We start from the raw sequence: 55,270 nt of genomic DNA, 5'->3' as shown, positions 1-55,270 counted from the left end.
ACGCCTTCTTCGCAGATTGAAAAAAGCCCTCCGCGCGTTTGGCGCGGAGGGCGTTTACTTCATCAATTCAGCTTCCGCTTCGCCACCGGCGCCTCGAACTGGGCAATCTCGGCGGTCTGCGGCGCCTTGCCGTTGAAGGTGAGCACGTTGCCTTCGGACGAGATGGCAACGGCATCGCCGTCCCTGACGTCGCCGGCCAGGATCATCTCGGCGAGCGGATCCTGGAGGTGGCGCTGGATCACGCGCTTGAGCGGCCTTGCGCCATAGGCGGGATCCCAGCCCTTGGCGGCGAGCCAGTCGCGGCCGGCCGTGTCGAGGCTCAGGACGATCTTGCGGTCGGTGAGCAGCTTCTGCAGCCGCGCGAACTGGATCTCGACGATCCGGCCCATCTCGCTGCGCTGCAGGCGGTGGAACAGGATGATCTCGTCGACGCGGTTGAGGAATTCGGGGCGGAAGTGCGCCCGCACCATTCCCATCACCTGCTCGCGCACGGCCGAGGTGTCCTCGCCCTCCGGCTGGTTCACCAGATACTCCGAACCGAGGTTCGAGGTCATGATGATCAGCGTGTTGCGGAAGTCGACGGTGCGGCCCTGGCCGTCGGTCAGGCGGCCGTCGTCGAGCACCTGCAACAGGACGTTGAAGACGTCGGGATGCGCCTTCTCGATCTCGTCGAACAGCACCACCTGGTAAGGCCGGCGTCGCACCGCTTCGGTGAGCGCGCCACCCTCGTCATAGCCGACATAGCCCGGAGGCGCGCCGATCAGCCGCGAGACCGAATGCTTCTCCATGTATTCGGACATGTCGAGGCGGACCATCGCGGTCTCGTCGTTGAACAGGTACTCCGCGAGCGCCTTGGTCAGCTCGGTCTTGCCGACGCCGGTGGGCCCCAGGAACATGAATGAGCCGGTCGGACGGTTCGGGTCCTGCAGGCCCGCGCGCGAGCGGCGCACGGCGGTTGCGACCGCGCGCACGGCCTCGGCCTGGCCGACGACGCGCCTGCCGAGCTGCTCCTCCATCTTCAGGAGCTTCTCCTTCTCGCCCTCCAGCATCTTGTCCACGGGCACGCCGGTCCAGCGCGAGACAACCTGCGCGATGTGGTTGGCGGTGACCGCCTCCTCCATCATCTCGCCGGAGCTTTCGCGCGCCTCGATATCCGCAAGCTGCCTCTCGAGCTCGGGGATCCGGCCATAGGCCAGCTCGCCGGCCTTCTGGAATTCGCCGCGACGCTGTGCATTGGCGAGCTCGACACGCAAGCCGTCGAGCTCGGCCTTCAGCTTCTGGGCATCGGAGAGCTTGTTCTTCTCCGCGCTCCAGCGCGCCGTCAGCGCAGCCGACTTCTCCTCGAGCTCGGCGAGGTCCTTCTCCAGGGTCTGGAGCCGGGACTTGGAGCCGGGATCGCTTTCCTTCTTCAGCGCCTCCTGCTCGATCTTGAGCCGGATGATCTCGCGGTCGAGCGAATCCAGCTCTTCCGGCTTGGAATCGACCTGCATCTTCAACCGCGCCGCGGCCTCGTCCATGAGGTCGATCGCCTTGTCGGGCAGGAAGCGGTCGGTGATATAGCGGTTGGACAGCGTCGTCGCGGCCACGAGAGCGGAATCGGTGATCCGCACGCCGTGGTGCTGCTCGTACTTGTCCTTCAGGCCGCGCAGGATCGAGATGGTGTCCTCGACCGAGGGCTCGCTGACGAAGATCGGCTGGAAGCGCCGCGCCAGCGCGGCATCCTTCTCGACGTGCTTCTGGTACTCGTCGAGCGTGGTCGCGCCGATGCAATGCAGTTCGCCGCGGGCGAGCGCCGGCTTGAGCAGGTTGGAGGCGTCCATCGCGCCGTCGCCCTTGCCCGCGCCGATCAGCGTGTGCATCTCGTCGATGAACAGGATGAAGGTGCCCTCGCTGCCGGTAACCTCCTGGAGCACGGCCTTCAGCCGTTCCTCGAACTCGCCGCGATACTTCGCGCCGGCAATCAGCGAGCCGAGATCGAGCGACAGCAGCTTCTTGTCCTTCAGGCTCTCCGGCACGTCGCCATTGACGATGCGCAGCGCAAGGCCCTCGGCGATGGCGGTCTTGCCGACGCCGGGCTCGCCGATCAGGACGGGGTTGTTCTTGGTTCGACGCGACAGCACCTGGATGGTGCGGCGGATCTCCTCGTCACGGCCGATGACCGGATCGAGCTTGCCGTCGCGCGCCGCCTGGGTCAGGTCGCGGGCATATTTCTTCAGCGCGTCATAGGCATTCTCGGCCGTCGCGCTGTCGGCCGTGCGGCCCTTGCGCAACGCCTCGATCGCCGCGTTGAGATTTTGCGGGGTGACGCCGCCCTTATTGAGGATCGTGCCCGCCTCGCTGGTCTTCTCCAGCGTGAGCCCGAGCAGCAGCCGCTCGACGGTGACGAAGCTGTCGCCGGCCTTCTCGCCGGCCTTCTCGGCCGCGTCGAAGGTGCGGGCGAGTTCGGGCGCCAGATAGATCTGCCCGGCGCCGCCGCCGCTGACCTTCGGCACCTTGTTCAGGGCGTCCTCGGTCGCCTTCAGAATTGCACGGGAATTGCCGCCGGCGCGGTCGATCAGGCCGGAAGCGAGGCCCTCATTATCGTCCAGCAGGACCTTCAGCACGTGCAGGGTGGAAAACTGCTGGTGTCCCTCGCGCATCGCAAGCGACTGCGCAGACTGGACGAAACCCCTGGAGCGTTCGGTATATTTGTCGATATTCATCTTTCTGTCCCTCGGCCTGCCATCGGGGCCCCTAAGGCACCCCAAACGGCATCTTCATTGGGTTTCCAATTACCGCATTGACGTTTCTCAACCGGTAACGGTCGCATTTTGCCGACGTTGCCGCCGGCCTGACGCAGATGTGGGAAGCAGATTGCGGATGCGAAAGAGGCGACTTCACAATTTCGTGCGTTGGTGGGCGGGGTTGGCTCGGATCGGCCGAATCCCTTAAGTAGCGGCATGACCCCTACCGCAAAGTCCGCCAGCCACACCGCCGAGATCACCGGCCTCTACCGCTACCCGATCAAGGGCCTGACGCCCGAACGCCTGTCGCGGGTCCCTTTGCGGGCCGGCCAGACCCTACCCGCGGACCGCCGCTACGCGATCGAAAACGGCCCGAGCGGATTCGACCCTGATGCGCCCGAATGGAAGCCGAAAATCCAGTTTCTGATGCTCGCTCGCAATGAGCGGCTGGCACAGCTCGACAGCCGCTTCGACGACGCCACCAATGTGCTGACGATCCGCAAAGACGGCCAGACCGTCGCCAGCGGCGACCTGGAGACCGCAACCGGACGTGCCGCAATCGAGCGCTACTTCACGGAGAATTTTCAGCCCGAGCTGAAGGGGCCGCCCAAGGTTCTGTCCGGCCGCGACCACAGCTTCTCCGACGTCGCCCGCAAGGTCGTCTCCATCATCAATCTCGACAGTGTCCGTGCCATCGAGGCCATGCTGGGCGGCGTTGCCGTGCATCCGTTGCGCTTCCGCGCCAATCTCTACGTGAAGGGCTGGCCGGCCTGGTCGGAGCTCGATCTCGTCGGCCAGACGCTTGCGATCGGGCAGGCCCGGCTGAAGGTGGTCAAGCGCATTGTGCGCTGCCCCGCCACCAACGTCGATCCCGAGACGGGCAAGCGCGATCTCGAAATCCCGCCCACGCTCTCGCGCACGCTCGGCCACATGGACTGCGGCATCTATGCCGAGGTGATCGAAGGCGGCGAGATCGGTGTGGGCGACGCGGTTGCGGTGGAAGAACCGAAGCTGCTGTGAGAGCCACGTTGCCGTAGCGTGGGTTACGCCAGCGACCGCGCTTCGCGCGCCCGCCAGCCAACCCATCCTACGCGCCTCACCTCAATTCGGCATCACATACGCATAGATCTTCCCGCGCGAGACCGGCGCCTCGCGGACGCGGTTGCCGTTGTTGCCGGAGATCATGATCGGATTGCCGTGCGCGTCGATGCCGGTGATGACCCCGACATGGCCGCCACGGCTGCCACGCGACATCACCGCGATGGCGCCGACCTGCGGACCGGAGACGCGGGTGCCGTAGCGCGCGAACGAGCTCGCCATGTCGGATCCCGTGCCCTGATGTCCGGTCTTCTGCAGCACCATGTTCATGAAGCGCGCGCACCACAGACTGCCGCGCCCGGTCGGATTGCTGCCGACATAGCGGCGCGCCTCCGAGACGAGGCCCGATCCGCCGCCAAAGCCGCCGCCACTCATGCCGTTGCTGGCCATGCCGCCGTTCGCGCTGGCGGCCATTCCATCGCCATCGCGCATGGCCATTCGACGGACACCGCTCGTGGCCATGCGACCGCTGCGTCTAATGATCGTTTCACCATTGCCGCTCATGGCAATGCCTGGGCTGTTGGCGTTCGGATCATAGCTGGCAAAGGTGTTGCCGAACCCGTTCGCCTGCAGCTGCGCCGCGCTGCGCTCGAAGCGCGAGCTGCGTGCGTGGTGGCGGTGATGATGATGTCTGGCGTGGTGCACGTAAGCGTGCCGCTCTGCGCTATGACGATGATACGGCCGCGCTGAGGCCGGAGAGACGAACGCGGCGACCGCCGCGAGGAAGATCGCCAGCGCGACAACACGACGCGACAGGCGAGACGCAAACAACTCGAACATTCTTCATCCTTCGTTGACACCCCACTTCCCGATCGGCCCGTGCGGCGGCCGACATCCGCTTTGCGTATCAGAATCCTGATGTGGCGAGATCAAGACGCGTTCTGGAAGATTTTGCGCGCAGGTTAACGGATGTTAGAACTCACATGCGTGAACTGCAGCACGGCATTCCAATGCCGCAACACCCTCAGAGAGAAAACCCGATGCCTTACGCCGTCACGGAGGACAAGTGCCGTCTCTATTTCGAAGAAACAGGCAGCGGCACGCCGATCATCTTCCTGCACGAATTCGCGGCCGACTACACCAATTGGGAGCCGCAGATGCGCTACTTCTCGCGCAGCCATCGCTGCATCACCTATTCGGCGCGCGGCTACACGCCCTCGGACGTGCCCGAGGGCGAAGTCTACGGCTACACGCATTTCTACAGCGACGCGCTCGCGGTGCTCGATCATCTCGGGATCGAGCGCGCGCATCTCGTCGGCCTGTCGATGGGCGCCTACTCGTCGCTCCAGATCGGATTGAACGCGCCGCAGCGCGCATTGTCGATGACGCTGGCCGGCGTCGGCTCCGGCTCGGAGCTCGAGAACCTCGACGCCTGGCGCCAGCAGTGCCGCGCCAATGCCGAGCAGTTCGAGACGCTGGGATCAGTGGAAGTGGCAAAAGTCACGCGCGAAGCGCCGAGCCGGATTCCCTTCCTGGTGAAGGATCCGCGCGGACACGCCGATTTCTACGCCGCGCTGGCGCGGCATGACGCGAAGGGATCGGCGCGCACGATGCGCGGCTTCCAGGGCTGCCGTCCCTCGATCTACACGATGGCGGATGCGATCAAGAAGGCGACGACGCCGGCGCTGATCATCTGCGGCGACGAGGACGATCTATGCGTTGGGCCGAGCCTGTTCCTGAAGAAGCATCTGCCAGCGGCGGGGCTGGCGATGTTTCCGAAGTCAGGCCACGTGCTCAATCTCGAAGAGCCCGCGCTGTTCAACGAAAGCGTGGAACGCTTCGTGACGCTGGTGGAAGCAGGAAGATGGCCGGCGCGCGATCCGAGGTCGCTGGCTCCGCACTAGCTGTCATTCCGGGGGCGCTCGGAGAGCGAACCCGGAACCTCGAGATTCCCAGGTGCGCAATTGCGCACCGTAGTTCGGCACGTCGTGCCGCCCCGGAATGACGGCAAGACTACTTCCCGCCGCCGCGGCTCAGCAGAAACACGCCCTGCTCGCCGAACATGTTCCACACCCACCAGGGCAGGTTCAGCGGCACCGGGCGGCCGTAGAGATCGAGCGCCACCGAACGCTCCATCTTGACGTTGATCTCGTCGCAGAGCTGCACGAAATCCTTGATGGTGCAGAAGTGGATGTTGGCGGTGTCGTACCAGGTCGCCGGCAGGTTCTCGGTGCGCGGCATGTGACCGCCGACCAGGAGCTGGAGCCGCATCTTCCAGAAGCCGAAATTCGGGAACGAGACGATGGCGCGGCGGCCGATGCGCAGCAGGTTCTCCAGCACGACACGCGGCTGCCGCGTCGCCTGCAGCGTCTGCGACAGGATCACGTAGTCGAAGGCGTCATCCGGATAATTGACGAGGTCGGTGTCGGCATCGCCCTGCACCACAGCAAGACCCTTGGCCACGCAGCGGTTGACGCCCTCGCGCGACAGCTCGATGCCGCGGCCGTCGATGCCGCGGGTCTCCAGCAATTGAAGAAGATCGCCCTCGCCGCAGCCGACGTCGAGCACCTTCGAGCCCGGCTTGACCATCTCGGCGACCAGCCGATGATCCGCGCGAAAATCACCGGACTGCCCGGTCGCAACGCCGCCGAGCGGCAAGACCTCCTGCACCGACATGCTAGCTACCCTTCAGTCCGCGGGCCTTGCCTGCCGATTGCAGGAAGGCGCGGGAGATGTCGAAGAATTCGGGAACGTCGAGCAGGAAGGCGTCATGCCCGCGATCGGTCTCGATCTCGGCGAACGACACCCGCGCGCTCGAGGCGTTCAGCGCGTGCACCAGCGCGCGCGATTCCGAGGTCGGAAACAGCCAGTCGCTGGTGAAGGAGACGACGCAGAAGCGGGTCTTGATATCGGCGAACGCCTTCGCCAGCACGCCGCCATGGTCGGCGGCGATGTCGAAATAATCCATCGCGCGCGTCAGATAGAGGTAGGAATTGGCATCGAACCGCTCGACGAAGGAGGAGCCCTGGTAGCGCAGATAGGACTCGACCTGGAAGTCGGCATCGAACGAGAAGGTCGGCAGCTCGCGGTCCTGCATGCGCCGGCCGAACTTGCGATGCAGCGCTGCATCCGAGAGATAGGTGATGTGCGCCGCCATGCGCGCCACCGCGAGCCCGCGATGCGGGTGGATGCCGTGATCGGCATAGCCGCCGCCGTGCCAGTCGGGATCGGCCATCACCGCCTGGCGCCCGAGCTCGTGGAAGGCGATGTTCTGCGCCGAGTGCCGCGTCGCGCAGGCGATCGCCAGCGCGGAGAACACACGGGCAGGATAAGCGGCGGTCCATTGCAGCACCTGCATGCCCCCCATCGAGCCGCCGACGACCGCGAACAGCGCGTCGATGCCGAGCCGGTCGATCAGCATGGCCTGCGCGCGCACCATGTCGGGGATGGTGATGACAGGGAAATCCAGGCCCCAGACCTTGCCGGTTGCAGGATTGATCGACGCGGGCCCGGTCGAGCCCATGCAGCCGCCGATCACGTTGGAGCAGATGATGAAGTAATGCTTGGGATCGATGGGGCGGCCGGGACCGACCAGCGTCTCCCACCAGCCGGGCTTGCCGGTGACGGGATGCACGTTGGCGACATGCTGATCGCCGGTCAGCGCATGGCAGATCAGAATGGCATTGGAGCGATCGGCGTTGAGCTCGCCATAGGTCTGGTAGGCGATCTGGAACGGGGTGAGATCTACGCCGCAATCGAGCCGCAGCGGCTGCTCGGTGCCGAAATGCGCGACCTGCGAGCTCGGATGATCCACCTCGTGCGACCGCTCGTCGGCGCTGATCGCAGGACTCGGTATCGACTTGACGCCACCCATCTGACCATCGACCTCGTTTGCGATCGAACCTCGATCGCCACTTGCATCAGGCCATGAAAAACCCGGCCTGAACGATAGGTTCGGCCGGGATCGAAAGCGTCCCCGGCCTGTTTAGCGAGTTTTTTAACGTGGCTGCAAGCCGGCCGGCTCAAATGACCACGGAACGGGCAAACGCTACCGTCTTGGGCGGTTTTCGTCAAGTCGCGGACCGGATCGGGCTGATTGGTCTCCGTCGCGCGGGCCAAAAAGGACGTCATTTCTCTTTGCTTTCGCCGCCCCGACTGCCTAATCAGGATATCCCCCATCGGAACGATCGACAGTCCAAGCCATGTCCCAACGTCCGCCCGCGCCACCATCGCTGCAGGAACTTCGCAAGGAGATCGACGCGATCGACGAGGGCATGCATCGCCTGCTGATGCAGCGCGGCGACATCATCGACCGCCTGATCCAGGTGAAGCAGACCCAGGAGGTGGGCTCGGCGTTCCGTCCGGCGCGCGAGGCCGCCATGATGCGCGAGCTCGTGCAGCGTCATCGCGGCATCCTTCCGCTCGACACGGTCGAGAGCATCTGGCGCGTCATCATCTCGACCTTCACTTATGTGCAGGCGCCGTTCTCGGTGCATGCCGACGTCTCGGTGAGCGAGCCTGCGATGCGCGATTCCGTGCGCTTCAATTTCGGATTCACCGTGCCCTACGTCGCGCATTTCAGCGCGCAGGCCGCGGTCGAAGCGGTGGCGAAGTCCAAGGGCGATTTGGCGCTGGTCTCGGCCACGTCCAGCCGCACGCCGTGGTGGCTGGAGCTGGAAGCGGACGGCGCGCCGAAGATCATCGCGCGGATGCCCTTCATCGAGCGTGCCGACCATCCTGCAGCCCTGCCGGTGTTCGCGATCTCGCGCGTCGCCGATAGCGCCCTGGTGACGGAGGTCGAGACCTTCAGCGTGCGCGTCTCGGGGTGGAACGCCGAGGTCGCGCGCGCCCTGTCGCCGCTCGCCGAGATCGTGGCGGTGCCCGATACCGCCTTCGACGGCGCGGCATTGCTGGTCTCGGTCACGGGTGCGACCAGCATCGACAAAATCAGGGCTGCCCTGATCGAGGCGGGGGCCTCGGTGCGTTCCACGGCCCTCGTCGGCAGCCACGCAACGCGCTATACGGTGCCCCCGACCGGGGCGAAATCGTAAACCGCGCGCCGCGCCCCGCCATTTTCGGAGTTGAAGATGTCCCGCCCCGTGCCGAATCCCGGCATTCTCGATATCGCGCCCTACACGCCCGGCAAGAGTCCGGTCGCCGAGCCGGGCCGCAAGGTGTTCAAGCTCTCCGCCAACGAGACGCCGTTCGGGCCCTCGCCCAAGGCGATCGAGGCGTTCAAGCGCGTAGCGGACCATCTGGAGGATTATCCGGAAGGCACTTCGCGCGTACTGCGCGAGGCGATCGGCCGCTCCTTCGGGCTCGATCCCAACCGCATCATCTGCGGCGCCGGCTCGGACGAGATCCTCAATTTGCTCGCCCACACCTATCTCAGCCACGGCGACGAGGCGATCTCGACCACGCACGGCTTCCTGGTCTACCCGATCGCGACCATGGCGGTCGGCGCCAAGAACGTGGTCGCGCAGGAGACCAACCTCACCTGCGACGTCGACGCCATCCTGAAAGCCGTGACGCCGAAGACAAAGCTGGTCTGGCTTGCAAACCCCAACAATCCGACCGGGACCTATGTGCCGTTCGACGAGGTCAAGCGGCTGCGTGCCGGCCTCCCCTCGCACGTGCTGCTGGTGCTCGATGCCGCCTATTGCGACTACGTCTCCCGCAACGATTACGAAATGGGAATCGAGCTCGTCGCCACCACCGAGAACACGGTGGTGACGCACACGTTCTCGAAGATCCACGGCCTCGCCGCGCTGCGCATCGGCTGGATGTTCGGCCCCGAGCACATCATCGACGCGGTCAACCGCATCCGCGGCCCGTTCAACGTGTCGACGCCGGCGATGTATGCCGCGGTCGCCGCGATCGAGGACACAGCGCACCAGGCGATGTCGAAGCAGTTCACCGAGACCTGGCGCAATTGGCTCACCGAGGAGATCGGCAAGCTCGGGCTGAAGGTGACGCCGAGCGTCGCCAATTTCGTGCTGATCCACTTCCCGACCGACAAGGGCAAGACGGCCGACGACGCCGACGCCTTCCTCACCAAGCGGGGCCTCGTGCTGCGCGGCTTGAAGAACTACGGCCTGCCGCATTCGCTGCGCATGACCATCGGCACCGAGGAAGCCAACCGTCTCGTGGTCGATGCCTTGCGCGACTTCGTGGCCGGCAAATGAGCGCAGATCCGCACTTCCAGCGTGTCGCGCTGATCGGTTTCGGCCTGATCGGCGGCTCGATCGCGCGCGCTGCGAAGCTTCAGGGCCTGGCCGGCGAGATCGTCACCACCGCGCGCTCGGAGAAGACGCGCGCGCGTGTGCTCGAGCTCGGCATCGTCGACCAGGTCGTGGCAACGAATGCGGAAGCGGTGAAGGATGCCGATCTCGTCATCCTCTGCATTCCCGTCGGGGCCTGCGGACCTGTGGCCCAGGAGATCGCCGCGCACCTGAAGCCCGGGGCTATTGTCTCCGACGTCGGCTCGGTCAAGGGCGCCATCGTCAGGGACATGGCGCCGCATCTGCCGAAGACCGTTCATTTCGTGCCGGCGCACCCCGTGGCCGGGACCGAGCATTCGGGGCCGGATTCGGGTTTCGCCGAGCTCTTCATCAACCGCTGGTGCATCCTCACCCCGCCCGAAGGCGTCGATGCCGCGGCCACCGATCGCCTGCGCGCGTTCTGGGCGGCGATGGGCGCCAAGGTCGAGATCATGACGCCGGATCATCACGATCTCGTGCTCGCGATCACCAGCCATCTGCCGCATCTGATCGCCTACACCATCGTCGGCACCGCCGACGAGCTGGCGCAGGTGACGGAATCCGAGGTCATCAAGTTCTCCGCCGGCGGTTTTCGCGACTTCACCCGCATCGCTGCCTCCGACCCGACGATGTGGCGTGACGTCTTCCTCGCCAACAAGGAAGCCGTGCTGGAGATGCTCGGCACCTTCACCGAGGACCTCGCAAAGCTCACCCGCGCAATCCGCCGCGGCGACGGCGAAGCGCTGTTCGACCACTTCACCCGCACCCGCGCCATCCGCCGCGGCATCGTCGAGATCGGTCAGGATTCGGCCGCGCCGGACTTTGGGCGGCAGCATGGGGCGCTGAAGAAGCCGTAACCCTCCGTCATTCCGGGGTGTCCGCAGGGCGAACCCGGAATGACGACAAAATCAATCAATACAGCGGCGGGATCTGGCCGACCTTGACCGGGCCGAGCAGCACGGCGCCGTCGACGAATTTCAGCGGGAAGCTGCGCGCCTTCTTGCCTTCCAGCGTGCTCTCGGTGCCGATCGAGTTGATACCCGCGGCGACGCCGGCATTGGCGTTCTGCTTGATCACCTTGCCGAGGCCAGGCACGGCCCGGTCGAGCGCGCCGAAGAGATTGTTGAGGTCCTGCGACTTCACGCCGGGCGCAACGCGATCGAGCGTTGCCTGCGGCACGCCCTCCTCCAGCATCTTCTCGATGCCGAGCGCCGGGATCACCCGCTCGAGGCCCGTCACCGTCATCTGCAATTCGCCGTCGAGCCGGCCGTTGGCCGAGATGCCGAGCGTACCGGCCGCGATCGCGATCATCTCGCCCTGCTGGATCCGCGACTGCACGATCTCGATATGACCGCCAGCGGCCTGGATCTCGCGGAAACGCTGCGGCCAGGGCTTTGGCGTGAGGTCGGAGAGGCCGGTGATCTTGGCGCGCGTGTCGGCCTCGAAAGGCTCGGCGAGCAGGGGATGAACGCCCTGGATGCTGCCTTGCGCGACGTGAAGCGTCGTCTCGATGACCGGATGGTCGGACCTCGATCCCTCCGCGAGACGGCCGTGCAGTTCGACCTGCCTGGCGCGCGCGAGCGGCACCTGCACGCTGCCGTCGAGCCGGTTGAGGCTGGGATCGTCGAACACGATGGAGGCCCGATCCGGCACGGCAGGGAGGCCCACCACGCTGCTGCGGCCCTTGCTCCAGTTCACCACGAAGGTGTTTTGCGTCACGCCGTCGGTCAGCGTCGCGGGCGCGGAGAATTCGGCGATGACGAGCTTGGGATCGTAGACCTGGGCGACGACAAGGATGTTGTCGAGCTTCGCCGTGAACGGCGTCTTGCTCGCGTTCTGCGAGACCAGGGCGACGCTGGCGCCGGAGCACTGGACCTCGAAACGGAACGGGAAGCCGGCGATCGAGCGCTTGGCGCAATCATAGATGCGACCGGCCTTGGCCTCCTGCGCCCGCCAGGCGTCGGCGGCGATTTCGGCCTGCGAGGCCGCATAGAACCAGAATCCGGTCCAAGCGACGGCGAGGATCAGGACGAGAACGGGTGCGATGAAAAGGCCCCAACGGGAGCGGCGGCGGCCTGCGGCAACGGTCATATTGGACATGCGGCGACCCTTTGATCCCAGATTCAGGCAAATGTAAGCGAGGCGCGCCTGCGACAAAAGGCGGAGAAATTGCTTCGCTTGGGCGCAGGGTTCTGCTAGCCGTGCCCGAAATGTCGGAAATCACCCTCCCCTCCGTCACCACAGCCAAAGGCGACCTCTGGGTGTTCGGCTACGGCTCGCTGATGTGGCGGCCGGGCTTCGCATTCGACGAGCGCGTCCCGGCGCGGCTGGTCGGCGAGCACCGCGCGCTCTGCGTCTACTCCTTCGTGCACCGCGGCACGCCGGAGAGGCCGGGTCTGGTGCTCGGGCTCGACCGTGGCGGCGCCTGCCGCGGCATCGCCTTTCGCGTCGCTGAGAAGAACCGCGCTGAGGTCGTCTCATACCTGCGTGCGCGCGAGCAGGTCACCTCGGTCTATCGCGAGGTGATGCGCTCGGTATGGCTGGAGAACGATGCGCGGCAGCGCGTCTCCGCGCTCGCCTATGTCGTCGATCGCGGCCATGTCCAATATGCCGGCCGGCTGTCGCTCGCCGAGCAGCACCGCTATGTCATCCAGGGCCACGGCCAGTCCGGCGCGAACCGCGACTACGTGACGGCGACGGTGAAGGCGATCGAGGCCGAAGGCTTTCGCGACGCGCAGCTGCATCAGCTTGCATTGATGCTGCATGGTGATGCGCATTCCCTGCACGCGCCGGCGCCGACCGAAGATCGAGAGAACCGCTAGCTCTCGGATGGAGCATAGCTCGGCGAGGAGCCGATCAATTGCTCCTGCTCTTTCCGCCCCGCCTCGACGAGACGGCCGGTCGCGTCCTCGATGGCCGTCTGCACGCGGGAGAGAAACTGGTCCTTCGGCAGGCCCGGCGGCAACGGATCGAGGAATTCCACGACCAGCGTGCCGGGATAGCGCATGAAGGTACGGCGTGGCCAGAACAGGCCGGAGTTGAGCGCGATCGGCAGGCACGGCACGCCGCAAGACGAGTAGATCTGCGCATAGCCGGTCTTGTAATCGGGCGGTGCGCCCGGTGCGCGGCGCGTGCCTTCCGGAAAGATGACGAGCTGCTTTCCGCTGCGCACCGCCTCACGCGCGCGGCGCGTCATGTCGAGCAGCGCCTTCACGCCGGCATTGCGGTCGATCGCGATCATTCCGGTCTTGACCAGGAACTGACCGAACACCGGGATCTGCATCAGCTGACGCTTGAGGATGAAGATCGGCCGGTCGAAGAAGCCCGGCAGCACGAACGTTTCCCAGAACGACTGGTGCTTCGCAACGATCACGAGCGGCCCCTGCGGAATCTTCTCGACACCGCGAAACTCCACCTTGATGTTGCAGACAACCCGCATCAGGACCAGCGTCGCCTTCGCCCACCATTGCGCCACCGTCAGCATCGCGCGCGGCGGCAATGCGAAGGTCGGCAGCGCCACGATCGCGAGGCACACCAGCACGGCGTAGAACAGCACGTTGAACACGAGCGAGCGCAGGAAAATCAGGAACATCGATGATCCGATTAATTTGCCAATCAGTTGGCCTGTGCAGTGTTGGGCCGCTTCGGCTGCACGCTTGCAGGCTGCTCCGATATCTCGGGCGAAAGGTCAATCCCGAAATTCTCCAGCCTGACCCTGAGCTCGGCCGCAACGTACTTGACATATTCCGACAACAGCAGCCGCAAGGTGGACGCCGACGTCCACCAGGGCTCCTCGCGCCATTTGTCGCCGACCACCGCGAACGGGATCAATGTCGTCTTCGGCATCGCATGGGCGAACTCCACCAGCGCGCGCGGCATGTGATAGTTCGAGGTGACCACGATCAGCGATTGGAAGCGGCGCCCCTCGGCCCAGCGCCGCGCCTCCGCCGCATTGCCGCGGGTCGAGAGCGCAGTACGGTCCAGATCGACGCAGCAGGTCATGAAGGACTGGTTCTCCGGCAGGGTCCGGGAGATGTCGTTCGCCGTGGAGGTCGGATGCACGCCGGAGATCAGCAGCCGCCTGCCGTAGCCGGCAGCGAGCAGCTCCATGGCATCCGACACCCGCGAGGAGCCGCCGGTCAGGACCACGATGCCGTCCGCCTTGCGGCCCGGCGCGATCTCGGCGCCGCGCAATTGCGACAGGAATGCGATGAAACCCGCCGCAGCGACGACGAAGGCGAACGCAATCGTCGACACCAATGCCGCGCGCAGCCAGCCGCGCGGCAGGTTCGGCGATCGTTCGTCGGTCGGCGAGGTCATGTGATGTCGGTGATCCCTTCCCTGAGGTGATTTTATGACGTTTTGACGCGAAGTGGAGTCCTGCGGATGTGACGAACGCTCGGGCTGCGAGCTGGGTCACCCTCTCCAACACGGGGAGAAGGAAGAAGAGCGAGCTCAATCCACATCATTCAACGTCGCAAACAGCGTCTGGCGCGCGGCCACTGCGGTGATGGCGCCGATCAGCACGGCCTGGACCGCGAGCACGATGTAGCCGGATGGCCGGAGCGAGAAAGTGCCGAGCAGGGCGGCGAACTGGTCGCCCACGGGGGTACCGGAAAACCAGCCGGCAATCGACTCGGAGAAGCCGAACACCAGCATGGCGGCACCGCCGCCGATCAAGCCCCCCTCGAGCCCTAGCCGGAGGAAATGACGCAGGAAGTGGTTGGCGATGTAGCGGTCGCCGGCGCCGACGAAATGCAGCACCTCGACGATCGGACGGTTCGCCGCCATGGCGCCGCGGGTCGCGAACGAGACGGAGATGATGGTGGCGATGATGACCAGCGCGAGGATGCCGAGACCGGCGAGCACGGTGGCATTGGTCATCGAGCGCATCCGCTCGATCCAGGCGCGGTGATCGTCGACGCTGGCGCCCGGCGCGACCTGGGTCACGCGCGCGCGCAAGGTGCCGAGATCGAGTGAGGTGCCGGGCTGCACGCGCGCGATGATCATGCGCGGCACCGGCAGATCGTCCATCGACAGCCCGGTGCCGAGCCAGGGCTCGAGCAGCTTGCCGCTCTCCTCCCTGCTGAACGGCTTGACCTCGACGATGCCGGCCTGCGCGCGCATCGCCTCCGTCACCGCTGCGGTGTCGCGCTCGAGATCGCGGCCGGCCTGTGGGCGAACCTGGATGGTGATCTCGCTCGCAACGTCCGACTGCCATTCGGCGGCCGAGGCGCTGACCAGCAGCACCGTGCCCGTGGTCATCGAGGCGAGGAAGGTCATGATGGCGACGACGGCGACCAGCGCGCGACCGTGGATCGAGGCGCGCGGCACGATCGGCGACATGTTGCGCGCCTTGGCCGGGAGCTGCGGACGCTCCTGTCCGAGATCGACCAGCACGCCGCGCTCGTCGGTCCTACTCATAGACGTGCAACCGTCCCTGGTGCAGCACGAGGCGCCGTGCCTCGTACTGATCCATCAGCCCGATGTCGTGGGTCGCGATGATCACGGCGGTGCCCGATTTGTTGAGCTCGATGAAGAGCCGCAGCAGGCGGCGTCCGAGCGTCGGATCGACGCTGCCGGTCGGCTCGTCCGCGAGCAGCAGCTGCGGCCGCGAGATCACGGCGCGCGCGATCGCGGCGCGCTGCTTCTCGCCGCCCGACAGGATCGGCGGCAGCGCGTCCATGCGCTCACCGAGCCCGACCCATCGCAACAAATCGATCACCTCCTTGCGATAGCTCGACTCGCTGCGCCCCATGACGCGGAACGGCAGCGCGACGTTCTCATAGGTCGTCATGTGATCGAGCAGACGGAAATCCTGGAGCACGATCCCGATGCGCTTGCGCAAATCGGCGATCTCGTCCTTGCCGAGCTGCGAAATATCATGACCAAACAGATTGACGAGGCCCCGCGTCGGCCGATGCGACAGGAACAACAGGCGCAGCAGCGAGGTCTTGCCGGCGCCGGACGGGCCGGTGAGGAACTGGAACGAATGCGCCGGGATCTGGAAACTGAGGTCGCGCAGGATCTCCGGCCCCAGACCGTAACGCAATCCGACATTTTCGAACCGAACCAAGCTCAGCTCCGTTCGAGAGGGGGCGGGGTCGCACTGCTGCTCCGCCATACGCGATCAACGGGTTTTGCCGCCGTTATGGTTTCCGGTTCGTTAACGGTCGCGCTGTAGCATACATGGTCAAGTCCTCGGTTCATGCATCAAGGCTCGTCCATGCATATCGTCTGCCCCCATTGTATGACATCCTACGCCATCAAGCTTGCGAGCCTTGGGGCGAACGGACGGGCGGTCCGTTGTTCCCGCTGCAAGGAGACCTGGATCGCCCATGCCGAGGATGCCATCGAGGAGGCATCCGTCCCGGCCATGGCCGCTGCCAGCCAGGCCGACGACCAGTCCGACCTTGCCGAGCAGTGGAACTCCTATGCCAAGGACGACGGGGCGTCTGATGCGCCTGTCGTCGACAGCCCCTCGATCGCCAGCGACTGGCCCGATGAAGAGGCCAAGGAAACCGAGGACGAGTGGTCAGTGGCGGCGCGCGAGGCCGAAGAGGAGGTCGTCGGCGCGCAGCATCAATCCTGGTTCCGCGGCCTGTTCGGCCGCCGCGGCGCGCGGGTCAGCCGCCCGGCCGCCACCATTGCTCCGCGTAAATCCTATTTCGGCCTCCCGACCGCCTGCGCCGCCATGGGCGCGCTGGTGCTGGCGCTGGTCATCTGGCGCGGCGACATGGTGCGGCTGCTGCCGCAGACGGCGGCGTTCTACAAGATGGTCGGGCTCGAGGTGAACCTGCGCGGCCTCGCCTTCAAGGACGTGAAGCTGTCCAGCGAGACAGTGGACGGTAAGCTGGTGTTGGTGATCGAGGGCATGATCGTCGGCGAGGGCAAGAAGCCGCTCGACATCCCGCGGCTGCGCTTTGCCGTGCGCGACGGGCAAGGCGCCGAGATCTACGCCTGGAACACGGTGCTGGAGCAGACCGTGCTGCGGCCCGGCGAGCGCGCCTTCTTCCGCTCTCGCCTCGCCTCGCCGCCGCCGGAGGGCCGCAATATCGACGTTCGCTTCTTCAACCGGCGCGACATCGCCGGCGGCAGCGTATAATCAGCGTGTAGAGTCCCGCACTAGGAAGGTTCGCCCCAGAGACTGATCTGATGCCGAAAATCCTGATTGCCGACGACGAAGATTCGATGCGCACGCTGGTCGCGCGTGCCATCGCGATGGACGGCCACGAGACCGTCACCGCGCAGGACGGCGCCGAGGCGCTGGAGATCCTGACCCGCGAGGGCGGCGCCTTCGACCTGCTGCTCACCGACATCCAGATGCCCGTCATGGACGGCATCGCACTGGCGCTCTCCGCTGCGCGCGACTTCCCCGATCTGACCATTCTGCTGATGACCGGCTTTGCCGACCAGCGCGAGCGCGCCTCGAATTTGAATGCGCTGGTGCACGACGTCGTGACAAAACCGTTCTCGGTCGCCGACATCCGTACCGCCGTAGCGGATGCGCTGGCGGCGAAGAAGGCGTGACGCGAAGCTGCCGCCTCACGCTCCGCTGTCATGCCCCGGCGTGACCGGGGCATCCAGTACGCCGAGGCGGACGCGGTGAGGGCGAGCAGTGCAACGCAGGCTTCTGGAATACTGGATCGCCCGGTCAAGCCGGGCGACGACAGTGAACAAGGGGTGAGTGCGCCTCAAAAATCCTTCAGCAGCCGCTCGATATAATCGAGCTCGATCTGCGGGCGCGAGCTGTCGCCGAGGCGGCGGCGGAGCTCTTCGAGGATGCGGCGGACACGCTGGGCGTCGATCTCGCCGGGGATCTTGACTGAGTAATCGTCGCTGAGATCGCGGCCCTGAAGCGGGCGGCCCAGCGGATCGGTCTGATTGCCGCCGCTCTGCTGACGGCCGGCCCGATTGCCGGGACCATCGCCCTGCCCGTCGCCATCGCCCTGCTGCATCGCCTCGGCCATCTTCTGCGCGCCCTTGCGCATCGCATCGAGCGCCTTGCCCTGCGAATCCACGGCACCGTCGGCATTGCCGTCGCCGAGTTTTGAACCGGCATCACCCATGGCGCCGTCCGCGGTGTCGAGGCTGCCATCGTCATCACCGTCGTCGCCGTCCTGATCTCCGCTCTGGCCCTGATCGCCCTGCTGGCCTTTCTGTCCCTGTTGACCCTGCTGCCCCTTCTGACCCTTTTGTCCCTTCTGCGTGAGACCGCGCTTGGCGAGTTCGTCCTGCAGCTTCTTCAGGCGGTCGCGCAGCGACTGCTGATCCTGCTGGAGGTCCGACATCGACTGGTCGCCCTGCTTGCCGCGCGAGCGGTCACGGCGGGAGTCCTGGCCCTGCTTGAAAGTCTTGTCGCGCAATTGCTGCTGCTTGCGGATCATGTCGCTGAGCTCGTTCAGCGCTTGCTCCATCTCGCTCTCGCCGGATTGCCCGGGCTGCGCCATCTGGAGATTTTCCATGATCTGCGCGAGCTGCTCGAGCATGCGCTGTGCGGCCTCTTTGTTGCCTTCGCGCGCCGCCTTCTCGATCTGCCGCAAGAGATCGTCCAGATCCCGCTGCGTGATGACGGAACGATCGCGACTGGAAGATTGGCTCCTCTCCGTGGCGCGCTTGTATTCCTCGAGCTTCTGGATGGCGTCGGATTGGTTGTTCAGGCTCTTCCCGGACTCCTTCTGCCTCAGGCTGTCGCCGGAATCCTGCATCGCCTTTTCTGCGCTATCGAGCAGCGCATCGGGATCCAAGTCCTGCTGGGCCAGGGCGGGGGGAACGCCTCCCAACAGGAAGGCGAGACAGGCGATCGACATCGCCTTCAAGACTGGCACGCGCGCTAGCTTCCGCATTTCCGGTCCCGCGTAAACTGGTTGGTCTTGTCGTCCCCCGCCTTGTTGGCACGGCTGTTCGCCGACTTTCGATAGGCTTGCAGCTGTTCGCGCAAGACGTCCTGCTGCTGCGCCAGCTCTGCGAGCTGCTCGGGCGTCGCATGCTGGGTCTTCTGTCGCAGCTCGATCGCCTTGTCGAGGATGAGCTGGACCTCCGCGGGGAACGGCTGCCGGGCACCGAGCGGATTCTGCTCGGCGCGCCGGGCGAGATCGCGCACCTTGCCGGCCATGGCCTCACGAAGCTTCTGCGTCAGCACCCTGAGTTCGTCCTCGCTGGCACCGCGTTCCAGCGCCGCCTTGAGCGCGTCCTGCGCCGAGCGCAGCGCGGCGTTGACGCTGCCGGCGACACCGTCATCCTCGATGGTGACCGCGAAGGCCCACATGCTCGCCACGACATTGCGCAGAGCATCGTCGGTGCGGGCAGCCTCGAGCTGGGTCGCCAGGCTCCGGAGGCCGAGATAGCAGCCGGCATCCGGCGTGAACAATTCGGGTGCGATCATCAGCGCGTCGAGCGCGGTGTAGACGTCGGAATTCCTGTTGGCGTCGAGCGCGAGGATGCGGCGTTGCTCGATCAGCGCGCGCGCGAGCGAGTTGGTGAACAGACGCTCGGGCAGGCGCATGTTGAAGGGTTCGCTTCTGGCCTCGTTGCCGGCCTCGTCCTTGGCGGTCAGGGTCAGCGTGACGTCGGCGCCGGCATAGGGGTTCTCGCTGAGGTCCTTCACCGTCTGGCCGACGCCGTTGCGGGTGCGCGCGTTCGGCAGCACCAGCGGAAATTGCGGCGGCTCGAACAACGGCCGCGCCGCGGCTTTGCCGTCGGAATCCTTGCTGCCATCCTTGACAGCATCCTTGGTCTCGGCGGGGCGCAAGGCGATGTGCGCATCGGCGCCGGTGACGCCGTAATCGTCTTCGATCTTGTAGGAGAGCTGCAGCCCGCCGCGCGCCTGGCGCTCGGGATCCTTGGCGAGCGCAATGGTCGGCGCACGGTCTGGCGTCGCCGCGAACGCCCATTGCGGCTGGCCGGAGGGCGCGCGGACACGCGCGGTGCCGTCGCCGGTGATGGCAAAATGCTTCTCGTTGGTGCCCTTCGGTGCGGCCTCCGCGGGAGCGACCTCCTTGAGGCCGCCGGAGACGGCGACATCCAGGCTGCCGCCGGAAGAGCGCACGATCAGGGTCGAGCCTGCGGGAACGGCAAGCGGGCCGGAAGCCGGCAGCGCTGCAGCCTCCCTATTGGCGGCCGACAGGATGACCGGCGGCTTGCCGGTGTAGAGCGGCGGGGTGACCCAGGCATCGACGCGAACATTCGCCGGCGCCAGCACGCCGTTCCAGTCGAAGGCGGCCCCGAGCCGCATCGCGCGCTCGTCGCCGGCGGCGAAGAAGGTCGCGACCAGCGTCACCATGACGAGGGCACGCAGCGCCCAGGGATCATGGAGCGCAAGGCGCGGATGGGGCAGACCGGCGCGGATGCGCTTGATCGAGGCCAGCGTACGCTCGCGCTGCGCCTGCCACAGCGCCTGTGCGACCGGATCATGCGAGGACAGCGTGTCGGTCAGCGTGGTCGCCGGGCGGTGACGGATGCCGGAGCCACGATCGAGCCGGGCCAGCGCCTCGTCGCGGCTCGGCCAGCGGAAGCGAATCAGGGGCAGCAGGACGGCGATCGCAATCCCGGCGAAAACGACGAGACCGATGGTCCGGGCGATAAAGGGCAGGACCAGCCACAGGCCGGCCCAGGACACCACCAGGAATAGGCCGACGACAGTCAGAAGCCGCGCCAGATTTGGCCAGGCACGCTCCCACGCGATGGCATAGGTGGCCCGGTCGAGGGCCTGCGCCAGCTTCAACCGCGACAGAGCGTCACTGTTGCGGATCGGGTCTGACGGGTCGGGGGTGACGCCGTTCAATCAACTCTCCAGGTTGCCCGGTAGAGAGGAGCCTATCACAACGGCAGCACTGAGGCATCCATTCCCGTACGGGAGACACCCCTTTTCCCGCATAACACGAGGACGTGACTGGGGCCGTCCAACCCCGTAATTTCCGCGCGCCGCCACCTCCGAGAAGCGCAAGAAAGCAAGGGAAACGCCATGGACAAGAAAATGCACGACAAGGGCCTGGAAGTCCGCAAAGCGGTGCTGGGCGAGACCTATGTCAACAACGCCCTGAAGAACGTCGATGATTTCAACCGTCCGTTCCAGGAGATGCTGAACGAATATTGCTGGGGCGCGGTGTGGGGCCGCGAGGAGCTGCCGCGCAAGACCCGCAGCATGCTCAACATCGCCATGATCGCGATCCTCAACCGCCAGCACGAGTTCCGCGTACATCTGAAGGGCGCGCTCACCAACGGCGTCAGCCGCGAGGAAATCCGCGAGATCCTGATGCAGGTCGCGATCTATGGCGGCATGCCCGCCGCGGTCGACAGTTTCCGCATCGCGCGCGAGGTGTTCGCGGAGATCGACGGCAAGGCTTGAGCCGAACAAACGGCTTTCAACGTATCGCTCCGTCATTGCGAGCGAAGCGAAGCAATCCAGAAATCCCTCCACGGACACATCCCTGGGTTGCTTCGTCGCTTCGCTCCTCGCAATGACAACAGAAAGGAAACACCATGGACATCGGATTCATCGGCCTTGGAAACATGGGTTTCCCGATGGCGCGGCGGCTGATCGAGGCGGGGCACAGCCTCGTCGTGTTCGACACGCGCAAGGAGATCATGGGCAAGCTCGTTGCGCTCGGCGCTACGCCCGCGACCTCACCAAGGGACGTCGCCGATCGGGTCGAGACCGTCATGGCGAGCCTGCCTTCGCTGCAGGCTTCGCTCGAGGTTGCAACCGGAGCGAACGGCGTGATCGAGGGCAGAAGCGCAAAACGCTTCATCGATCTCTCCACGGTCGGCTCGGCGATGGCCGCGAAGATTCACGGGCTTCTCGCCAAGCACAACATCGTGCAGATCGACTGCCCCGTCTCCGGCGGCGTCGGCGGCGCCGAGAAGGGCACCCTGGCGGTGATGGTCTCCGGGCCGAAGGCGGAATTCGAGCTGCTCAAGCCCGCGCTCGACGTGATCGGAAAAGTGTTCTTCATCGGCGAGAAGCCCGGCGCGGCGCAGACCATGAAGCTCGCCAACAACTTCCTGTCGGCCACCGCGATCGTGGCGACGTCGGAAGCCGTGGTGATGGGCCTGAAGGCCGGGCTCGATCCCGCCGTGATGATCGACGTCATCAATGCCGGCTCCGGCATGAACACGGCGAGCCGCGACAAGTTTCCGCGCGCGGTGCTGCCGCGCACATTCGACTTCGGCTTCGCCACGGGATTGATGGTGAAGGACGTGCGGCTGGCGCTGGAGGAGATGAAGCAGCTCGGCCTGTCGATGGAGGTCGCGGACGCGGTCGGCCGGTTGTGGGAAACCGTAATAGCCGCGGAAGGCGCCGAGTCCGACTTCACCGCGGCCATCAAGCCGATCGAGAAGAAGGCGGGCGTGGTGGTGGGTGGAGCGAAGAGTGGAGTGACGGGGAAATAGCCGTCGCAATCTCCGCTGTCGTCCCGGGGCGCGCAACGCGCGAACGCGCTTGAGCTTTCTCTCAACGCCTCACAGCCACGGCGCGGGCGTATCCATCGCGATCAGCTGCTCGACCTCCACGCGCGGGCGCACCACGGCGTACTGATCGTCCTTCACCAGCACCTCCGGCACCAGCGGCCGGGTGTTGTACGTGCCGGCTTGCACCGCGCCGTAGGCGCCCGCGGTCATGATGGCGAGGAGATCGCCGGGCGCGGGTGTCGGCAGCGTACGATCAAGCGCGAGATAGTCGCCGGTCTCGCAGACCGGGCCGACGACATCGGCAACGATGGTGGCGGCACCCGCGGCCGGCTGCTTCACCGGCAGGATGTCGTGATGCGCCTCGTACAGCGTCGGTCGGATGAGGTCGTTCATCGCAGCGTCGATGATGACGAAATTCTTGCCGTCGCCGTGCTTCACATAGATCACCTTGGCGACCAGGATGCCGGCATTGCCGACGATCATGCGGCCCGGCTCGAACATCAAGGTGCAGCCGAGATTGTGGCTGACGCGCCTGACCATGGCGGCATAGGCGGCTGGCGCCGGCGGCGCCTCGCGGTCCATGTAATAGGGAATGCCGAGACCGCCGCCGAAGTCGACATGCGAGATGTTGTGGCCGTCGGCGCGCAGCGTCTGCACGAACTCGGAGAGGATGCGGAACGCGGTCTCCATGCCGGAAAGGTCGGTGATCTGGCTGCCGATATGCACGTCGGTCCCGGTCACCTCGATGCCCGGGAGTTTCGCGGCGCGGGCATAGACCTCGCGGGCATGCACGATCGGGATGCCGAACTTGTTCTCGGACTTGCCGGTCGAGATCTTGGCGTGGGTGCCGGCATCGACATCGGGGTTGACCCGGAGCGAGATGCGCGCGGTCTTGCCCATCTCGGTCGCAACGCGCGACAGCAGCTCGAGCTCCGGCTCGGATTCGACGTTGAGGCAGAGAATATCGGCGGCGAGCGCGGCGCGCAGTTCGGTTTCGGTCTTGCCGACGCCGGAGAACAGGATCTTGTTTGGTGGAATGCCGGCAGCCAGCGCGCGCTTCAATTCGCCGCCTGAGACCACGTCGGCGCCGGCGCCCAGCTTGGCCAGCGTACGCAGCACCGACTGGTTGGAGTTCGCCTTCATGGCGTAGCAGACCAGCACCTTTTCGCCGGCGAAGGCCTCGGTGAAAACGCGGTAGTGCCGCTCCAGCGTCGCGGTCGAATAGCAATAGAACGGCGTGCCGACGGATGCGGCCAGCTCGGACAGGTTCACCGCCTCGGCGTGCAGTACGCCGTTGCGATAGTCGAAATGGTTCATGACTCGGGCTCGGTTGTCCCGGCTTATTTCTTGCCGGGAGGTTCGTCCAGAAGCGGGTCGAGAATAAACGGTTTCTTCCGGCCCTTGGCCGCCGCGGGCTCGGCATCCGCACCTGAGGCTGAGGTGGGATTGAACATGCTCGACGTCTTCTGGGCTGCGGTGTCGGTGTCGACAGGTGCGGCGCCGTTGGCCGTCGGCGCGTTGGTGGCGGTCGGCGGCAGATCCAGCGGACCTTTGCGGCCGCAGCCGGCAAGCGCAAGCGCCGTCAGGCTCAAGACAATGATGGCCCACCCCGAACCGGCCGGGCGAAACTTTGACGTCACGACGAAATCCCCACTACGCGCGGTGCACCATACAGAGATTGGCCTGCTCTGGCGAGAGCCCGATGACCATGAAACATCAGCGAAATTTTACCCTCAGCCCAATTTTCGCTCTTTTTCCAGCCGCTTCAACCAGGCCTTGGCCTGGGCCGTCACGTTCTTCGGCGCGGTGCCGCCGAAGCTGGTGCGGCTCTTCACCGACGATTCGACCGAGAGCACGCCGAACACGTCCCTGGTGATTTTCGACTCGATCGCCTGCATCTCTTCGAGCGGTACCTCATGCAGCGCGACGCCGCCGTCGGCGGCCTTGGCGACGATGCGGCCCGTGACGTGATGGGCCTCGCGGAACGGCATTTTCAGCGTTCGCACCAGCCAGTCGGCAAGGTCGGTCGCGGTGGCATAGCCCTCGCCCGCGGCAAGCTTCATCCTGGCTTCGTCAGGCACGAGGTCGCGGACCATGCCTGTCATGGCGCGGATCGCCAGCGACAGCGCGGCAAAGCCCTCCATGGCGCCCTGCTTGTCCTCCTGCATGTCCTTTTGATAGGCGAGCGGCAGGCCCTTCATCACGATCAACAGACCGTTGAGCGCGCCGATGACGCGCCCGGTCTTGGCGCGCACCAGCTCGGCCGCATCCGGATTCCGCTTCTGCGGCATGATCGAGGAGCCCGTGGTGAACTTGTCGCTGAGCCGGATCAGGCCGACGAGCGGCGAGGTCCAGATCACGATCTCCTCGGCAAAGCGCGACATGTGCACGGCGCAGATCGAGGCGGCCGACAGCGTCTCCAGCACGAAGTCGCGGTCGGACACCGCGTCGAGCGAGTTCGCCATCGGACGGTCGAAGAGAAGCGCCTTCGCGGTGGCGTGGCGATCGATCGGGAACGAGGTGCCTGCGAGCGCGGCGGCGCCGAGCGGCGATTCGTTCAGCCGCTTGCGCGCATCCTGAAAACGGCCGCGATCGCGCGCTGCCATCTCGACATAGGCAAGCAGATGATGGCCGAAGGTCACCGGCTGCGCGGTCTGCAGATGCGTGAAGCCGGGCATGACGGTGCCTGCGTGCTCCAACGCACGCTCGACCAGGGCCTGCTGGAAGGCAGCGAGCGCGGCGTCGGTCTCATCGAGAACGTCGCGCACGTAGAGACGGAAATCGGTCGCTACCTGGTCGTTGCGCGAGCGCGCGGTGTGCAGGCGACCGGCGGCCGGGCCGATCAGCTCGGACAGGCGGCTCTCGACATTCATATGGATGTCCTCGAGCGCGCGCTTGAACGCGAAGTCGCCCTTGCCGATCTCTGACAAAATCGTGTCTAGACCCTTGCCGATATTTTTCGCATCAGAGCCCGTGATGATGCCTTGGCTGGCGAGCATCGCAGCGTGGGCCTTGGACGCGGCAATGTCCTGGGCGTAGAGGTGACGATCGACGTCGATGGAGACGTTGATCTCTTCCATGATCTCATCGGGACGTTCCGAGAACCGGCCGCCCCACATCTTGTTGCTCATGATCCCCTGCTCACGCCTGTCGCTAGCCACGTTTGCTGGCCGCCGCCAGCCATATTAAGAGGCCCCTGATAGCCATATCTGCGACCGGATGACAAACGATATGCTCGACAAGACGCCCTCCGCCACGCGCCGGGTCCCCCTCGTCATCGCCGCCGTGGCGGTCGTGGGACTGGCCGGCTTCGCCGCGCTGTACGGGCTGGGCCTGAGCCGGGCCCCCTCGGGCGATCCGACCTGCAAGGCGGCGGTGGCGACGGCGCAGAAGATCGCCCCGCTCGCCCATGGCGAGGTGGCGGCGCTGACCATGGCGAGCGCCCCGCTGAAGCTGCCCGACCTCGCTTTCGAGGACGCCGACGGCAAGCCGAAGAAACTGTCGGATTTCCGCGGCAAGACGCTGCTGGTGAACCTGTGGGCGACCTGGTGCGTGCCCTGCCGCAAGGAAATGCCGGCGCTGGACGAACTCCAGGGCAAGCTGTCGGGCCCGAATTTCGAGGTGGTGGCGATCAACATCGACACCCGCGACCCCGAGAAGCCGAAGACCTTCCTGAAAGAGGCGAATCTGACCCGGCTCGGCTATTTCAGCGACCAGAAAGCCAAGGTTTTCCAGGATCTTAAGGCTGTAGGCCGGGCCCTGGGCATGCCGACCTCGGTGCTGGTCGATCCGCAAGGCTGCGAGATTGCGACGATCGCGGGGCCGGCGGAATGGGCGAGCGAGGACGCGCTCAAGCTGATCCGGGCGGCAACGGGCAAAGCCGCCGCTGCGCTCCAGGGATATTAAGCGGTGACGTTGAGGTTGCCGCCGACGCCGGCACCGACATTGGCCAGCGAAGGCTGACCGGCACCCATCAGCGTCAGGACGGTGGATTTCTCCATATCCGCGTTCTGCTTGGTCAGCGTCGCCGCAATATTCGACTGCAGCGCGCCTTGCTGAGCGGCCAGCATGGTGCTGACCATTGCCATCATGTCCATTACGCGAACCCTCTTACCGGCCGTAACCTAGGCGCGAGAGGTTAACGCGACATGAAATGTCACAGAGCCGCTCCACGGCAAAAGTGCCGGAGGGTGGGCAAAGCGAAGCGTGCCCGCCAAACCCATCGTGTGATCGAAGAGATATCGTGGGCACGGCGCTTTGCGCCTCTGGCCGCCCTACGGAACCGCCGCCTTACCTCGTCGGAACCGGCTTGGCACCGCGGTAGTCGTAGAAGCCGCGCTGGGTCTTGCGGCCGAGCCAGCCGGCCTCGACGTATTTCACCAGCAGCGGGCACGGGCGGTATTTGGAGTCGGCCAGGCCCTCGTGCAGCACCTGCATGATGGAAAGGCAGGTATCGAGGCCGATGAAATCGGCAAGCTCGAGCGGGCCCATCGGATGGTGCGCCCCGAGCTTCATCGCCGCGTCGATCGCCTCGACATTGCCGACGCCTTCATACAGCGTGTAGATCGCCTCGTTGATCATCGGCAGCAGGATGCGGTTGACGATGAAGGCCGGGAAATCCTCGGAGACCGCGACCTGCTTGCCGAGCTTGGCGACGAATTCCTTGGACGCCTCGAAGGTCTGGTCGTCGGTGGCGATGCCCCGGATCAGTTCCACCAGCTCCATCAACGGCACCGGATTCATGAAGTGAATGCCGATGAAGCGCTCGGGGCGGTCGGTCGCAGCGGCGAGCCGCGTGATCGAGATCGACGAGGTATCGGAGGCCACGATCGCCTCCGGCTTCAACACCGCGCAAAGCTCGTGGAAGATCTTGCGCTTGACCTCTTCCTTCTCGACCGCGGTCTCGATCACGAGGTCGCAATCGGCGAGGTCGTCCAGCTTCTCGGCGGGCGTGATGCGCGCCATCGCCTTGGCCTTGTCGTCTTCGGAGACGGCCTTCTTGGAAACCTGTCGCGCCAGATTGCCGTTGATGGTGGCCATGCCCGACTTCAGGCGGTCGGCCGAGATGTCGTTGAGCACCACGTCGAAGCCGGCCAGCGCCGCAACATGCGCGATGCCGCTGCCCATCTGCCCCGCGCCGATCACGCCGACCTTCTTGATCACTGCCGCCATCTTGTCATCCACCGGAACGGCGCGCATGTCGCGCCTGCCTATCCCCAGAGCCGGGAGGTCCGATTTAATCAGAACCTTGGCTCGAAACCTAGATTGGATCGCCTCCAAGGCGTGCCCCACGCCAAAGAAAACGCCTCAGAAATGAAACACCGGCCGGAGTTTATAGCTCCGGCCGGTGTTTTTGGCTCGTTTTACTTGCCGAGCTTGCCGAGTTCGGCCGTCAGCTCCGGAACCGCCTGGTAGAGGTCGGCGACCAGACCGTAATCGGCAACCTGGAAGATCGGCGCGTCCTCGTCCTTGTTGATCGCAACGATCACCTTGGAGTCCTTCATGCCGGCCAGATGCTGGATCGCGCCGGAAATGCCTACGGCAACATAGAGCTCGGGGGCCACGACCTTGCCGGTCTGGCCGACCTGCCAGTCGTTCGGCGCATAGCCGGCATCGACCGCCGCGCGCGAGGCGCCGACACCGGCCCCAAGCTTGTCGGCGAGCGGCTCGATGTATTTGGCAAAGTTCTCGCGGCTCTGCATGGCGCGGCCACCGGAGACGATGATCTTGGCCGAGGTCAGTTCGGGACGGTCGCTCTTGGCGACCTCCTCGCCGACGAAGGACGACAGGCCGGGATCGGCCGCCGCCGCGACGCTCTCGACCGCGGCGCTGCCGCCTTCGCCTGCTGCGGCGAAGGTGGAGGTCCGCACCGTAATGACCTTCTTGGCGTCCTTGGACTTCACCGTCTGGATGGCGTTGCCGGCATAGATCGGACGCTCATAAGTGTCGGGCGCGACCACCTTGGTGATCTCCGACACCTGCATGACGTCGAGCAGGGCCGCGACACGCGGCATCACGTTCTTGAAGCGCGAGGTCGCGGGCGCGACGATCGCGTCATAGCCGGGAGCCAGCGAGACGATCAGCGCGGCCAGCGGCTCGGCGAGATCGTGCGCATAGAGGTCGCCGTCGGCGAGCAGCACCTTCTTCACGCCGGCAAGCTTGGCGGCGGCGTCGCCTGCGGCCTTTGCGTTCTGGCCAGCGACCAGCACCTCGACATCCGCGCCGAGCGCAGCAGCCGCGGTGAGGGCCTTATTGGTCGCATCCTTGAGCGACGCGTTGTCGTGTTCGGCAATCAGAAGCGTCGTCATCAGAGCACCCCGGCTTCGTTCTTGAGTTTCGACACCAGCTCGGCGACGTCCTTGACCTTGACGCCCGCCTTGCGGCCGGCCGGCTCCGTCGTCTTGAGAACCTCGAGACGCGCGGCAACATCGACGCCGTAATCGGCGACGGTCTTCTCCGCGATCGGCTTCTTCTTGGCCTTCATGATGTTGGGCAGCGAGGCATAGCGCGGCTCGTTGAGACGCAGATCGGTGGTGACGATCGCCGGTCCCTTCAGCTTGACGGTCTGCAGGCCGCCGTCGACTTCGCGGGTGACCTTGAAGTCAGAACCTTCGACCTCGAGCTTCGAGGCAAACGTCGCCTGCGACCAGCCGAGCAGCGCAGCCAGCATCTGGCCGGTCTGGTTCGAGTCGTCGTCGATCGCCTGCTTGCCGAGGATGATCAGGCCGGGCTGCTCTTCATCCGCAACCTTCTTCAGGATCTTGGCAACCGCGAGCGGCTCGACGCTGCCCTCGGCCTTCACCAGGATGCCGCGATCGGCGCCCATGGCAAGACCGGTGCGGATCGTCTCCGACGCCTGCGCCGGTCCAATGGAGACCACCACGACCTCGGTGGCCTTGCCGGCTTCCTTCAGGCGCAGCGCTTCCTCGACCGCGATTTCGTCGAACGGGTTCATCGACATCTTGACGTTGGCGAGTTCAACGCCCGATCCATCGCCCTTGACGCGGACCTTGACGTTGTAATCGACCACCCGCTTTACCGGCACTAAGACCTTCATCGATCCTCTTTCACTCAATTTGGGAGGGGGGTTATCAACTGGCGCGGAACCTAAAGGCCTGATCTGCCCCGGTCAACGCGCGAACGGGCCTAATTTTGGCCTTCTGAAATACGGCCGCTCGATGGGTCAGCGGTTCTGGCCCGGAACCCAGAGCACGTCGCCGGCACCATTGCCATTGACGGCTCGGCTGGCCACGAACAGGAAGTCCGACAGGCGGTTCATATATTGAATGCCAGCCGCGCTGACCGGCTCGCCCGGACGGGCCGCCAGTTCCACGATCACGCGTTCCGCCCTGCGGCATATCGTGCGCGCGACGTGGAGATGAGCCGCGGCCGCCGTGCCGCCCGGCAGCACGAACGAGGTCAGCGGCGCGAGCTTGTCGTTGAGCGCGTCGATGTCGCGTTCGAGCCGCTCGACCTGGCTCGCAACCACCCGCAGCCGCTCCGCTTTGCCTTCGCGCTCGGGCACCGCGAGATCGGCACCAAGATCGAACAGGTCGTTCTGGATCCGGCCGAGCATCGCGTCGAGCTCGGGCATGGCGCCGGTATGGAGCCTGACGACGCCGATGGCAGCGTTGGTCTCGTCGACGGTGCCATAGGCCTCGATGCGATGATCGTATTTCGGACGCCGCTCGCCGGTTCCAAGCGCCGTGGTGCCGTCGTCGCCGGTCTTCGTGTAGATGCGGTTCAACGTGACCATGTCAGCGCCCCATCGCCCAGACAGCAGCCATCGCGATGACGATCGCCACGAACTGAAGCAGGACGCGCCAGCGCATCAGCTTCTGCGAGGTGTTGGGCGAGCCGCCGCGCATCATGTTGATGAGACCGAGCAGCAGCACCAACGCAACGGCGCCGACCGCGATCGGCAGGATGAAAGTAGTGAGGATAGATGCCATTGGGGGGTGATAACACCGTGCGCGCCGGTCCGCCATCTCCCGAGCGTCATTCCGGGGCGATGCGGCGGGACCGAGCAAAGTGAGGCCCGGCGCATCGAGCCCGGAATCCATCGCGCGACTTGCGCTGCGGCGAGATGGATTTCGGGCTCGCGCTTCGCGCGCCCCGGAATGACGGCGAGGTGCTTCACGATCTGGCTTTTGGGGGAATAATGTCAGAAGGTAGCGAGATGACCTCCGATTTGCGCCGCTCGCCTCCCCTCACCTCTCCCCGCGCACGGCGCGCGCGAGCGGCACCCGTCTTGTAGGTCGCGCATGAAAGCGATCCGCTACATCTACGTCGTGGTGGAGGACGCGTTCTACACGTTCCTGGCCGATGACGGCTGGGCGATCGCGAGCCATATCGCGCTATCGACGCTGATGGCGCTGTTCCCGTTCCTGATCGTGCTGACCTCGCTCGCCGGCTTTTTCGGCTCCAAGGAACTCGCCGACCAGGCCGCCAGCCTGATGCTGCAGATCTGGCCCAAGCAGGTCGCGGATTCGATCTCGGGCGAGGTTCACGATGTGCTGACCACGACCCGCACCGGCATTCTGACCATCGGCGCGGCGCTGTCGGTCTATTTCGCCTCCAACGGCGTCGAGGCGCTCCGGGTTGCGCTCAACCGCGCCTATGCGGTGGTGGAGATGCGGCGTTGGTACTGGCTGCGGCTGGAATCGATTGCCTACACGTTGATCGCAGCTTTCACCGCGCTCGCCATGGCGTTCCTGATCGTGCTCGGTCCGCTCTTGATCGAAGCGGCGCGACGCCATATCCCGCTGTTCGTCGAGTCGAACGAAAGCATCCTCACCTGGCTGCGCTACGGCATCACCATCGGCGCGCTGGTGGTGGCGCTGATCATCCTGCATGCCTGGCTGCCGGCAGGACGGCGCAGTTTCCTCCAGATCCTGCCCGGCATCGTCTTCACCATCGTGGCCTCGCTGATCTCCAGTGTCGTGTTCGGACAATATCTGGCCCGCTTCGCCAACAACTACGTGACGATGTATGCGGGGCTCGCCTCGGTGATCATCGCGCTGGTGTTTCTGTACTTCATCGCCGCGATCTTCGTTTACGGCGGGGAACTCAACGCCGCCATCATCAAGTCGCGGCTTCCTCACGGCGTGTCGCTTCAAGCAGCGCAGTCGCTAGCGCCCGCGGAGACACAGGCTTGACCAGGAAGGCGTCGGCGCCGGCCTCGCGCGAGGCCACCTCGTCCTCACCCCGTCCGGAAACGCCGATGATCGGGATCCGGGCCAGCGGCGCCGGCATCGTGCGGATCCGCCTGATCGCCTCGACGCCGTCGATCCCCGGCAGCACCATGTCCATCAGCACCGCATCGAACGCGCCCTGCTCCAGCCGGTTCACGGCGTCCTCGCCGCGCCCGATGAACTCGGCGTGATGGCCGAGCTCGGTCAGAATGGTGTTGAGCACGACGCGTCCGAACGGATTGTCCTCGACGCTGAGGACGCGTAGCGCCGCGACCGCATCGGCGTCCGCTTCACCCTTCGTCTTGCCGGATTTGCGCGGTCCTGCCCCTTCGAGCGACACCGTCAGCGTAAAGGTGGCACCGCCGCCGCGCCGCAGCGCGACAGTGATGTCGCCGCCCATCGCGCGCGCCAATTGCTTGACCGAGGACAGACCCAGGCCGGCGCCGCCGAAGCGCGAGGCGATGGTGACGTTGGCCTGGGTGAACGGACGGAACAACCGCTTGATCTCGGCCATGGTCAGGCCGATGCCGCTGTCGGACACCGCGAAAGCAACGCCCACCCTGGCCCTGGCTTTGCCCTTGACGGGCCGCCACGGCGCGACAGCGAGCGCCACGCCGCCCTGATCGGTGAACTTCACGGCATTGTCGATCAGATTCTCGAGCGCGGCGCGCAGGCGGACGGGGTCGCCGACCACCAGCCCCGGAAGCTTTCCGGAGATTTCGACCTCGGCCTTCAGTCCCTTGGCCGCAGCCCGGCCGGCCAGCGAATCGCCGGCATTGCGGGCAAGCGTTCGCAGGTCGAACAGATCCTGTCGCAGCGCGCTTCCCCCCTTCCCCGCACCCTTGCCGGTCCTGGCGGCATCCACGAACAACGTGGCAAGGCTCGCCAGATGCTCGGCACCGGCCTTGATGGTGTCGGCCCAGCGCCGTTCCCGTTCGCCGAGATCGGAGGTCGCGAGCAGGTCGCTGATCGCCAGGATGCCGGTCAGGGGGGTACGAACCTCATGGGCAAAGGCGGCGAGCGCCGCCTGGACCACATCCGGCGCGACCTGCTTGGTGCTGCGCTTGCGCAACGGAGCGACCGACCCGGACCGCTTCCGAGGCGGCCGCTTGGACGTCCGCGTGGTACGCGCTGCGCGCTTCTTCGCCGCCATGACTCCCCTTCGAAGTATCCCCTTCGAACCCCGCGCTGTCGGCCAAGCATGGCACGGCGGAACCCCCGGAGTCACGGCGGCGTTTAGCTAACCCCCAGAGAAACTTAACCTAATCCGACCAGCCGACGGATGCCTGACGGCGTGATGCCGGCCGCGCGCAATTCGCGCAGACCCGTCGACCGGCTCGATTTTGACAGCTTCCGCCCCTCGCCGTCGCAAATCAGCCGGTGATGGCGGTAGGCGGGTTCCGGCAGGCCGAGCAGAACCTGGATCAGGCGGTGCACGGATGTCGCGTGAAACAGGTCCTGGCCCCGCACGATCTCACTGACGCCCTGGAGCGCGTCATCGACGACAACAGACAGATGGTAGCTGGTTGGCGTCTCCTTGCGGGCTAGGATCACGTCCCCCCACGCCTCAGGGCGTGCGGGGACGATGCCGCGCTCGCGCTGGGAGCCCTCGCCCAGTTCATTCCAGCTCAGGCCGGTAACGCCCTGACATGCGGCTGCCATGTCCAGCCGCAACGCGTAGGGCGCGCCTGACGCAATCAGCCGCGACCGCTCACCGGCAGGCAGCGATCTGGAATCGCCGGGATAGAGCGGCGCGCCGTCGGGATCGCGCGGCCACGGGCCATCGGCCTCCCGGGCGGCGACGAGCTTTGCGATCTCGGCGCGGCTTTCGAAGGCGGGATAGACGAGGCCAAGCGCGGACAGCTTGTCCAGCGCGGCGCGATAGTCGGCGAGATGCTCCGACTGCCGCCGCACCGGTGTCTCCCAATCGATCCCGAGCCAGGCGAGATCCTCGTCGATCGCCGCCTCGAATTCCGGCCGACAGCGCGCGGTGTCGATGTCCTCGATCCGCAGCAACAGCCGCCCGCCGGTCTCCCGCGCGCGCTCGAAGTTGAGCAGCGCGGAATAGGCGTGGCCGAGATGCAGAAGGCCGTTCGGGCTCGGGGCAAATCGGAAAACGGGTGGTGCCATTTAATAAGTCTCGTCATGGCCGGGCGTAGCCGCGACAGCTGTCATTCCGGGGCGGACCGAAGGACCGAGCCCGTAATCTCGAGATTCCGGGCTCGATGTCCGGGTCGCGCTTCGCGCGATCCCGTCGCATCGCCCCGGAATGACGGAGTAGGATAATAGATGCGCGGGTCAAGCCCGCGCATGACAAGTTGAGTGACCATGACCATCCACCTCGAAACCCAGTCCGATCTCGAAGAGGCCGTCCACGCGCTGATCAAGCGCGATCCCCGCCTGAAACCCGTGCTGGCCACGGCGGGCATGCCGGCGCTGCGGCGGCGCGAGCCGGGTTTCGAGGGTCTTGCCCACATCGTCTGCGGGCAGCAGCTCTCGACCGCGAGCGCGGCGGCGATCTGGGGACGACTGTCAGCGGCGTTCGACCCGTTCGACCATGACGCCGTGCGCCGCGCACGCGCCGACCGGCTGGGGCGGCTCGGCCTGTCCGCCGCCAAGATCAAGACGCTGAAGCATCTGGCACGCGAGATCGGCGCGCAGCGGCTGAACCTCGACGTGCTCGCCGAGGAAGATGCCGACGCCGCGCATCATACGCTGATTGCGCTGCCCGGCATCGGCCCCTGGACCGCGGACGTCTATCTGCTGTTCTGCCTCGGCCATGGCGATGCCTGGCCGGCCGGCGACCTCGCCGTGCAGGAGGCCATCAAGATCGGCCTCGGCCTCCAGGCGCGGCCGACCGAGAAGCAGATGGCGCCGCTCGCCGAACCCTGGCGTCCCCTGCGCGGCGCGGCGGCGCATTTGTGGTGGAGCTATTATCGCGCGGTGAAGAAGCGCGAAGGCGTGCTCGCCGGGTCAAACTAGCCGCGCAGCCGCTCGCGATCGGCGCGGGCGCATTCGGCCACGAAGTCGATCACGGCCCGTACCGCAGGAAGCTCGACGAGGTCGGGATGCGCGAGCAGCCACAGGTCGGCCACGCTGGCGAGCTTCTGCGGCGCGACGCGGATGAGGTCGGAATAGCTTTCCGCGACGAAACACGACAGCGCGGAAATTCCGATCCCTGCGCGCACGGCCGCCAGCATGTCGCCCTGCGAGGAGCAGCGCATCACGACCGTGCCCTGGCGGGTGATCGCATCGCTCCATCGCGCAAGCTGCGCGTTGGAATCCTGGTCGGCAAAGCCGATTACGCTGTGCTCCTTCCACTCGCCGCGGCGCTCCGGCAGGGACCGCCCCGCGGCATAGTCGCGCGAGGCATAGAAGCCCGTGCCGAGCCGGCCGATCTTGCGGCCGACCAGATTTTCCTCGCCGCTGTCGAGCGGCCGCAGCACGACGTCGGCTTCCCGGCGCCGCACGCTGGCCGGAAACGGATGGGTGATGATCTCGAGGCGAATGTGATCATGCGCGCTGAGAAAGGCGTGCAGCCGGGGCATCAGCCAGTGTGAGGCCAGCGTCGCCCCGATCGACAGCTTGACCGTGCCGCGCGCCTTGCGCCCGCCGGCGCCGACGGCGGCCTCGGCGCGGAGCGCGGCAGCCGCCATTGCCTCGGCATGCTCGCGCAAAGTACGGCCATCGGCAGTGAGCACGAAGCCGTCGGCAGCACGGGCCAGCAGCTTGGTGCCGAGTTGCGCCTCCAGCGCCGCGATCTTTCGGCTGACGGTCGGGTGGCTCGCGTGCAGGCGCCGCGCCGCTGCCGTGAAGCTGCCGGTATCCGCCACCGCGACGAAGGTCTTGCAGAGGTCCCAATCCACGGCCACTCCGTTCAAAACTGAATGCGCACATGTTCAATCTTGAACGATCCTGCACGCGCCGTCCAACCCTATAGTGCGGTCAAACCGCGAGGCAGGCGCACGCTGCCAGCCGCGACAATCGACATGGAAGCGCTCACCGCCGGCCGGAAGAACCGGCGATGCGCGTCGTCAGGAGGATCGGATGGCACTGCCTGCGCTGCTCAAGAACAATCTGGAACTGCCGGTGGTCGGCTCGCCGCTCTTCATCGTCTCCGGACCGGAGCTGGTGATCGCCCAGTGCAAGGCGGGCGTTGTCGGCTCCTTTCCCGCGCTCAACGCCCGTCCGGTCGAGAAGCTCGATGAATGGCTCAGCCGCATCGAGGACGAGCTCGGCGAATACAAATCGCGCAATCCCGGCAAGAAGGTCGCACCCTACGCCGTCAACCAGATTTGCCATGCTTCGAACGACCGGCTGATGAGGGACATGGAAATTTGCGTCAAGCACAAGGCGCCCATCATCATCACTTCGTTGCGGCCGCCGGCAGAGCTCGTCCAGGCCGCACATTCCTACGGCGGGCTGGTGTTCCACGACGTCATCAACGTCAAGCATGCGCGAAAAGCCGCCGAGCAAGACGTCGACGGCCTGATCCTGGTCTGCGCCGGTGCGGGCGGACATGCCGGCACGCTGTCGCCCTTCGCGCTGGTGCGCGAGGTCAAGCAATGGTTTGACGGCGCGATCCTGCTGTCGGGTGCGATCAGCGACGGCTTTGGCATCGCCTCGGCGCTGGCGCTGGGCGCCGACCTCGCCTATTTGGGCACGCGGTTCATCGCGACGAAGGAGGCCAACGCCGACGCGGCCTACAAATCGGCGCTGACCCAGCATGCCGCGCATGACATCGTCTACACCAATCTGTTCACCGGCGTGCACGGCAATTATCTCGGCCCTTCGATCGCCGCCGCCGGGCTGGATCCGGACAATCTCCCGGCCGCTGACAAGTCGAAGATGAATTTCGGCTCTGGCGGCAACATGAAATCGAAAGCGTGGCGCGACATCTGGGGATGCGGCCAGGGCATCGGCCAGATCAGCGACGCTCCCGCCGTCGCCGAACTCGTCGACCGGATGAAGGGAGAGTTCGATCAGGCCCGGCAGGATTTCCTGATGCGCGCAAGCGCCTGAGGCTTGTTCGAACAAGAAAATTGGACTGACAAGAAAAACGGGAGGACACCATGAAGCTGGCAGCCGCACTGATCGGCCTGTCGTTGCTGACGCTCGCCGGCGGCAGCGTCCGTGCCGAAGGCACGGGGGAGATCCGCATCGGACAGACGCTGCCCTATAGCGGCCCGGCCTCCGGCTTCGGCGCGATCGGACGGACGCAGGAAGCCTTCTTCGAGAAGATCAACGCCGAAGGCGGCATCAACGGCCGCAAGGTCAAGTTCATCACGCTGGATGATGCCTATTCGCCGCCGAAGACGGTCGAGCAGACCCGCAAGCTGGTGGAGCAGGACGAGGTGCTGATGATGTTCGGCTCGCTGGGCACCGCCACCAACAGCGCCGTACAACGCTACCTCAACAGCAAGAAGGTGCCGCAGCTGTTCGTGCTCTCCGGCGCGACGAAATGGGCCGATCCGCAGAAATATCCGTGGACCATGCCCGGCATGGCCGCCTACGAATCCGAGGGTGTGGTCTATGCCAAGCACGTGCTGCGGGCCAAGCCCGGCGCCAAGATCGCCATCCTGTCCCAGAACGACGATTTCGGCCGTGACTATGTCGCCGGCTTCAAGCGCGCGCTGGGCGACAAGGCAGCTAGCATGATCGTCGCGGAGCAGACCTACGAGACCAGCGCCCCGACGATCAGCTCGCAGCTATCGACCCTGAAGGCCTCAGGCGCCGATGTGCTGTTCGGCGTCGTGCTCGGCAAGTTCACCTCGCAGATGATCAAGGGCGTGGCCGAGATCGGCTGGAAGCCCGAGCTGTTCTTCGTGCCGACCTCGGCCTCGTCGATCTCGTTCCTGGAGCCTGCCGGCCTCGACAACGCCGTCGGCCTGATCTCGTCGAGCAACCAGAAGGACACGATGGATCCGCAATGGGCCGACGATCCCGGCGTGAAGGAGTATTTCGCCTTCATGAAGCAGTACATGCCGAATGCGGACCTCTCGAATTCCAACTACGGCGCCGGCTATCACTATGCGACGCTGCTGATGACCGTGCTCAAAGGGTGCAAGGACGATGTCAGCCGCGACAACATCATGCGCCAGGCCGCTTCTCTGAAGGAGGTGAAGTTGCCGCTGCTGCTGCCGGGCATGAGTGTGAGCACCGGCCCCGACGACTATCTGCCGTTCCAGCAGCTTCAGCTCCGGCGCTTCAACGGCAAGAGCTGGGTGGGATTCGGCGACGTGCTGGATGATCGCTGAGGCGAGCGGAACAAGGACAGATCAATGATCATCAGCGGCGAACGCCTGATCGGCTATGACGCGATCCAGGCGCGCATCAAACGCGCCGCGAGCGGGCTTCGCGGCCTCGGCCTTGGCGAAGGCGCGCCCGTTGCCATGATGCTGCGCAACGATTTCACCCTGTTCGAGGTGGTCGCGGCCTCGGCCGCATTGGGCAGCCCTGTGGTGCCGATCAACTGGCATCTCAAGGCCGAGGAGGTCCGCTACATTCTCGCCGACAGCGGCGCCAAGATCCTGGTCTGCCATGCCGATCTGCTGCCGCAGATCCGTGACGGCGTGCCGGCGGATGTCCGCCTGCTCGTCGTCGCGACACCGCCCGAGCTTGCGGCGACCTTCGCAATACCCCCTGATCTAACCGAGGTCCCGGCTGGTTTGACGGATTGGGACCGCTGGCGCGACGGGCATCCGGAAACCCAGGAGCCGCAGCGCCGCGCGGCGGCGATGATCTACACCTCGGGGACCACGGGCATGCCGAAGGGCGTGCGGCGCATGCCGATGCAACCCGAGCAGGCCGCCGCTTCCGAACGCGTCGGCGCGATTGCCTACGGCATCAAGCCGCGCGAGGACCAGGTCGTGCTGATCAACGGACCGATGTATCATTCGGCGCCGCATTCCTACGGCATGATGGCGTTCCGCAACGGCTGCACGATCGTCCTGCAGCCGCGATTCGATGCCGAGGAGCTCTTGGCGCTGATCGAACGCCACCGCGTGACGCACATCCACATGGTGCCCACCATGTTCGTTCGTCTGCTCCGCCTGCCCGACGCAATCCGGCGGCGCCACGATCTCTCCTCGCTGCGGTTCGTCGTGCACGGCGCCGCGCCCTGCCCGCCCGAAGTCAAGCGGGCCATGATCCAGTGGTGGGGACCAGTCATCAATGAATATTTCGGCTCGACCGAGACCGGCATCCCGGTCTGGCATTCGGCCGAGGAGGCCCTGAAGAAGCCCGGCACGGTGGGGCGCGCCATCGACGGCGGCATCGTCAGGATCTTCCGAGACGACGGCAGCCTCTGCGGCGCGAACGAGGTCGGCGAGATCTACATGCGCCAGACGGCGGTGCCCGATTTCGACTATCACGGCAAGGCGCAGGCGCGCGCCGAGGCGGGGCGCGACGGCCTCGTCAGCGTCGGCGACGTCGGCTATCTCGACGACGAGGGCTATCTGTTCCTGTGCGACCGCAAGCGCGACATGGTGATCTCAGGCGGAGTCAACATCTATCCCGCCGAGATCGAGAACGCGCTGATCGCCATGCCCGGCGTGCGCGATTGTGCCGTGTTCGGCATTCCCGACGCCGAGTATGGCGAGCGCCTGTGCGCCTGCATCGAGCCGGAGACGGACGCGCGGCTCTCTTCCACGTTAGTGCAGGCCTTTCTGCGCGAGCGACTGGCCAACTTCAAGGTGCCGAAGGAGATCCAGTTCCTGGATACGCTGCCCCGCGAGGCGACCGGGAAGATCTTCAAGCGCAAGCTGCGCGATCCCTACTGGGCGGACCGGAGGGCGGGCGGGCTTTAGCCGCCGGACGCAATATTCCGTCCGAGCAGGGCCATATGCCGGCATTGCTCGGGTGATGTGCTTTTGGCGGCCTGCGAAACCGTATAGCTTCGACCAGAGGAAACGCCGCGAAGACGGCCAAGAGGTCGCATGCTGGACAGGACGAAGGATATTTCCGTCGCCGCGCAAGCCTGGCTCGACGCTTTCGAGCGCACGCTGAACGAGCCCGATCGCGAAGCCCTCCAGCAGCTGTTCGTGGCGGACAGTTTTTGGCGGGATGTACTGGCGCTGAGCTGGAACCTGCAGACAATCGCAGGCCGCGATACGATCACGCAGGAGCTGAGCAGGCTCGTGCCCAAGGCGAGCCCGACCAGTTTCAGGATCGCCCCTAACCGCGCGCCACCGCGCTGGGTAACGCGCGCCGGCACCAGCGCCATCGAAGCGATCTTCAATTTCGAGAGCGCGATCGGGCGCGGCAGCGGCATCGTCCGGCTCATTCCTGACAGCACCGATGGCGACCGCCTGAAAGCGTGGACGCTGCTGACGGCACTCGACGAGCTCAAGGGATTCGAGGAGCAGCTCGGCATCTCGCGTCCGCGCGGTCAGGCCTATTCGCGCGATTTCCGCGGGCCGAACTGGCTCGATCTGCGCAACGCCTCACGAGATTATGCGAAACGAGATCCTGCCGTGCTGGTGGTCGGCGGCGGCCAGGCCGGACTCGCGATCGCCGCGCGGCTGAAGCAGTTGCAGGTCGACGCGCTGATCGTCGATCGCGAGTTGAGGATCGGCGACAATTGGCGCAACCGCTATCACGCACTGACCCTGCACAACCAAGTGCAGGTCAATCACCTCCCCTACATGCCGTTTCCGCCGAACTGGCCGACCTATATCCCCAAGGACAAGCTCGCCAACTGGTTCGAGTCTTACGTCGATGCCATGGAGCTGAACTTCTGGACCGGGACCGAGTTCGAAGGCGGCGCCTATGACGAGGCCAAGGCATGCTGGACGGTCACACTGCGGCGCGCCGACGGCAGCATGCGGACCATGCATCCCCGCCATGTCGTCATGGCGACCGGCGTCAGCGGCATCGCCAACATACCCGACATTCCGACGCTCGGCAATTTCAAGGGCACGTTGCTGCATTCCAGCCGCTACGAGGACGGCGAGAACTGGACCGGCAAGCGCGCGATCGTCATCGGCACCGGCAACAGCGGCCACGACATCGCGCAGGATCTTTATTCCAGTGGCGCCGAGGTGACGTTGGTGCAGCGCTCGCCGACGCTGGTCACAAATATCGAGCCGTCGGCACAGCTTGCTTACGCCACCTACAATGAAGGCACGCTCGAGGACAATGATCTGATCGCGGCCTCGATGCCGACACCGCTGGCGAAGAAAACCCATGTGATGCTGACCGAGCAATCCAAGGAGCTCGACAAGGAGCTGCTCGACGGCCTCTCACGCGTCGGCTTCAAGCTCGACTTCGGCGAGGGCGGGACGGGCTGGCAATTCAAATACCTCACCCGCGGCGGCGGCTATTATTTCAACGTTGGCTGCTCCAATTTGATCGTCGAGGGCAAGATCGGGCTCAGGCAGTTTTCCGACATCGAGGGCTTCGTCGGGGAAGGCGCGCGGATGAAGAACGGCACCACCATCGCCGCCGACCTGATCGTGCTCTCCACCGGCTACAAGCCGCAGGAATATCTGGTGCGAAAGCTGTTCGGCGATGCCGTCGCCGACCGCGTCGGCCCGATCTGGGGCTTCGGCGACGGTTTTGAGCTGCGCAACATGTATGCGCGCACGAAGCAGCCCGGCCTGTGGTTCATCGCCGGCAGCCTCGCGCAATGCCGCATCAACTCGAAATACCTCGCACTCCAGATCAAGGCGATCGAGGAAGGGATATGGGGGCGTGAGGTGAGTACGGCTTAGGCCAGCCGTCATTCCGGGGCGCGACGAAGTCGCGAGCCCGGAATCCATTGCGCCGCCTATTGCGCGGATAGATGGATTGCGGGCTCGCGCTACGCGCGCCCCGGAATGACAGGAGCCGGAATGACAGGAGGAAGAAATCATGCCAGCCATTCTCGGCACCGGCGAGCACCGCTACCGCGTCGTCGAAAATTTCGCCAAGCTGCCGGACGGCTGGCAGCTCACCGATGTCGCCTCCGTCGCCGTTGACAGCCGCGACCGGATCTACGTCTTCAACCGCGGCGCCCATCCGATGGTGGTGCTCGACCGTGACGGCAATTTCCTGCGCAGCTTCGGCGAGGGGCTGTTCTCGCGCGCGCACGGCCTGCACATCGATGCCGACGACAATCTCTACTGCACCGACGATGGCGACCACACCGTGCGCAAATGTACCACCGACGGCAAGGTGCTGCTGACGATCGGCATCCCCGCAAAGCCGTCGCCGTTCATGAGCGGCGAGCCGTTCCACCGTTGCACCCACACCGCGCTGTCGCCGAAGGGCGAGATCTATGTCTCCGACGGCTATGGCAATGCGCGCGTGCACAAGTTCACCCCCGACGGCAAGCTGCTCAAGAGCTGGGGCGAGCCGGGGACCGATCCCGGCCAGTTCAACATCGTGCACAACATCGCCACCGATGCCGACGGCTGGGTCTACGTCGCCGACCGCGAGAACCATCGCGTACAGGTGTTCAACGGCGAGGGCAAATACGAGACGCAGTGGAACAATCTTCACCGACCCTGTGCGCTGTGCTGCAGCGGCGGGGCTAACAGTCCGATCTTCGTGATCGGCGAGCTCGGGCCCGGCCTGGCCGTCAACCGCAAGGTGCCCAATCTCGGCCCGCGGCTGTCGATCGTTGACGCCAAGGGCAAGCGCATCGCGCGGCTCGGCGGCGAGGAGGGCCCGGGCGTTGCCAGCGGAAAATTCCTGGCGCCCCACGGCATCGCGCTGGATTCGAAAGGCGACATCTATGTCGGCGAGGTCGGCGTCACCGACTGGAAGACGAGCTTTCCGGACGAGGAGATGCCGGCCGCCGTGCGCGCAACGCGGTGCTTGCAGAAGCTGGAGCGGGTACGGGAGTAGCGCGGCAAATCACGCCGTACAGGGACAAGCGGTCCCGGACCAGCCAGGCTGCCCCTTGAGATCGCGGCTTTTTGAGCGCTCCTGCCACCTCGCCGCCGTATTGCTTCGGCCTGAATAAGTCGCTCAACGGGCTTCACAATCCCGTCACGCTGCATGTAGTATGTCAGTACATGCTGCTTCGCAGCGTACATTGGAGGCCGGGAGCGTTACTTGAACGCACATGTCTCGCAAGGCAGTTGGCCGGTGTTGGTGCTGAATGCGGACTTCCGGCCGCTGAGTTACTACCCGCTGTCTCTTTGGTCGTGGCAAGACGCGATCAAGGCGGTGTTCCTCGACCGCGTCAACATCGTCGCTCACTACGATCAGGCGGTCCACAGTCCGACCCTGCAAATGCAGCTGCCGAGCGTCGTCTCGCTCAAATCCTTCGTCAAACCGACCACCCACCCCGCCTTCACCCGATTCAACGTCTTTCTGCGCGACCGTTTCGCCTGCCAATATTGCGGCTCGCCCGAAGACCTGACCTTCGACCACATCATCCCGCGCAGCAAAGGCGGTCAGACCACTTGGGAGAACGTGGTCGCGGCGTGCTCGCCGTGTAACTTGCGCAAGGGCAATCTGACGCCGGCTCAGGCCAGGATGTTTCCGCGGCAGAGCGCGTTCGCGCCGACCGTGCACCAGCTCCACCGCAACGGCCGCCTGTTCCCGCCGAACTACCTGCACGACAGCTGGCTGGACTATCTGTACTGGGATACAGAGCTGGATCCGTAGCGGAGAGCCTGCGAACGGGTTATCCCCGCTGCAACGCCAGCGTCACGCCGCCGAGCGTGAGCGCCATTGCCGTCCATTCGCGATAGCCCAGCGGCTCGCCCAGAATGATGGCGGCGGAGACCACGCCGATCACCGGCACGATCAGCATGCCGGTCGAGGCCGTCGTCGGTGGCAGGCGGCGCAGCGTCTCGAACCAGGTGACGTAGCAGACGCCCATCGGCACCAATGTCATGTAGACGAAGCAGCCGAGCCCCACCGGGGTGATCGCAGTGACGTCGGGACCCTCGAACAGCACACCGAGGACCAGCATCGTGGCGCAACCGAGCCCGACCTGCCAGGCGACGACGACCAGCGGCGGCATCGGCAGCGGCTTGCGGTTGAGCACGTTGCCGAGCGCGAACAGGATGGCGCAGAGCAGCGCGAGCACGATACCCAGCAGCTTGTCGGCGGTGAACGCAAAGCCGTTTCCGCTCAAGAGCAGCGTGACGCCGGCAACGCCGAGGACCAGCCCGAGGATATCCCGCAGGGCCGGCCGCGTGTGCAGCACCGGCCAGGCGAACAGCATCGCCCAGATCGGCATGGTGTAGGCGAGCAGAGCGCCCTCGCTCACCGTCACATATTTCATCGCGACCGTGCCGAGCCCCATCCAGGCGACCACGTTGGTGAGGGTCGCAAACACCAGCCGCGGGATGGCCTCGCGCGGAACGGCAAACGACTCCTTCCGGCTCAGCACCAGAGCGCCGAGAATGAGCGAGGCGCAAACGCCCGCAAGTCCACGCGCGAACAGAGGCGGCCATTGCTGGAGCAGCAGCTTCATCAGCGGCCAGTTCAACGCCCAGCCGAAGGCCGTCACGCAGAGGCAGAGAGCGCCGATCGTCCTGTCGCGTCGCGCGGGATCCATGACTAAGCGCTTAGCAGGCAAGCACGGCCGGCTCCACCTCGGCTGGCGCATGCGGGGCCATCACGACGCTGGGAACTCGAAGCGCCCGTGCCCGTTCAGACTCGACGCCATGCGCACCGGCATGCACGTTCACCAAACGCGTTCGTCGGCCACCCAATGAAACAGGAAAACACTCATGCCCGCAACCGAGAGTGATCACGTCTACAAGATCCTGGATCTCGTCGGATCATCGGAAACCTCGATCGAGGACGCGATCAAGAATGCGATCAGCCGCGCTGCCAAGACCGTTCGCGAGATGAAATGGTTCGAGGTGGTGCAGACGCGCGGCCACATCGAGAACGGCACCGTCGGTCATTACCAGGTGACGCTGCGCGTCGGCTTCACGCTGGAGGGATGACGCGGTGGACGCCGGGCGGAACCGTCGCGCGCGGCGCGGCGTGACATCCGCCCGGCGAGCGGATCTGATATCCGCGACCGTCTCCGGTCCACTACGGACCGGCGCAATCATCGCAAATATTGCAACAGGCCGTTAAGGTGAAGGTGAGAGGTTTGCACCAATTTGGAGCAAGCCTGATGGTCACGGGCCGCGAACTCGGCAAGACGCCTCTTCCGCTCTGGGCGGCGGGGTTCGTCGCCTTGATTTGCGTCGCCATCCTGGGCTTGAGTGCCTGGCGCGAATGGGAAGCGCGCGAGGCTGATCTCAGGAACGCCGAAGTCGAGGTCGCCAATGTGGCGCATTCCCTGGTCCAGCATGCGGACGACACGTTCGAACTCGCCGACACGCTCCTGGTTGGACTGGTCCATCGGCTCGAAATCGACGGAACCGGGCCGGACACGATCGCAAAGCTCCAGGCCTATCTGCCGACGCGCAAATCATCGGACCGCATCCGCGGCATCTTCATCTATGACGCGAGCGGCCGGTGGCTTGCCACGACCGAGCGCCTCGACTTCTCCAAGCTCAACAACAGCGATCGTGATTATTTCCGGCGCCATCGCGACTCGCCGGAACCGGGCACGCTGATCGGACCTCCGGTCAAGAGCCGCTCCGGAGGCCAATGGATCATCACCGCGTCCCGCCGGATCAACGATTCCGACGGCGGCTTCGCCGGCGTTGCTCTGCTCACGATCGACGTCAGCTATTTCGTCAAGTTCTACGAGCGGTTCGACATCGGCCCGAACGGCTCGGCATCGTTGCTCAACAGCCGTGGCATCATGCTGGCGCGCAGCCGCGACGAGAGCGGCGCCTTCGTCGGACGCGACCTGTCCAATGCGCCCTTGTTCAATGGCTGGGAAAGCCGCCCCGACGCGGCGGTCTACTATTTCAAGTCGCCGCTCGATGGCGTGCAGCGGCTGAGCTATTACCAGCGCAGCAGCCGCTATCCCCTGCTGGTGCTGGCGAGCAAGTCGCAGGACGACGTGCTGGCCCCCTGGCGCCGCGCGGCAGCCGCGCGCATGACCTTCGTCCTCGGCCTCGTGCTGCTGATCGCCGTAATCGGCTACTATCTTGTCCGTCAGTTGCTGCAGCGGCAACGCACGGCACAGGCCCTCGTCGCCAAGGAAGCCAATTTCCGCCTGCTGGCCGAGCAATCCAGCGACATGGTGACCCGCATCGGTCTGGATAACCGGCTGCTCTACGTCTCGCCTTCCTGCGCGCGCATCACCGGCTGGTCGGCCGAAGAGCTGCTTGGCACGTCGGCCATCGCCGGCATTCACGCGGACGACATGGAGCGGGTCGAGCAGGCCATCGCCGCGCTGAAGAACGGCGAAGCCGAGGAGGCTCGGTTCGTCTATCGCCAGCGTCATCGCGACAAGGGCGAGATCTGGGCCGAGGCGGCGCTGCACGTGACGCTGGCGTCAGACAGCGGCGAGATCGACGGCGTCGTCGCGGTCGTGCGCGACATGACCGAGCAGAAGGATCTTCAGGACAGGCTCGCCTCGCTGGCAACGACCGACGGCCTCACGGGCCTTGCCAACCGGCGCGCATTCGACGAGCGGCTGGCCGACGAATGGGCGCGGGCCCGGCGCGACGGCACGCAGCTCTCGCTGTTGCTGATCGATGTCGATCATTTCAAGAAGTTCAACGACCATTACGGACATCTGGCGGGCGACGCCTGCCTGCGCGCGCTCGGCCGGATTCTATCGGCGCAGGCCAGGCGGCCGGCCGACCTCGCCGCGCGTTATGGCGGCGAGGAATTCGCCGTCCTGTTGCCGAACACCGGCCCTGACGGCTGCGCCGAGGTCGGCGAGGGAATTCGCCTGGCACTGAAGGAGCTCGCCATGCTGCATGGGCAAAATCCGCCGTCCCGGCTGGTGACTGCGAGCCTCGGCGGCGCATCGGCTGTTCCGTCCGAGACCGCGATGGACTGCAGCACGCTGGTCGCCGCCGCCGACCGCGCGCTTTATGCCGCGAAGGACGGCGGCCGTGACCGGCTGGTGATGTCGGGACAGGTCATACCGTGGCCCGCGAAGACCGCGTGACGAGATCGATGACGGTCCTCATGCCAGATGGCACGAGACGAAGTGTCCGCCCGCTCCTTCCCTCAGCTCCGGCGCGCTTTCCGCGCAGCGCGGCTGGGCGATCGGACAGCGGGTGTGGAAGTGACAGCCCGACGGCGGCTTCATCGGGCTCGGCACGTCGCCCTTGAGGCGGATGCGCTCGCGCTTCAGTTTTGGATCGGGCACGGGCACCGCCGACAACAGCGCCCTCGTATAGGGATGCTGCGGGTTGCGGTAGAGATCGCTCGCCTTCGCCAGCTCGACGATGCGGCCGAGATACATCACCGCGACGCGGTCGGAGATGTGCTCGACCACCGAGAGGTCGTGCGCGACAAACAGATAAGTGAGGTTCAGCTCGGCCTGGAGATCCTCCAAGAGGTTGATGACCTGGGCCTGGATCGACACGTCGAGCGCCGAGACCGGCTCGTCGCAGACGATCAGCTTCGGCTCGACCGCGAGCGCGCGCGCGATCACGATGCGCTGGCGCTGGCCGCCGGAGAATTCATGCGGGTAACGCCGCATGTGCTCCGCCTTGAGCCCGACCTTGACCAGGAGACCGGCGACGCGCTCCTCGCGCTCCTTCACGGAGGAGGCGAGATTGTGGATGGTGAAGGCCTCGCCGAGAATCGCGCCGACCGTCATGCGCGGATTGAGCGAGGCGAACGGATCCTGGAACACCAGCTGCATGTTCCGCCGCATCGCGCGCAGATCATTGCCGCCGAGCTGGCGCACGTCCTGGCCGTCGAAAGTGACCTCGCCGTCGGTCGGCTCGATCAGGCGCAGCACGCAGCGTCCCGTGGTCGACTTGCCGCAACCGGATTCGCCGACGAGACCGAGCGTCTCGCCGCGGTTGACCGAGAACGACACGCCGTCGACCGCATAGACGGTGCCGACCTGGCGCGACAACAGGCCGCCGAGCACGGGAAAATGTTTCTTCAGGCCGCTGACGCGCAGCAGGGGTTCGCTCATGACGCGGCTCCCAGGTTCGGATCGCCGAGGTGACAGGCCATGCGATGGCCGGGCGAAACCTCGCGCAGCAGCGGCTCCTTCTCGGTGCAGACGTCCATGGCGAATTTGCAGCGCGGCGCAAAGCGGCAGCCGACCGGCGGATTGATCAGGATCGGCACCGTGCCGCCGATCGCCTCGAGCCGCGTCTTGTGCTCGCTGTCGAGATCGATGCGCGGGATCGAGCGGATCAATCCTTGGGTATAGGGATGGCGGGGATTGCCGAACAGCTCGTCGACCGGCGCCTCCTCCACCACCTTGCCGGCATACATCACGACGACGCGCTGCGCCGTCTCGGCAACCACGCCCATGGCATGGGTGATCAACATCACCGCCATGCCGAAGCGCTCCTTCATGTCCTGGAGCAGGTCGAGAATCTGCGCCTGGATGGTGACGTCGAGCGCGGTGGTGGGCTCGTCGGCGATGATCAGCTTCGGCTTGCAGGCGAGCGCCATCGCGATCATCACGCGCTGGCGCATGCCGCCGGAGAACTGGTGCGGATAATTGTGCACGCGGCCTTCGGCGTTGGGGATCTGCACCAGCTTCAGCATCTCGATGGTGCGATCGAGCGCCTGCTTCCTCGTCACGGCTTCGTGACGGCGCAGGCTCTCGGCAATCTGCTCGCCGATGGTCAACACCGGGTTGAGCGAGGTCATCGGCTCCTGGAAGATGAAGCCGATCTCCTTGGCCCTGATCTCGTCGAGCTGATTGCTGGTCAGCGGCACGAGATCGCGGCCCTCGAAGATGATCTGGCCCGCCGCGATCCGGCCAGGCGGCATCGCGATCAGCTTCAGGATCGACATCGCGGTCACGGTCTTGCCGCAGCCGGATTCGCCGACGACGCAGAGCGTCTCGCCCCGGTTGATGGAGATGTCGACGCCATCGACGGCCTGGAGGATGCCGTCGTCGGTGGAGAAGTGGGTTTTCAGCCCCTTGATCTCGAGCAGGGGCGCCATCAGATCACCCGTCGCGCATCAAGCGCATCACGCAGGCCGTCGCCGATGAAGTTGATCGCGACCACCGCGATGAAGATCGCGCCGCCCGGAAACAATGCCCAATGCGGGCCGATGTCGAGGAAGTCCTTGGCGTCATACAGCAGGCGGCCCCAGGTCGGCGTATCAGGCGGGAAACCGAGGCCGAGGAAGGACAGCGTCGATTCCGCGATGATCGCCGCGGCAACGTCGATGGTGCCGGCGATGATCACCGGGCCGAGCGCGTTGGGCAGAATATGCCGTACCACCTGCCGCGCCGGGCTGGCGCCGAGCGCGCGGGCCGCCTCGACGAACTCCTTTTCGCGGATCGACAGGAACTGCGCGCGCACGAGCCGCGCCACCGGCATCCAGCGCAGGCCTCCGATGACGAGCACGATCAGGATGAAGATGCCGCCTTCGGGACCGAACACCGATTTCAGCCCCTCGCGGAAGAGATAGATGAGCAGGAGGAGCAGCGGCAGTTGCGGCAGTGACAGGAACAGGTCGGTCAGCCACATCAAACCGTGCCCGAGCGCTCCGCGCGACATGCCGGCGAGCGCGCCGATCAGCGTGCCGATGAAGACGGAGACCAGCATCGCGGCGAGGCCGACCGCGAGCGAGATGCGGCCGCCATAGATCATGCGCGCCAGAATGTCCTGGCCGAGATCGTCGGTGCCGAAGGGATGGGCGAGCGAGGGCCCTTGCAGGCCCGCAACGATGTCGATCTCGTTGATCTTGATGCGCCAGACGAAGGGCCCGAGAACGACGGCGAGCACCAGGATGAGGAGCAGGAAGGCGCTGACCACGGCGAGCTTGTGGCGGCTAAAGCGCCGCCATGTCTCGCGCCAGGGCGAATAGACCCGCCGCTCAGCGGAGGGAGATGCGAGGGTCAAGCCAGCCATACAGGACGTCCGCGATGAGATTGAACAGCACGACGAGGCACGCGAAGACGAAGGTCACGGCCATCACCACCGGCGTGTCGTTGGACAGGATCGAAGAGATCAGCAGCGAGCCGATACCGGGGATGCGGAAGATCTGCTCGGTGACGATGGCGCCGCCGAACACGGCGGGCATTTGCAGCGCGATCAGCGTCACGACCGGGATCATGGCGTTGCGCATCACGTGCTTGACGATGACCTTGGCCTGGCCGAGGCCCTTGGCGCGCGCCGTGGTGACGTAATCGAGCCTGATCACATCGAGCATCGCCGAGCGCACGAAACGCGTCATCGACGCCGCCTGAAACAGGCCGAGCACCGCCACCGGCATGATCGCCTGCCGGATCATCTCCAGCACCCAGCGGATGCCGGTGCCCTTGATGTCGGTGGTATAGACGAAGGGCAGCCAGTCCAGTGTGACCGAGAAGATCAGGATGAACAGGATGCCGGTGAAGAAGGTCGGCAGCGAAAAGCCGACGAAGGCGAGCGTGTTGGCGACCTGGTCGAACACCGAATAAGGCTTGGTCGCCGCATAGACACCGACGGGAATTGCGACCAGCAGCGCCAGAATCTGTGCCGAGCCGATCACATAGAGTGTCGTCGGAAGGCGTTGGAGGATGAGCGTATCGACGTTCATCCGGCTGACGAACGAAAAACCCCAGTCGCCGTGCAGCATGGCGTTGAGCCAATGCAGGTAGCGGAGGTAGATCGGATCATCCAGGCCGAATTTGGCCCGAAGCGCGGCCTGCACTTCGGGCGGCACGTTCGGATTGGTCGCCAGTTCGGAGAACGGGTCGCCGGGAGCCAGCGCCAGCACGAAGAACAGCACTGCCGAGATGCCGAGCAGGCTCGGAATCGCGATCAGCAGGCGACGCAGGACATACTGACTCATCAGGGAAGGATCCTCCTAGCGGCCGTCCCTCACGCGTCTCGGTACCAGTCCTGGATGTTGTCCGTCTCATTGGCCCAACCGCTCAGCGCTGGCCGAAGCGCGTTGGCCGCGGCTTCCACCTTCAGGCGATGCATCACCGGAATGAACACGGTGTCCTGCCAGAGCAGATCGTTGCACTTGATGTAGAGCGCCGCGCGCTTGACCGGATCGGTCTCGGTCTCGGCCGCCGCAATGGCGGCATCATAGTCCTTGTTGACATAGCGCGGGAAATTCTGGCCCTGCCACTTGTTCTCCTTGGTGGCAACGTTGGCGGAGATGTAGCGGCGCATGTGCAAGGCCGGATCCGGCTGCGTCATCGGGATCTGGAATTCCTCGATGTCCGCATAGAACTTGGGGTAGGTATCGGGGTTGGCCACGTCCGACGAGAAGAACACCGAGGCCACGACCGATTTCAACTCGACGTCGATGCCGGCCTTCTGGCAGGCCTGCTTGACGATCGCCTGGGTCTTCTGGCGCGGACCGTTGGTCGAGGTCTGGTACAGAAGCTTGAACTTCTTTCCGTCTTTCTCTCGGATGCCGTCCGCTCCGACCTTCCATCCGGCGTCGTCGAGCATCTTCGACGCCTTCTCGATGTTGAACTCCCACGAGGTGTTCTTGGAGACGAACTTCTCGGGGCCGTTGAGGTAGTTGGCGGTCGTGCGGCCGGCGCGACCGTAAATCGCCTTTTTGACGGACTCACGATCGACCAGCAGGGACAGCGCCTTGCGCACGTTCGGATCGGAGAAAATCGGATGCTTGGTCTTCATCGAGGACCGTTCGCCATCGACCTCGGTGTTGGGATCGGTGAAGTTGATCGCGATGAACTCGATGTCGCCGCCCGTGGCATAGACGGTCTTGCCCTTGCCGCCCTTCTCCAGACGCAGCAGCACGTCGTCTTCGACCTGCATGTTCCAGGCGAAATCGAATTCGCCGGTCTGGATCACCGCGCGCGCCGCCGAGACGGCATCGCCGCCGCCCTTCATCTCGATCGTGTCGAAATGCGGACGATTGGGCATGTGATAGTCGGGATTGAGCTCGCCGCGGACCACATCGCCCGGCTTGAACTCGACGAACTTGTAGGGACCGGTGCCCACCGGGGCCAGATTGTTCGGCGCCTCGCGGGACTTCGAACCCTTGTAGTCGGTGAACAGATGCTTCGGGAGAACGCAGCCATACGCGCCGACGAAGGCATTCGCCCAGAATGGCGTCGGCGTCTTGAACAGGATGCGGATCGAAAGATCGTTGACCTTCTCGACCGTAATTTCACCATAGGTGCTGATGCTGACGGCGGCCGTGGCGGGGTCGCTGGCATACTGCCAAGTAAACACGAAGTCGTCGGCGGTGAGCGGCTTGCCGTCGTGCCACTTCACTCCCGGCTTGATTTTCCAGACCACGGATTTGGCATCGGCGGCGAGACCGCCGTTTGCAAGGGAGGGAATCTCTGCGGCGAGAATCGGGTTGAGATTGCCGTCGGCGTCCCAGCTTGCGAGCGGCTCGTAGAACAGGCGCGATCCGTCCTGATCCTTGGTGCCGGTGGCGAAATGTGGATTGAGCAGCGTCGGCCCCTGCCACCACAGCAGCTTGAGAGGGCCGCCGCCCCCGCGCTTGGTCGGCTTATAGGCCGCGGGGCTCTGCGCCATGGCAACGCCGCCGAGCGCGAGGAGCTGGTTGGCCAGGGGAGCGGTAAGACCGACCGCGGCCATGCGCTTGATGAAGGCGCGGCGATCCATCCGCCCGTCCTTCACCTGGCCGATCATCGAACGCAGTTCTTTATCCAGCATGGTTGTCCCCCGTCTGGTTCCCATCGTGATGAGGGCGGCCGGGAAACGCGGCTGCCCATTTGGCTGGCAGTAGATGGCACACCGAATGGGGGGCGCGTCAACTGCGACCGTGTGTATGCAAACGGTCTTCTGGCTGTCTGTTGGGCAAAACCAGCGTCCCGCAGCCCATCCGTTCGGCAATCCAGCATCAAAACATGCTGGATTGCACGCTGCAGTGCGAAAAATTTGTTCGTCGGATCAGACGAAGTATCGAGGCGAATTCTACGCGACGGACATGTCGAGCGGCGGCTCAACGTGATCCGGCAGCGGACAGACATAGGGCGTCTTGGCCGTCCGCATCTTGAGGTCGGCCTTGGCTGCCTTGATCAGCTCCGGATCCGTCAGCGCCTTGATGCCGAGACCAGCCATCGCCTTGGCCGCCTGTACCATGGCCTTGTGGGCATGTGGGCTCTTGCCCTGCGCCACCACCTGCCAGGTGTGGAAGGGCGTGCCGATTGCAACCGTGGGGGCGTGAACCTGCACCGTCGGCACCACCCAGCTGACGTCGCCGACGTCGGTCGAGCCGACCAGCGGGTTGCGTTTGGCATCCAGTGGCACCAGGAAGTCGGCCAGCGGCCGATCGGTCGGCTCCATGCCGATCGCGTAATAGACCGACGCGATATCCTTGTCGCTCAACGTCGCGCGGATCTGGCCGGCAAAGCTCTTGTCCGCATCGTCGAAATGCGGCGGTCCGAGCTCTTCCATGACCCGGTGCAGGGCCTGCTCCAGCGGCGCGTTCGGCAGGATGTTCGAGACCGCGGAGATGATCTTCATCTCCACCTTGGTCTCGGTCATCAGCGCAGCGCCCTCTGCGATCTTGCTCACGCGTCCGACCAGCTCGTTCATGCCGGGAAGATCACGGGCGCGGATCGAATAGCGCACCCGCGCATGGGCCTGGACCACGTTGGGGGCAATGCCGCCGGTGTCGAGCAGCGCGTAATGCACGCGCGCATCGCTCGGCATATGCTCGCGCATGTAGTTCACGCCGACATTCATCAACTCGACCGCATCGAGCGCGGAACGGCCGAGATGCGGTGAGGCCGCGGCATGCGAGGTTCGGCCGGTGAAGATGAAGTCCGCGCGCGTGTTGGCGAGCGAGGGCGTCACCGCGACCTCCCAGAAGCTGTGCGGATGCCAGGTGATGGCGATGTCGGCATCTTCGAACGCACCCGAGCGCACCATGAAGGCCTTTGCCGCACCGCCTTCTTCCGCCGGGCAGCCGTAATAGCGCACGCGACCGGGCACCTTGTTCTCGGCGAGCCAATCCTTCATCGCGGTCGCGGCGAGCAGTGCGGCGGAACCGAGCAGATTGTGACCGCAGCCATGGCCGTGTCCGCCGGTCTCGACCGGGCGATGCTCGGCGACGCCTGCCTCCTGGCTGAGGCCGGGCAGCGCGTCGTATTCCCCCATGAAGGCGATGACCGGACCGCCCTCGCCCCATTCGCCCATCACCGCGGTCGGTATGCCGGCAACGTTCTCCGTAATGCGAAAACCCTGATGACGCAGCTCGGCGAGATGCTCGGCGGCGGACCGCGCCTCGGTGTAGCACACCTCGGGCATGCCCCAGACCTTGTCGCTGAGGTCGATGAAACGCCCCTTGATCGTGTCGATGCCACGCCAGATGTCGCTGCGGTTATCCATGCTTCGTTCCGTGATCCCTGGTCAAACGAAGCGGCAATGGTTAGCAGCTTCATCGCACGGCGCCTAGCAGCGGCGAGGACATCAGCCATGCGGTTGAGGCCGGAATGAGCGGCCGCCTGCCTCCTGTGCACGTCAGTTCCTGCGCATTGCGAAGATTTCAGACGGCCTGCTCCGGAATAGTTGGGAACGAGGCTTTCAAGACGGCCTCCCCCAGCATAAATTATACCTGCTTCGCGCGTCGCTCCGCTCGCATGGCGGAGCGATGCACTCAGCCAGGAGAACTCCATGCCCGCCCTGACCGAATGGAGAGTGCCGCCGGCCAATCAGCCGCGGACGAGCGACTACGGTTTCGATCTCGACCGCGCGCTCGCATCCGTCGTCGGCCTGCACGCCATCGTCCCGCCGGACGCCTTCAGCGCCGAGACGCTGGGCACCGAACGCGCCGGCAACGGCGTCGTGATTGACGACGGCCTGGTCCTCACCATCGGCTATCTCATCACTGAGGCAGAGTCGGTCTGGTTGCACCGGGCCGACGGACGCGTGGTGGAGGGGCATGCGCTCGGCTTCGATTCCGAGACCGGGTTCGGGCTTGTACAGGCGCTCGGCCAGCTCGACATCGAGCCGCTGCCGCTCGGCTCATCGGCGGCAACCCGGATCGGCGACCGCGTCGTGGTCGGCGGCGCCGGCGGCCGCACGCGGTCGGTTGCGAGCCAGATCGTGGCCAAGCAGGAATTCGCCGGCTACTGGGAATATCTGCTGGACGAAGCCGTCTTCACCTATCCCGCGCATCCGAACTGGGGCGGCACCGCGCTGCTCAACGAGCACGGCGAGTTGATCGGCATCGGCTCGCTTCAGCTCGATCGCGAACGCGACGGCAAGGCCGAGCACGTCAACATGGTCGTGCCGATCGACCTGTTGAAGCCGGTCCTGGACGATCTCCGCAGATTCGGTCGCGTCAACAAGCCGGCGCGACCGTGGCTCGGGCTCTACTCGACCGAGATCGACAACCGCGTGGTGGTGATCGGGATCTCCACCAACGGTCCGGCGGCGCGCGCCGAGCTCAAGACCGACGACATCATCCTCGCCGTCGATGGCGACAAGGTCACGAGCCAGACCGCCTTCTACAAGAAGTTGTGGTCGCTCGGCAGCGCCGGCGTCGACGTGCCGCTGACCGTGCACCACCAAGGCGTCACCTTCGACGTCACGGTGACCTCGACCGACCGCTTCAAGCTGCTGAAGGCGCCGAAGCTGCATTGAGTCTACGCTGAAGGGATCCACGATGACCGAGGCCGTTGTGGACGACATCGTGGCCGTGCTGCCGCCGCTGCTCAACGCGCTGGAAGCGCTTG

At 65.3% G+C, this 55,270-nt stretch carries 53 protein-coding genes, 1 pseudogene and 1 riboswitch (2 of these 55 only partly in view); of the genes and pseudogenes, 24 read left to right on the top strand and 30 right to left on the bottom strand.

Going from position 1 to position 55,270, the window contains the following annotated elements; genetic code table 11:
- On the top strand, window positions 1-20 hold the 3' end of the coding sequence (locus tag ACFDR6_RS15390) for a nuclear transport factor 2 family protein (protein WP_375858776.1). Its footprint begins 400 nt before the window's first position; only the last 20 of its 420 coding nucleotides appear in the window; its start codon lies off the left edge, out of view; it ends in the stop codon at window positions 18-20.
- A gap of 42 nt (window positions 21-62) precedes the next feature.
- Here ACFDR6_RS15390 and clpB read toward each other — a convergent pair whose 3' ends face one another.
- The gene (clpB, locus tag ACFDR6_RS15385) at window positions 63-2,702 is read right to left on the bottom strand and encodes an ATP-dependent chaperone ClpB (protein ID WP_212079839.1); all 2,640 of its coding nucleotides are present in this window, start codon (window positions 2,700-2,702) and stop codon (window positions 63-65) included.
- A 237-nt stretch (window positions 2,703-2,939) separates the two neighbouring features.
- On the opposite strand from clpB, the gene ACFDR6_RS15380 reads away from it, so the two are divergent.
- Window positions 2,940-3,743 (top strand): MOSC domain-containing protein, encoded by an 804-nt coding sequence (locus ACFDR6_RS15380; RefSeq protein ID WP_212079838.1) that lies wholly within the window; start codon window positions 2,940-2,942, stop codon window positions 3,741-3,743.
- 81 nt (window positions 3,744-3,824) lie between these two features.
- Here the strand turns inward: ACFDR6_RS15380 and ACFDR6_RS15375 are convergent, their stop codons facing one another.
- Complete coding sequence (locus tag ACFDR6_RS15375; protein ID WP_375858775.1) at window positions 3,825-4,601, bottom strand: TIGR02594 family protein; 777 nt, start codon at window positions 4,599-4,601, stop codon at window positions 3,825-3,827.
- Between the two features lie 200 nt (window positions 4,602-4,801).
- On the opposite strand from ACFDR6_RS15375, the gene ACFDR6_RS15365 reads away from it, so the two are divergent.
- Window positions 4,802-5,665 carry an alpha/beta fold hydrolase gene (locus ACFDR6_RS15365; protein WP_375858774.1) on the top strand — a complete coding sequence of 288 codons (864 nt, stop codon included), beginning with the start codon at window positions 4,802-4,804 and terminating at the stop codon, window positions 5,663-5,665.
- A 109-nt stretch (window positions 5,666-5,774) separates the two neighbouring features.
- Here the strand turns inward: ACFDR6_RS15365 and metW are convergent, their stop codons facing one another.
- Window positions 5,775-6,437 carry a methionine biosynthesis protein MetW gene (gene metW, locus ACFDR6_RS15360; protein ID WP_212079835.1) on the bottom strand — a complete coding sequence of 221 codons (663 nt, stop codon included), beginning with the start codon at window positions 6,435-6,437 and terminating at the stop codon, window positions 5,775-5,777.
- 1 nt (window position 6,438) lies between these two features.
- A complete protein-coding gene (gene metX / locus ACFDR6_RS15355) occupies window positions 6,439-7,635 on the bottom strand; it encodes a homoserine O-acetyltransferase MetX (protein ID WP_212079833.1) in 1,197 nt (398 codons plus the stop codon).
- 90 nt (window positions 7,636-7,725) lie between these two features.
- Window positions 7,726-7,805, bottom strand: a riboswitch (SAM riboswitch).
- Between the two features lie 158 nt (window positions 7,806-7,963).
- Between metX and ACFDR6_RS15350 the strand changes: the two genes are divergently transcribed.
- Genes ACFDR6_RS15350 through ACFDR6_RS15340 form a run of 3 tightly spaced genes read left to right on the top strand, consistent with a single transcriptional unit; the run spans window position 7,964 to window position 10,878 of the window.
- Complete coding sequence (locus ACFDR6_RS15350; RefSeq protein ID WP_212079831.1) at window positions 7,964-8,812, top strand: chorismate mutase; 849 nt, start codon at window positions 7,964-7,966, stop codon at window positions 8,810-8,812.
- A 36-nt stretch (window positions 8,813-8,848) separates the two neighbouring features.
- Complete coding sequence (gene hisC, locus ACFDR6_RS15345) at window positions 8,849-9,946, top strand: histidinol-phosphate transaminase (RefSeq protein WP_375858773.1); 1,098 nt, start codon at window positions 8,849-8,851, stop codon at window positions 9,944-9,946.
- Window positions 9,943-10,878, top strand: coding sequence for a prephenate/arogenate dehydrogenase family protein (locus ACFDR6_RS15340; RefSeq protein ID WP_375858772.1), 936 nt, complete (start codon window positions 9,943-9,945; stop codon window positions 10,876-10,878). The genes hisC and ACFDR6_RS15340 overlap by 4 nt, the downstream gene beginning before the upstream one ends.
- Window positions 10,879-10,933: 55 nt before the next feature.
- On the opposite strand, the gene ACFDR6_RS15335 is transcribed toward ACFDR6_RS15340, so the two are convergent.
- Entirely contained in the window at window positions 10,934-12,121 is a 1,188-nt protein-coding gene (locus ACFDR6_RS15335; RefSeq protein ID WP_375858771.1) for a DUF2125 domain-containing protein, read from the bottom strand.
- A 110-nt stretch (window positions 12,122-12,231) separates the two neighbouring features.
- On the opposite strand from ACFDR6_RS15335, the gene ACFDR6_RS15330 reads away from it, so the two are divergent.
- Window positions 12,232-12,843: a gamma-glutamylcyclotransferase gene (locus ACFDR6_RS15330; protein WP_375858770.1), complete on the top strand. Its 612-nt coding sequence runs from the start codon at window positions 12,232-12,234 to the stop codon at window positions 12,841-12,843.
- Here ACFDR6_RS15330 and ACFDR6_RS15325 read toward each other — a convergent pair.
- The 4 genes from ACFDR6_RS15325 to ftsE form a co-directional block, all read right to left on the bottom strand.
- A complete protein-coding gene (locus ACFDR6_RS15325) occupies window positions 12,840-13,613 on the bottom strand; it encodes a lysophospholipid acyltransferase family protein (RefSeq protein ID WP_375858769.1) in 774 nt (257 codons plus the stop codon). The two genes, ACFDR6_RS15330 and ACFDR6_RS15325, sit on opposite strands and share 4 nt — an antisense overlap.
- A gap of 23 nt (window positions 13,614-13,636) precedes the next feature.
- Window positions 13,637-14,341 carry a YdcF family protein gene (locus ACFDR6_RS15320; RefSeq protein WP_375858768.1) on the bottom strand — a complete coding sequence of 235 codons (705 nt, stop codon included), beginning with the start codon at window positions 14,339-14,341 and terminating at the stop codon, window positions 13,637-13,639.
- A gap of 135 nt (window positions 14,342-14,476) precedes the next feature.
- Entirely contained in the window at window positions 14,477-15,445 is a 969-nt protein-coding gene (locus ACFDR6_RS15315; RefSeq protein ID WP_212079822.1) for a cell division protein FtsX, read from the bottom strand.
- Window positions 15,438-16,097 (bottom strand): cell division ATP-binding protein FtsE, encoded by a 660-nt coding sequence (gene ftsE, locus ACFDR6_RS15310; protein WP_063694655.1) that lies wholly within the window; start codon window positions 16,095-16,097, stop codon window positions 15,438-15,440. The genes ACFDR6_RS15315 and ftsE overlap by 8 nt, the downstream gene beginning before the upstream one ends.
- 150 nt (window positions 16,098-16,247) lie before the next feature.
- On the opposite strand from ftsE, the gene ACFDR6_RS15305 reads away from it, so the two are divergent.
- Window positions 16,248-17,126: an MJ0042-type zinc finger domain-containing protein gene (locus tag ACFDR6_RS15305; RefSeq protein ID WP_212079820.1), complete on the top strand. Its 879-nt coding sequence runs from the start codon at window positions 16,248-16,250 to the stop codon at window positions 17,124-17,126.
- 50 nt (window positions 17,127-17,176) lie between these two features.
- Entirely contained in the window at window positions 17,177-17,551 is a 375-nt protein-coding gene (locus tag ACFDR6_RS15300) for a response regulator (protein WP_375858766.1), read from the top strand.
- Window positions 17,552-17,715: 164 nt separating this feature from the next.
- Here ACFDR6_RS15300 and ACFDR6_RS15295 read toward each other — a convergent pair whose 3' ends face one another.
- Both ACFDR6_RS15295 and ACFDR6_RS15290 read right to left on the bottom strand, forming a co-directional pair.
- On the bottom strand, window positions 17,716-18,867 hold the full coding sequence (locus ACFDR6_RS15295) for a DUF4175 family protein (protein ID WP_375858765.1): 1,152 nt from the start codon (window positions 18,865-18,867) through the stop codon (window positions 17,716-17,718).
- Window positions 18,855-20,804: a TIGR02302 family protein gene (locus ACFDR6_RS15290; protein ID WP_375858764.1), complete on the bottom strand. Its 1,950-nt coding sequence runs from the start codon at window positions 20,802-20,804 to the stop codon at window positions 18,855-18,857. The genes ACFDR6_RS15295 and ACFDR6_RS15290 overlap by 13 nt, the downstream gene beginning before the upstream one ends.
- A gap of 180 nt (window positions 20,805-20,984) precedes the next feature.
- Here ACFDR6_RS15290 and ACFDR6_RS15285 point away from each other — a divergent pair, with 180 nt between their 5' ends.
- Window positions 20,985-21,368, top strand: coding sequence for a carboxymuconolactone decarboxylase family protein (locus ACFDR6_RS15285; protein WP_317242187.1), 384 nt, complete (start codon window positions 20,985-20,987; stop codon window positions 21,366-21,368).
- Window positions 21,369-21,502: 134 nt separating this feature from the next.
- Complete coding sequence (locus ACFDR6_RS15280) at window positions 21,503-22,411, top strand: NAD(P)-dependent oxidoreductase (RefSeq protein ID WP_375858763.1); 909 nt, start codon at window positions 21,503-21,505, stop codon at window positions 22,409-22,411.
- 69 nt (window positions 22,412-22,480) lie between these two features.
- On the opposite strand, the gene lysA is transcribed toward ACFDR6_RS15280, so the two are convergent.
- The 3 genes from lysA to argH all read right to left on the bottom strand — a co-directional run bounded on the left by lysA (window position 22,481) and on the right by argH (window position 25,560).
- Window positions 22,481-23,746: a diaminopimelate decarboxylase gene (gene lysA, locus ACFDR6_RS15275; RefSeq protein WP_375858762.1), complete on the bottom strand. Its 1,266-nt coding sequence runs from the start codon at window positions 23,744-23,746 to the stop codon at window positions 22,481-22,483.
- 23 nt (window positions 23,747-23,769) lie between these two features.
- A complete protein-coding gene (gene lptM, locus ACFDR6_RS15270) occupies window positions 23,770-24,069 on the bottom strand; it encodes an LPS translocon maturation chaperone LptM (protein WP_212079812.1) in 300 nt (99 codons plus the stop codon).
- Between the two features lie 93 nt (window positions 24,070-24,162).
- Complete coding sequence (argH, locus tag ACFDR6_RS15265) at window positions 24,163-25,560, bottom strand: argininosuccinate lyase (RefSeq protein WP_375858761.1); 1,398 nt, start codon at window positions 25,558-25,560, stop codon at window positions 24,163-24,165.
- A 100-nt stretch (window positions 25,561-25,660) separates the two neighbouring features.
- Between argH and tlpA the strand changes: the two genes are divergently transcribed.
- Window positions 25,661-26,335 carry a thiol:disulfide interchange protein TlpA gene (tlpA, locus tag ACFDR6_RS15260; protein WP_317242183.1) on the top strand — a complete coding sequence of 225 codons (675 nt, stop codon included), beginning with the start codon at window positions 25,661-25,663 and terminating at the stop codon, window positions 26,333-26,335.
- Here the strand turns inward: tlpA and ACFDR6_RS15255 are convergent.
- The 6 genes from ACFDR6_RS15255 to ACFDR6_RS15230 form a co-directional block, all read right to left on the bottom strand.
- Window positions 26,332-26,526, bottom strand: coding sequence for a hypothetical protein (locus tag ACFDR6_RS15255; RefSeq protein WP_212079808.1), 195 nt, complete (start codon window positions 26,524-26,526; stop codon window positions 26,332-26,334). The genes tlpA and ACFDR6_RS15255 overlap by 4 nt on opposite strands.
- Before the next feature lie 193 nt (window positions 26,527-26,719).
- Window positions 26,720-27,601 carry a 3-hydroxybutyryl-CoA dehydrogenase gene (locus ACFDR6_RS15250; RefSeq protein WP_212079806.1) on the bottom strand — a complete coding sequence of 294 codons (882 nt, stop codon included), beginning with the start codon at window positions 27,599-27,601 and terminating at the stop codon, window positions 26,720-26,722.
- Window positions 27,602-27,792: 191 nt separating this feature from the next.
- Entirely contained in the window at window positions 27,793-28,737 is a 945-nt protein-coding gene (locus ACFDR6_RS15245) for an electron transfer flavoprotein subunit alpha/FixB family protein (RefSeq protein WP_375858760.1), read from the bottom strand.
- Window positions 28,737-29,486, bottom strand: a complete 750-nt coding sequence (locus ACFDR6_RS15240) for an electron transfer flavoprotein subunit beta/FixA family protein (protein ID WP_212079803.1) — start codon at window positions 29,484-29,486, stop codon at window positions 28,737-28,739. The genes ACFDR6_RS15245 and ACFDR6_RS15240 overlap by 1 nt, the downstream gene beginning before the upstream one ends.
- A gap of 126 nt (window positions 29,487-29,612) precedes the next feature.
- A complete protein-coding gene (locus tag ACFDR6_RS15235) occupies window positions 29,613-30,185 on the bottom strand; it encodes a cob(I)yrinic acid a,c-diamide adenosyltransferase (protein WP_375858759.1) in 573 nt (190 codons plus the stop codon).
- Between the two features lies 1 nt (window position 30,186).
- Window positions 30,187-30,381 carry a twin transmembrane helix small protein gene (locus ACFDR6_RS15230; RefSeq protein ID WP_212079797.1) on the bottom strand — a complete coding sequence of 65 codons (195 nt, stop codon included), beginning with the start codon at window positions 30,379-30,381 and terminating at the stop codon, window positions 30,187-30,189.
- A gap of 312 nt (window positions 30,382-30,693) precedes the next feature.
- Here ACFDR6_RS15230 and ACFDR6_RS15225 point away from each other — a divergent pair, with 312 nt between their 5' ends.
- Window positions 30,694-31,587: a YihY/virulence factor BrkB family protein gene (locus ACFDR6_RS15225; RefSeq protein ID WP_212079795.1), complete on the top strand. Its 894-nt coding sequence runs from the start codon at window positions 30,694-30,696 to the stop codon at window positions 31,585-31,587.
- Here the strand turns inward: ACFDR6_RS15225 and ACFDR6_RS15220 are convergent.
- Entirely contained in the window at window positions 31,514-32,776 is a 1,263-nt protein-coding gene (locus tag ACFDR6_RS15220; protein WP_375858758.1) for an ATP-binding protein, read from the bottom strand. The two genes, ACFDR6_RS15225 and ACFDR6_RS15220, sit on opposite strands and share 74 nt — an antisense overlap.
- Before the next feature lie 104 nt (window positions 32,777-32,880).
- A complete protein-coding gene (gluQRS, locus tag ACFDR6_RS15215; protein WP_375858757.1) occupies window positions 32,881-33,753 on the bottom strand; it encodes a tRNA glutamyl-Q(34) synthetase GluQRS in 873 nt (290 codons plus the stop codon).
- Between the two features lie 198 nt (window positions 33,754-33,951).
- Here gluQRS and ACFDR6_RS15210 point away from each other — a divergent pair, with 198 nt between their 5' ends.
- Window positions 33,952-34,605: a DNA-3-methyladenine glycosylase family protein gene (locus ACFDR6_RS15210; protein ID WP_212079792.1), complete on the top strand. Its 654-nt coding sequence runs from the start codon at window positions 33,952-33,954 to the stop codon at window positions 34,603-34,605.
- Here the strand turns inward: ACFDR6_RS15210 and ACFDR6_RS15205 are convergent.
- Window positions 34,602-35,489, bottom strand: coding sequence for a LysR family transcriptional regulator (locus ACFDR6_RS15205; RefSeq protein ID WP_317242177.1), 888 nt, complete (start codon window positions 35,487-35,489; stop codon window positions 34,602-34,604). The genes ACFDR6_RS15210 and ACFDR6_RS15205 overlap by 4 nt on opposite strands.
- Window positions 35,490-35,670: 181 nt before the next feature.
- Between ACFDR6_RS15205 and ACFDR6_RS15200 the strand changes: the two genes are divergently transcribed.
- From ACFDR6_RS15200 to ACFDR6_RS15175, 6 genes and pseudogenes are all read left to right on the top strand, one after another.
- Window positions 35,671-36,645 carry an NAD(P)H-dependent flavin oxidoreductase gene (locus ACFDR6_RS15200; RefSeq protein WP_375858756.1) on the top strand — a complete coding sequence of 325 codons (975 nt, stop codon included), beginning with the start codon at window positions 35,671-35,673 and terminating at the stop codon, window positions 36,643-36,645.
- A gap of 50 nt (window positions 36,646-36,695) precedes the next feature.
- A complete protein-coding gene (locus ACFDR6_RS15195) occupies window positions 36,696-37,880 on the top strand; it encodes an ABC transporter substrate-binding protein (protein WP_375858755.1) in 1,185 nt (394 codons plus the stop codon).
- Between the two features lie 15 nt (window positions 37,881-37,895).
- Window positions 37,896-39,431 (top strand): annotated as a pseudogene (locus tag ACFDR6_RS15190) (acyl-CoA synthetase); the annotation flags it as partial.
- A gap of 129 nt (window positions 39,432-39,560) precedes the next feature.
- Window positions 39,561-41,336: a flavin-containing monooxygenase gene (locus tag ACFDR6_RS15185; protein WP_375858754.1), complete on the top strand. Its 1,776-nt coding sequence runs from the start codon at window positions 39,561-39,563 to the stop codon at window positions 41,334-41,336.
- 139 nt (window positions 41,337-41,475) lie between these two features.
- Complete coding sequence (locus ACFDR6_RS15180) at window positions 41,476-42,453, top strand: peptidyl-alpha-hydroxyglycine alpha-amidating lyase family protein (RefSeq protein ID WP_317242174.1); 978 nt, start codon at window positions 41,476-41,478, stop codon at window positions 42,451-42,453.
- Window positions 42,454-42,663: 210 nt separating this feature from the next.
- Complete coding sequence (locus ACFDR6_RS15175) at window positions 42,664-43,221, top strand: HNH endonuclease (RefSeq protein WP_194405835.1); 558 nt, start codon at window positions 42,664-42,666, stop codon at window positions 43,219-43,221.
- A 19-nt stretch (window positions 43,222-43,240) separates the two neighbouring features.
- Here the strand turns inward: ACFDR6_RS15175 and ACFDR6_RS15170 are convergent, their stop codons facing one another.
- Window positions 43,241-44,122, bottom strand: a complete 882-nt coding sequence (locus ACFDR6_RS15170; protein WP_212079781.1) for a DMT family transporter — start codon at window positions 44,120-44,122, stop codon at window positions 43,241-43,243.
- Window positions 44,123-44,297: 175 nt separating this feature from the next.
- Here ACFDR6_RS15170 and ACFDR6_RS15165 point away from each other — a divergent pair, with 175 nt between their 5' ends.
- A complete protein-coding gene (locus tag ACFDR6_RS15165; protein ID WP_212079779.1) occupies window positions 44,298-44,519 on the top strand; it encodes a dodecin in 222 nt (73 codons plus the stop codon).
- A 176-nt stretch (window positions 44,520-44,695) separates the two neighbouring features.
- On the top strand, window positions 44,696-46,600 hold the full coding sequence (locus ACFDR6_RS15160; protein WP_317242172.1) for a sensor domain-containing diguanylate cyclase: 1,905 nt from the start codon (window positions 44,696-44,698) through the stop codon (window positions 46,598-46,600).
- An 18-nt stretch (window positions 46,601-46,618) separates the two neighbouring features.
- Here the strand turns inward: ACFDR6_RS15160 and ACFDR6_RS15155 are convergent, their stop codons facing one another.
- The 6 genes from ACFDR6_RS15155 to ACFDR6_RS15130 form a co-directional block, all read right to left on the bottom strand.
- Window positions 46,619-47,587, bottom strand: coding sequence for an ABC transporter ATP-binding protein (locus ACFDR6_RS15155; protein ID WP_317242171.1), 969 nt, complete (start codon window positions 47,585-47,587; stop codon window positions 46,619-46,621).
- Window positions 47,584-48,579: an ABC transporter ATP-binding protein gene (locus tag ACFDR6_RS15150; protein WP_317242170.1), complete on the bottom strand. Its 996-nt coding sequence runs from the start codon at window positions 48,577-48,579 to the stop codon at window positions 47,584-47,586. Before ACFDR6_RS15150 ends, ACFDR6_RS15155 begins: the two co-directional genes overlap by 4 nt.
- The gene (locus ACFDR6_RS15145; RefSeq protein WP_212079769.1) at window positions 48,579-49,496 is read right to left on the bottom strand and encodes an ABC transporter permease; all 918 of its coding nucleotides are present in this window, start codon (window positions 49,494-49,496) and stop codon (window positions 48,579-48,581) included. Before ACFDR6_RS15145 ends, ACFDR6_RS15150 begins: the two co-directional genes overlap by 1 nt.
- Entirely contained in the window at window positions 49,462-50,421 is a 960-nt protein-coding gene (locus tag ACFDR6_RS15140) for an ABC transporter permease (protein WP_212079767.1), read from the bottom strand. Before ACFDR6_RS15140 ends, ACFDR6_RS15145 begins: the two co-directional genes overlap by 35 nt.
- Before the next feature lie 29 nt (window positions 50,422-50,450).
- Window positions 50,451-52,241 carry a peptide ABC transporter substrate-binding protein gene (locus tag ACFDR6_RS15135; RefSeq protein WP_212079765.1) on the bottom strand — a complete coding sequence of 597 codons (1,791 nt, stop codon included), beginning with the start codon at window positions 52,239-52,241 and terminating at the stop codon, window positions 50,451-50,453.
- Window positions 52,242-52,502: 261 nt separating this feature from the next.
- Entirely contained in the window at window positions 52,503-53,921 is a 1,419-nt protein-coding gene (locus tag ACFDR6_RS15130; RefSeq protein ID WP_317242169.1) for a M20 family metallopeptidase, read from the bottom strand.
- 285 nt (window positions 53,922-54,206) lie between these two features.
- On the opposite strand from ACFDR6_RS15130, the gene ACFDR6_RS15125 reads away from it, so the two are divergent.
- Together ACFDR6_RS15125 and ACFDR6_RS15120 are read left to right on the top strand one after the other, a co-directional pair.
- Window positions 54,207-55,178 carry a S1C family serine protease gene (locus ACFDR6_RS15125; RefSeq protein ID WP_317242168.1) on the top strand — a complete coding sequence of 324 codons (972 nt, stop codon included), beginning with the start codon at window positions 54,207-54,209 and terminating at the stop codon, window positions 55,176-55,178.
- Window positions 55,179-55,200: 22 nt separating this feature from the next.
- Window positions 55,201-55,270, top strand: the start of a protein-coding gene (locus tag ACFDR6_RS15120) for a carboxylesterase family protein (RefSeq protein WP_375858753.1). Its footprint extends 1,001 nt past the window's final position; 70 of the gene's 1,071 nt are visible here — the first part of the coding sequence; it begins with the start codon at window positions 55,201-55,203; its stop codon lies off the right edge, out of view.

The organism is Bradyrhizobium tunisiense (assembly GCF_042263385.1).
GTDB classification, from domain to species: Bacteria; Pseudomonadota; Alphaproteobacteria; order Rhizobiales; family Xanthobacteraceae; genus Bradyrhizobium; species Bradyrhizobium tunisiense.
This window is presented reverse-complemented; position numbering and strand designations above follow the sequence as displayed.

Bases quoted from the DNA above. Each gene is read 5' to 3' on its own strand.
- clpB (WP_212079839.1), bottom strand. From the start codon at position 2,702: ATGAATATCGACAAATATACCGAACGCTCCAGGGGTTTCGTCCAGTCT.
- ACFDR6_RS15380 (WP_212079838.1), top strand. From the start codon at position 2,940: ATGACCCCTACCGCAAAGTCCGCCAGCCACACCGCCGAGATCACCGGC.
- ACFDR6_RS15375 (WP_375858775.1), bottom strand. From the start codon at position 4,601: ATGTTCGAGTTGTTTGCGTCTCGCCTGTCGCGTCGTGTTGTCGCGCTG.
- ACFDR6_RS15365 (WP_375858774.1), top strand. From the start codon at position 4,802: ATGCCTTACGCCGTCACGGAGGACAAGTGCCGTCTCTATTTCGAAGAA.
- metW (WP_212079835.1), bottom strand. From the start codon at position 6,437: ATGTCGGTGCAGGAGGTCTTGCCGCTCGGCGGCGTTGCGACCGGGCAG.
- metX (WP_212079833.1), bottom strand. From the start codon at position 7,635: ATGGGTGGCGTCAAGTCGATACCGAGTCCTGCGATCAGCGCCGACGAG.
- ACFDR6_RS15350 (WP_212079831.1), top strand. From the start codon at position 7,964: ATGTCCCAACGTCCGCCCGCGCCACCATCGCTGCAGGAACTTCGCAAG.
- hisC (WP_375858773.1), top strand. From the start codon at position 8,849: ATGTCCCGCCCCGTGCCGAATCCCGGCATTCTCGATATCGCGCCCTAC.
- ACFDR6_RS15340 (WP_375858772.1), top strand. From the start codon at position 9,943: ATGAGCGCAGATCCGCACTTCCAGCGTGTCGCGCTGATCGGTTTCGGC.
- ACFDR6_RS15335 (WP_375858771.1), bottom strand. From the start codon at position 12,121: ATGTCCAATATGACCGTTGCCGCAGGCCGCCGCCGCTCCCGTTGGGGC.
- ACFDR6_RS15330 (WP_375858770.1), top strand. From the start codon at position 12,232: ATGTCGGAAATCACCCTCCCCTCCGTCACCACAGCCAAAGGCGACCTC.
- ACFDR6_RS15325 (WP_375858769.1), bottom strand. From the start codon at position 13,613: ATGTTCCTGATTTTCCTGCGCTCGCTCGTGTTCAACGTGCTGTTCTAC.
- ACFDR6_RS15320 (WP_375858768.1), bottom strand. From the start codon at position 14,341: ATGACCTCGCCGACCGACGAACGATCGCCGAACCTGCCGCGCGGCTGG.
- ACFDR6_RS15315 (WP_212079822.1), bottom strand. From the start codon at position 15,445: ATGAGTAGGACCGACGAGCGCGGCGTGCTGGTCGATCTCGGACAGGAG.
- ACFDR6_RS15305 (WP_212079820.1), top strand. From the start codon at position 16,248: ATGCATATCGTCTGCCCCCATTGTATGACATCCTACGCCATCAAGCTT.
- ACFDR6_RS15300 (WP_375858766.1), top strand. From the start codon at position 17,177: ATGCCGAAAATCCTGATTGCCGACGACGAAGATTCGATGCGCACGCTG.
- ACFDR6_RS15295 (WP_375858765.1), bottom strand. From the start codon at position 18,867: ATGCGGAAGCTAGCGCGCGTGCCAGTCTTGAAGGCGATGTCGATCGCC.
- ACFDR6_RS15285 (WP_317242187.1), top strand. From the start codon at position 20,985: ATGGACAAGAAAATGCACGACAAGGGCCTGGAAGTCCGCAAAGCGGTG.
- ACFDR6_RS15280 (WP_375858763.1), top strand. From the start codon at position 21,503: ATGGACATCGGATTCATCGGCCTTGGAAACATGGGTTTCCCGATGGCG.
- lysA (WP_375858762.1), bottom strand. From the start codon at position 23,746: ATGAACCATTTCGACTATCGCAACGGCGTACTGCACGCCGAGGCGGTG.
- argH (WP_375858761.1), bottom strand. From the start codon at position 25,560: ATGAGCAACAAGATGTGGGGCGGCCGGTTCTCGGAACGTCCCGATGAG.
- tlpA (WP_317242183.1), top strand. From the start codon at position 25,661: ATGCTCGACAAGACGCCCTCCGCCACGCGCCGGGTCCCCCTCGTCATC.
- ACFDR6_RS15255 (WP_212079808.1), bottom strand. From the start codon at position 26,526: ATGGACATGATGGCAATGGTCAGCACCATGCTGGCCGCTCAGCAAGGC.
- ACFDR6_RS15250 (WP_212079806.1), bottom strand. From the start codon at position 27,601: ATGGCGGCAGTGATCAAGAAGGTCGGCGTGATCGGCGCGGGGCAGATG.
- ACFDR6_RS15245 (WP_375858760.1), bottom strand. From the start codon at position 28,737: ATGACGACGCTTCTGATTGCCGAACACGACAACGCGTCGCTCAAGGAT.
- ACFDR6_RS15240 (WP_212079803.1), bottom strand. From the start codon at position 29,486: ATGAAGGTCTTAGTGCCGGTAAAGCGGGTGGTCGATTACAACGTCAAG.
- ACFDR6_RS15235 (WP_375858759.1), bottom strand. From the start codon at position 30,185: ATGGTCACGTTGAACCGCATCTACACGAAGACCGGCGACGACGGCACC.
- ACFDR6_RS15230 (WP_212079797.1), bottom strand. From the start codon at position 30,381: ATGGCATCTATCCTCACTACTTTCATCCTGCCGATCGCGGTCGGCGCC.
- ACFDR6_RS15225 (WP_212079795.1), top strand. From the start codon at position 30,694: ATGAAAGCGATCCGCTACATCTACGTCGTGGTGGAGGACGCGTTCTAC.
- ACFDR6_RS15220 (WP_375858758.1), bottom strand. From the start codon at position 32,776: ATGGCGGCGAAGAAGCGCGCAGCGCGTACCACGCGGACGTCCAAGCGG.
- gluQRS (WP_375858757.1), bottom strand. From the start codon at position 33,753: ATGGCACCACCCGTTTTCCGATTTGCCCCGAGCCCGAACGGCCTTCTG.
- ACFDR6_RS15210 (WP_212079792.1), top strand. From the start codon at position 33,952: ATGACCATCCACCTCGAAACCCAGTCCGATCTCGAAGAGGCCGTCCAC.
- ACFDR6_RS15200 (WP_375858756.1), top strand. From the start codon at position 35,671: ATGGCACTGCCTGCGCTGCTCAAGAACAATCTGGAACTGCCGGTGGTC.
- ACFDR6_RS15195 (WP_375858755.1), top strand. From the start codon at position 36,696: ATGAAGCTGGCAGCCGCACTGATCGGCCTGTCGTTGCTGACGCTCGCC.
- ACFDR6_RS15185 (WP_375858754.1), top strand. From the start codon at position 39,561: ATGCTGGACAGGACGAAGGATATTTCCGTCGCCGCGCAAGCCTGGCTC.
- ACFDR6_RS15180 (WP_317242174.1), top strand. From the start codon at position 41,476: ATGCCAGCCATTCTCGGCACCGGCGAGCACCGCTACCGCGTCGTCGAA.
- ACFDR6_RS15170 (WP_212079781.1), bottom strand. From the start codon at position 44,122: ATGGATCCCGCGCGACGCGACAGGACGATCGGCGCTCTCTGCCTCTGC.
- ACFDR6_RS15165 (WP_212079779.1), top strand. From the start codon at position 44,298: ATGCCCGCAACCGAGAGTGATCACGTCTACAAGATCCTGGATCTCGTC.
- ACFDR6_RS15160 (WP_317242172.1), top strand. From the start codon at position 44,696: ATGGTCACGGGCCGCGAACTCGGCAAGACGCCTCTTCCGCTCTGGGCG.
- ACFDR6_RS15155 (WP_317242171.1), bottom strand. From the start codon at position 47,587: ATGAGCGAACCCCTGCTGCGCGTCAGCGGCCTGAAGAAACATTTTCCC.
- ACFDR6_RS15150 (WP_317242170.1), bottom strand. From the start codon at position 48,579: ATGGCGCCCCTGCTCGAGATCAAGGGGCTGAAAACCCACTTCTCCACC.
- ACFDR6_RS15145 (WP_212079769.1), bottom strand. From the start codon at position 49,496: ATGGCTGGCTTGACCCTCGCATCTCCCTCCGCTGAGCGGCGGGTCTAT.
- ACFDR6_RS15140 (WP_212079767.1), bottom strand. From the start codon at position 50,421: ATGAGTCAGTATGTCCTGCGTCGCCTGCTGATCGCGATTCCGAGCCTG.
- ACFDR6_RS15135 (WP_212079765.1), bottom strand. From the start codon at position 52,241: ATGCTGGATAAAGAACTGCGTTCGATGATCGGCCAGGTGAAGGACGGG.
- ACFDR6_RS15130 (WP_317242169.1), bottom strand. From the start codon at position 53,921: ATGGATAACCGCAGCGACATCTGGCGTGGCATCGACACGATCAAGGGG.
- ACFDR6_RS15125 (WP_317242168.1), top strand. From the start codon at position 54,207: ATGCCCGCCCTGACCGAATGGAGAGTGCCGCCGGCCAATCAGCCGCGG.